This window comes from Pseudomonas sp. G5001 (assembly GCF_013385475.1).
Taxonomy (GTDB): Bacteria; Pseudomonadota; Gammaproteobacteria; order Pseudomonadales; family Pseudomonadaceae; genus Aquipseudomonas.
Window position 1 is genome coordinate 358 of record NZ_JACAPZ010000015.1, and the last position, 56,473, is coordinate 56,830.

At 58.6% G+C, this 56,473-nt stretch carries 56 protein-coding genes and 1 tRNA gene (1 of these 57 cut by a window edge); 21 read left to right on the forward strand and 36 right to left on the reverse strand.

Annotation, left to right across the window (positions count from 1 at the left end):
• Positions 1–57: 57 nt before the first annotated feature.
• Genes HX805_RS13435 through HX805_RS13465 form a run of 7 tightly spaced genes read right to left on the reverse strand, consistent with a single transcriptional unit; the run spans position 58 to position 9,024 of the window.
• Positions 58–1,458 (reverse strand): LLM class flavin-dependent oxidoreductase, encoded by a 1,401-nt coding sequence (locus tag HX805_RS13435; protein ID WP_177116927.1) that lies wholly within the window; start codon positions 1,456–1,458, stop codon positions 58–60.
• 37 nt (positions 1,459–1,495) lie between these two features.
• Positions 1,496–3,154, reverse strand: coding sequence for an ABC transporter ATP-binding protein (locus tag HX805_RS13440; protein ID WP_177116928.1), 1,659 nt, complete (start codon positions 3,152–3,154; stop codon positions 1,496–1,498).
• On the reverse strand, positions 3,151–4,014 hold the full coding sequence (locus tag HX805_RS13445) for an ABC transporter permease (protein WP_003219920.1): 864 nt from the start codon (positions 4,012–4,014) through the stop codon (positions 3,151–3,153). The genes HX805_RS13440 and HX805_RS13445 overlap by 4 nt, the downstream gene beginning before the upstream one ends.
• 15 nt (positions 4,015–4,029) lie before the next feature.
• Positions 4,030–5,082, reverse strand: coding sequence for an NADP(H)-dependent aldo-keto reductase (locus HX805_RS13450; RefSeq protein WP_087694258.1), 1,053 nt, complete (start codon positions 5,080–5,082; stop codon positions 4,030–4,032).
• 32 nt (positions 5,083–5,114) lie between these two features.
• A complete protein-coding gene (locus HX805_RS13455; protein WP_003219924.1) occupies positions 5,115–6,368 on the reverse strand; it encodes an acyl-CoA dehydrogenase family protein in 1,254 nt (417 codons plus the stop codon).
• 23 nt (positions 6,369–6,391) lie between these two features.
• On the reverse strand, positions 6,392–7,324 hold the full coding sequence (locus tag HX805_RS13460) for an ABC transporter permease (protein WP_177081729.1): 933 nt from the start codon (positions 7,322–7,324) through the stop codon (positions 6,392–6,394).
• Entirely contained in the window at positions 7,321–9,024 is a 1,704-nt protein-coding gene (locus HX805_RS13465) for an ABC transporter substrate-binding protein (RefSeq protein ID WP_177028845.1), read from the reverse strand. The genes HX805_RS13460 and HX805_RS13465 overlap by 4 nt, the downstream gene beginning before the upstream one ends.
• 433 nt (positions 9,025–9,457) lie before the next feature.
• Here HX805_RS13465 and HX805_RS13470 point away from each other — a divergent pair, with 433 nt between their 5' ends.
• From HX805_RS13470 to HX805_RS13495, 6 genes are all read left to right on the forward strand, one after another.
• Positions 9,458–11,608 carry a TonB-dependent receptor gene (locus tag HX805_RS13470; protein WP_008431769.1) on the forward strand — a complete coding sequence of 717 codons (2,151 nt, stop codon included), beginning with the start codon at positions 9,458–9,460 and terminating at the stop codon, positions 11,606–11,608.
• Positions 11,609–11,700: 92 nt separating this feature from the next.
• Positions 11,701–12,441, forward strand: coding sequence for an SDR family NAD(P)-dependent oxidoreductase (locus HX805_RS13475; protein WP_008431768.1), 741 nt, complete (start codon positions 11,701–11,703; stop codon positions 12,439–12,441).
• 28 nt (positions 12,442–12,469) lie between these two features.
• Positions 12,470–13,303 (forward strand): CmcJ/NvfI family oxidoreductase, encoded by an 834-nt coding sequence (locus HX805_RS13480; RefSeq protein WP_177081731.1) that lies wholly within the window; start codon positions 12,470–12,472, stop codon positions 13,301–13,303.
• 1,207 nt (positions 13,304–14,510) lie between these two features.
• A complete protein-coding gene (locus tag HX805_RS13485) occupies positions 14,511–16,934 on the forward strand; it encodes a TerB N-terminal domain-containing protein (RefSeq protein WP_177081732.1) in 2,424 nt (807 codons plus the stop codon).
• Complete coding sequence (locus HX805_RS13490) at positions 16,931–18,226, forward strand: ATP-binding protein (protein ID WP_069557042.1); 1,296 nt, start codon at positions 16,931–16,933, stop codon at positions 18,224–18,226. The genes HX805_RS13485 and HX805_RS13490 overlap by 4 nt, the downstream gene beginning before the upstream one ends.
• A complete protein-coding gene (locus tag HX805_RS13495; RefSeq protein ID WP_177081733.1) occupies positions 18,201–20,444 on the forward strand; it encodes a DEAD/DEAH box helicase in 2,244 nt (747 codons plus the stop codon). The genes HX805_RS13490 and HX805_RS13495 overlap by 26 nt, the downstream gene beginning before the upstream one ends.
• 156 nt (positions 20,445–20,600) lie before the next feature.
• Here HX805_RS13495 and HX805_RS13500 read toward each other — a convergent pair whose 3' ends face one another.
• From HX805_RS13500 to thrS, 13 genes are all read right to left on the reverse strand, one after another.
• Positions 20,601–21,650 carry a hypothetical protein gene (locus HX805_RS13500; protein ID WP_177081734.1) on the reverse strand — a complete coding sequence of 350 codons (1,050 nt, stop codon included), beginning with the start codon at positions 21,648–21,650 and terminating at the stop codon, positions 20,601–20,603.
• Entirely contained in the window at positions 21,650–23,194 is a 1,545-nt protein-coding gene (locus HX805_RS13505; RefSeq protein WP_177081735.1) for a hypothetical protein, read from the reverse strand. The genes HX805_RS13500 and HX805_RS13505 overlap by 1 nt, the downstream gene beginning before the upstream one ends.
• Positions 23,195–24,004 carry a hypothetical protein gene (locus HX805_RS13510; RefSeq protein WP_043049579.1) on the reverse strand — a complete coding sequence of 270 codons (810 nt, stop codon included), beginning with the start codon at positions 24,002–24,004 and terminating at the stop codon, positions 23,195–23,197. It abuts the gene before it with no gap.
• Between the two features lie 11 nt (positions 24,005–24,015).
• Positions 24,016–25,452 (reverse strand): hypothetical protein, encoded by a 1,437-nt coding sequence (locus tag HX805_RS13515; RefSeq protein ID WP_177081736.1) that lies wholly within the window; start codon positions 25,450–25,452, stop codon positions 24,016–24,018.
• A gap of 736 nt (positions 25,453–26,188) precedes the next feature.
• A tRNA-Pro gene (locus HX805_RS13520) sits at positions 26,189–26,265 on the reverse strand.
• A 90-nt stretch (positions 26,266–26,355) separates the two neighbouring features.
• Positions 26,356–26,712 carry a MerR family transcriptional regulator gene (locus tag HX805_RS13525; protein ID WP_003219935.1) on the reverse strand — a complete coding sequence of 119 codons (357 nt, stop codon included), beginning with the start codon at positions 26,710–26,712 and terminating at the stop codon, positions 26,356–26,358.
• Positions 26,693–26,995 (reverse strand): integration host factor subunit alpha, encoded by a 303-nt coding sequence (gene ihfA, locus HX805_RS13530; RefSeq protein ID WP_002553164.1) that lies wholly within the window; start codon positions 26,993–26,995, stop codon positions 26,693–26,695. The genes HX805_RS13525 and ihfA overlap by 20 nt, the downstream gene beginning before the upstream one ends.
• Before the next feature lie 3 nt (positions 26,996–26,998).
• Positions 26,999–29,377, reverse strand: a complete 2,379-nt coding sequence (pheT, locus tag HX805_RS13535) for a phenylalanine--tRNA ligase subunit beta (RefSeq protein WP_008438687.1) — start codon at positions 29,375–29,377, stop codon at positions 26,999–27,001.
• Positions 29,378–29,403: 26 nt separating this feature from the next.
• Entirely contained in the window at positions 29,404–30,420 is a 1,017-nt protein-coding gene (gene pheS / locus HX805_RS13540) for a phenylalanine--tRNA ligase subunit alpha (protein WP_003219939.1), read from the reverse strand.
• 109 nt (positions 30,421–30,529) lie between these two features.
• Positions 30,530–30,886 carry a 50S ribosomal protein L20 gene (gene rplT / locus HX805_RS13545; RefSeq protein WP_003219940.1) on the reverse strand — a complete coding sequence of 119 codons (357 nt, stop codon included), beginning with the start codon at positions 30,884–30,886 and terminating at the stop codon, positions 30,530–30,532.
• A gap of 28 nt (positions 30,887–30,914) precedes the next feature.
• A complete protein-coding gene (rpmI, locus tag HX805_RS13550; RefSeq protein ID WP_002553160.1) occupies positions 30,915–31,109 on the reverse strand; it encodes a 50S ribosomal protein L35 in 195 nt (64 codons plus the stop codon).
• A gap of 59 nt (positions 31,110–31,168) precedes the next feature.
• Positions 31,169–31,720, reverse strand: a complete 552-nt coding sequence (gene infC, locus HX805_RS13555; RefSeq protein ID WP_169875357.1) for a translation initiation factor IF-3 — start codon at positions 31,718–31,720, stop codon at positions 31,169–31,171.
• Complete coding sequence (thrS, locus tag HX805_RS13560) at positions 31,720–33,642, reverse strand: threonine--tRNA ligase (protein WP_003219944.1); 1,923 nt, start codon at positions 33,640–33,642, stop codon at positions 31,720–31,722. The genes infC and thrS overlap by 1 nt, the downstream gene beginning before the upstream one ends.
• A gap of 364 nt (positions 33,643–34,006) precedes the next feature.
• On the opposite strand from thrS, the gene HX805_RS13565 reads away from it, so the two are divergent.
• Both HX805_RS13565 and HX805_RS13570 read left to right on the forward strand, forming a co-directional pair.
• Positions 34,007–34,321 carry a hypothetical protein gene (locus HX805_RS13565; protein ID WP_080673250.1) on the forward strand — a complete coding sequence of 105 codons (315 nt, stop codon included), beginning with the start codon at positions 34,007–34,009 and terminating at the stop codon, positions 34,319–34,321.
• Positions 34,322–34,610: 289 nt separating this feature from the next.
• Positions 34,611–34,823 (forward strand): cold-shock protein, encoded by a 213-nt coding sequence (locus HX805_RS13570; RefSeq protein WP_003179963.1) that lies wholly within the window; start codon positions 34,611–34,613, stop codon positions 34,821–34,823.
• Between the two features lie 73 nt (positions 34,824–34,896).
• On the opposite strand, the gene HX805_RS13575 is transcribed toward HX805_RS13570, so the two are convergent.
• Positions 34,897–35,217: an I78 family peptidase inhibitor gene (locus HX805_RS13575; RefSeq protein WP_008438688.1), complete on the reverse strand. Its 321-nt coding sequence runs from the start codon at positions 35,215–35,217 to the stop codon at positions 34,897–34,899.
• 147 nt (positions 35,218–35,364) lie between these two features.
• Positions 35,365–35,670 carry a hypothetical protein gene (locus HX805_RS13580; protein WP_087693964.1) on the reverse strand — a complete coding sequence of 102 codons (306 nt, stop codon included), beginning with the start codon at positions 35,668–35,670 and terminating at the stop codon, positions 35,365–35,367.
• Positions 35,671–35,812: 142 nt separating this feature from the next.
• Here HX805_RS13580 and HX805_RS13585 point away from each other — a divergent pair, with 142 nt between their 5' ends.
• Entirely contained in the window at positions 35,813–36,025 is a 213-nt protein-coding gene (locus HX805_RS13585) for a hypothetical protein (protein ID WP_003219951.1), read from the forward strand.
• Positions 36,026–36,058: 33 nt separating this feature from the next.
• Here the strand turns inward: HX805_RS13585 and HX805_RS13590 are convergent, their stop codons facing one another.
• From HX805_RS13590 to HX805_RS13620, 7 genes are read right to left on the reverse strand one after another with little or no spacing between them, the layout of a single operon-like run.
• The gene (locus HX805_RS13590) at positions 36,059–37,087 is read right to left on the reverse strand and encodes a nucleoside hydrolase (protein ID WP_003219953.1); all 1,029 of its coding nucleotides are present in this window, start codon (positions 37,085–37,087) and stop codon (positions 36,059–36,061) included.
• A 26-nt stretch (positions 37,088–37,113) separates the two neighbouring features.
• Positions 37,114–37,518 carry a D-ribose pyranase gene (gene rbsD / locus HX805_RS13595; RefSeq protein WP_008438690.1) on the reverse strand — a complete coding sequence of 135 codons (405 nt, stop codon included), beginning with the start codon at positions 37,516–37,518 and terminating at the stop codon, positions 37,114–37,116.
• On the reverse strand, positions 37,515–38,432 hold the full coding sequence (gene rbsK, locus HX805_RS13600; RefSeq protein WP_008438691.1) for a ribokinase: 918 nt from the start codon (positions 38,430–38,432) through the stop codon (positions 37,515–37,517). Before rbsK ends, rbsD begins: the two co-directional genes overlap by 4 nt.
• A 23-nt stretch (positions 38,433–38,455) precedes the next feature.
• A complete protein-coding gene (locus tag HX805_RS13605; RefSeq protein ID WP_177116929.1) occupies positions 38,456–39,478 on the reverse strand; it encodes a LacI family DNA-binding transcriptional regulator in 1,023 nt (340 codons plus the stop codon).
• A 3-nt stretch (positions 39,479–39,481) separates the two neighbouring features.
• Entirely contained in the window at positions 39,482–40,459 is a 978-nt protein-coding gene (locus HX805_RS13610) for an ABC transporter permease (RefSeq protein ID WP_003219960.1), read from the reverse strand.
• Positions 40,456–42,009 (reverse strand): sugar ABC transporter ATP-binding protein, encoded by a 1,554-nt coding sequence (locus tag HX805_RS13615; protein ID WP_008438693.1) that lies wholly within the window; start codon positions 42,007–42,009, stop codon positions 40,456–40,458. Before HX805_RS13615 ends, HX805_RS13610 begins: the two co-directional genes overlap by 4 nt.
• Positions 42,010–42,067: 58 nt before the next feature.
• Positions 42,068–43,027, reverse strand: coding sequence for a sugar ABC transporter substrate-binding protein (locus tag HX805_RS13620; RefSeq protein ID WP_177116930.1), 960 nt, complete (start codon positions 43,025–43,027; stop codon positions 42,068–42,070).
• 565 nt (positions 43,028–43,592) lie between these two features.
• On the opposite strand from HX805_RS13620, the gene HX805_RS13625 reads away from it, so the two are divergent.
• From HX805_RS13625 to HX805_RS13635, 3 genes are all read left to right on the forward strand, one after another.
• Positions 43,593–44,681, forward strand: coding sequence for an asparaginase (locus tag HX805_RS13625; protein ID WP_003219965.1), 1,089 nt, complete (start codon positions 43,593–43,595; stop codon positions 44,679–44,681).
• A gap of 228 nt (positions 44,682–44,909) precedes the next feature.
• On the forward strand, positions 44,910–45,161 hold the full coding sequence (locus HX805_RS13630) for a DUF1654 domain-containing protein (protein ID WP_008438695.1): 252 nt from the start codon (positions 44,910–44,912) through the stop codon (positions 45,159–45,161).
• 4 nt (positions 45,162–45,165) lie between these two features.
• Positions 45,166–45,855 (forward strand): endonuclease, encoded by a 690-nt coding sequence (locus HX805_RS13635; RefSeq protein ID WP_177069221.1) that lies wholly within the window; start codon positions 45,166–45,168, stop codon positions 45,853–45,855.
• A 43-nt stretch (positions 45,856–45,898) separates the two neighbouring features.
• Here the strand turns inward: HX805_RS13635 and HX805_RS13640 are convergent, their stop codons facing one another.
• Positions 45,899–46,276, reverse strand: a complete 378-nt coding sequence (locus HX805_RS13640) for a hypothetical protein (protein WP_032899812.1) — start codon at positions 46,274–46,276, stop codon at positions 45,899–45,901.
• A gap of 263 nt (positions 46,277–46,539) precedes the next feature.
• Here HX805_RS13640 and csrA point away from each other — a divergent pair, with 263 nt between their 5' ends.
• The gene (gene csrA / locus HX805_RS13645; RefSeq protein WP_003192511.1) at positions 46,540–46,734 is read left to right on the forward strand and encodes a carbon storage regulator CsrA; all 195 of its coding nucleotides are present in this window, start codon (positions 46,540–46,542) and stop codon (positions 46,732–46,734) included.
• Between the two features lie 120 nt (positions 46,735–46,854).
• Here csrA and HX805_RS13650 read toward each other — a convergent pair whose 3' ends face one another.
• Positions 46,855–47,313 carry a DUF2214 family protein gene (locus tag HX805_RS13650; protein ID WP_177116931.1) on the reverse strand — a complete coding sequence of 153 codons (459 nt, stop codon included), beginning with the start codon at positions 47,311–47,313 and terminating at the stop codon, positions 46,855–46,857.
• Positions 47,314–47,483: 170 nt separating this feature from the next.
• Between HX805_RS13650 and HX805_RS13655 the strand changes: the two genes are divergently transcribed.
• Positions 47,484–47,744: a hypothetical protein gene (locus HX805_RS13655; protein WP_003219977.1), complete on the forward strand. Its 261-nt coding sequence runs from the start codon at positions 47,484–47,486 to the stop codon at positions 47,742–47,744.
• Positions 47,745–47,903: 159 nt separating this feature from the next.
• Entirely contained in the window at positions 47,904–48,218 is a 315-nt protein-coding gene (locus HX805_RS13660) for a hypothetical protein (protein WP_008438700.1), read from the forward strand.
• A gap of 16 nt (positions 48,219–48,234) precedes the next feature.
• Here HX805_RS13660 and HX805_RS13665 read toward each other — a convergent pair whose 3' ends face one another.
• Positions 48,235–48,909, reverse strand: coding sequence for an HAD-IA family hydrolase (locus HX805_RS13665; RefSeq protein ID WP_003219982.1), 675 nt, complete (start codon positions 48,907–48,909; stop codon positions 48,235–48,237).
• Positions 48,910–49,152: 243 nt separating this feature from the next.
• Here HX805_RS13665 and HX805_RS13670 point away from each other — a divergent pair, with 243 nt between their 5' ends.
• The 5 genes from HX805_RS13670 to HX805_RS13690 all read left to right on the forward strand — a co-directional run bounded on the left by HX805_RS13670 (position 49,153) and on the right by HX805_RS13690 (position 52,798).
• Complete coding sequence (locus tag HX805_RS13670; RefSeq protein WP_102368534.1) at positions 49,153–49,365, forward strand: phage infection protein; 213 nt, start codon at positions 49,153–49,155, stop codon at positions 49,363–49,365.
• A 161-nt stretch (positions 49,366–49,526) separates the two neighbouring features.
• Entirely contained in the window at positions 49,527–50,297 is a 771-nt protein-coding gene (locus HX805_RS13675; protein WP_003219984.1) for an alpha/beta fold hydrolase, read from the forward strand.
• 111 nt (positions 50,298–50,408) lie between these two features.
• Complete coding sequence (locus tag HX805_RS13680) at positions 50,409–50,666, forward strand: DUF2790 domain-containing protein (protein ID WP_003219985.1); 258 nt, start codon at positions 50,409–50,411, stop codon at positions 50,664–50,666.
• Positions 50,667–50,717: 51 nt separating this feature from the next.
• Positions 50,718–51,389: a heavy metal response regulator transcription factor gene (locus HX805_RS13685; protein WP_003219986.1), complete on the forward strand. Its 672-nt coding sequence runs from the start codon at positions 50,718–50,720 to the stop codon at positions 51,387–51,389.
• A complete protein-coding gene (locus HX805_RS13690) occupies positions 51,386–52,798 on the forward strand; it encodes a heavy metal sensor histidine kinase (RefSeq protein WP_003219987.1) in 1,413 nt (470 codons plus the stop codon). The genes HX805_RS13685 and HX805_RS13690 overlap by 4 nt, the downstream gene beginning before the upstream one ends.
• On the opposite strand, the gene pcp is transcribed toward HX805_RS13690, so the two are convergent.
• The 4 genes from pcp to HX805_RS13710 all read right to left on the reverse strand — a co-directional run bounded on the left by pcp (position 52,791) and on the right by HX805_RS13710 (position 55,869).
• The gene (pcp, locus tag HX805_RS13695; protein ID WP_177080689.1) at positions 52,791–53,438 is read right to left on the reverse strand and encodes a pyroglutamyl-peptidase I; all 648 of its coding nucleotides are present in this window, start codon (positions 53,436–53,438) and stop codon (positions 52,791–52,793) included. The two genes, HX805_RS13690 and pcp, sit on opposite strands and share 8 nt — an antisense overlap.
• A gap of 7 nt (positions 53,439–53,445) precedes the next feature.
• On the reverse strand, positions 53,446–54,396 hold the full coding sequence (locus HX805_RS13700; protein WP_102605117.1) for a DUF979 domain-containing protein: 951 nt from the start codon (positions 54,394–54,396) through the stop codon (positions 53,446–53,448).
• Positions 54,393–55,106 (reverse strand): DUF969 domain-containing protein, encoded by a 714-nt coding sequence (locus HX805_RS13705; protein WP_177048065.1) that lies wholly within the window; start codon positions 55,104–55,106, stop codon positions 54,393–54,395. The genes HX805_RS13700 and HX805_RS13705 overlap by 4 nt, the downstream gene beginning before the upstream one ends.
• A 337-nt stretch (positions 55,107–55,443) precedes the next feature.
• Positions 55,444–55,869 carry a GNAT family N-acetyltransferase gene (locus HX805_RS13710; protein ID WP_177021776.1) on the reverse strand — a complete coding sequence of 142 codons (426 nt, stop codon included), beginning with the start codon at positions 55,867–55,869 and terminating at the stop codon, positions 55,444–55,446.
• Between the two features lie 165 nt (positions 55,870–56,034).
• Between HX805_RS13710 and HX805_RS13715 the strand changes: the two genes are divergently transcribed.
• Positions 56,035–56,473, forward strand: partial view of an SGNH/GDSL hydrolase family protein gene (locus HX805_RS13715; protein ID WP_177116932.1) — the 5' end (the start) only. Its footprint extends 476 nt past the window's final position; 439 of the gene's 915 nt are visible here — the first part of the coding sequence; the start codon lies at positions 56,035–56,037; its stop codon lies beyond the right edge, outside the window.

Sequence of the window (56,473 nt, forward strand, 5' to 3'; positions counted from 1 at the left end):
CTGTAAGAGCGAAACCATAGGCCGCCGTTACCTAAATAACGGATATGTACTCTCAACTCACGCCGGAAACCGCAACGGCAAAGCAGCCTGAAGCAACGCCGCCGGATCCCGATAACGCGCCCCAAAGTGGTCCCCCGGCAACCGCGCCCGCCCAGCCCCAAACAACCGCTCCCGCAACGTCTCCCCCTCGTTGTACCGCTCACGAAACCGCCCCCGACGACGCAACTCCGGCACCACCAATTCAATAAAGTCCCGCGCCGTCTCAAACGACAAATACTGCCTCAGGTTAATCCCGTCGATCCCATCCTCATCCAGCCATTTCTCAATCGCGTCCGCCACCACCGTCGGCGTACCCGCGACAAAAAACCGCTCGCGATTAAACCCACCCAACTGCGCCAATACCGCCCCAACAGTGGAGTCCGCCTTGTACCGGCTCAAACTCTCCCACCCCTTGACCTGCCGACTCACCAGATCACTGATCAACGTATCCCGCGGATACGCCGTCAAATCAATCGCCGACTGCCCGTGAGCCAGCGACGCCTCGACACTCACCAACTTGCGATAACTGTCGAGCTTGGCACTCACCTCCTCATCCGTCCGCCCAACGATCACCCCCGCCATCACAATAAACTTCAACCCCGCCGGATCGCGATCATGCTCAACCGCCTTCTGCCGCATCGCCTGGATATTCGCCCGCACCGCCGGCGCATCATTACCACCGGTAAACACCACTTCGGCGTGCCGCCCGGCAAACTCGATCCCGGCCGGTGACCCCGTAGCCTGAAACAACACCGGCGTACGCTGCCGCGAAGGCTGGCACAAGTGTGGGCCGGCAACCTTGAAGTGCTCCCCCACGTGGTTGATATAGCGCACCTTGTCCGGATCGGTGTAGATCCGACGCTCACGGTCGACAATCACCGCGTCATCGTCCCAGGAACCTTCCCAAAGCTTGTACAGCACGTCGAGGTATTCATCGGCGATCTCGTAGCGGTGATCGTGAACCACCTCAGTGTCATGCCCGAAGTTGCGCGCCGCATTCGGCAGGTACGAGGTGACAATGTTCCAGCCCACCCGCCCCTTGGTCAGGTGATCGAGGGTACTCATGCGCCGCGCAAACGCGAACGGCGGTTCGTAGGTGGTGGAAAAGGTCGCGCCGAACCCCAGGCTCCTGGTTACCCCGGCCATCGCCGGAATCACCAGCAGCGGGTCGTTGCTGGGAATCTGCATGCCCTCACGCAGCGAGGTCTCGGGGCCGTCGCGAAAGCGGTCATAGGTGCCAATCACATCGGCCAGGAACACGCCGTCAAAGGTGCCGTATTCCAGCAACTGCGCCAGCTCGGTCCAATAGTCCAGGTCGTTGAAACGGTGCCGGTTGTTGTCCGGGTGCACCCACAAACCATGGACGATGTGGCTGACGCAGTTCATCTCAAACAAATTCACGTGCAGTTGCTTGGGCACCAGGAGCACTCCTTTCGTAGATACGTTTTCCAATACGTCAGATCGCTACATTCAGGTAGAACGGGATCGGCGTGTAGTCGGTTTCAAGGGTCGGAATCGCATCGATCAGCGCGCGGGTATAGGCATGGGCCGGACGGTCGAACACCGCGCGTACCGAGCCGGACTCCACCACTTCACCGGCCTTCATCACCAGCACGCGCTCGCTGACGTGGTTGATCACGCCGAGGTCATGGGAAATGAACAGGCAGGCCAGGCCGAGGCGGCGCTTGAGGTCGTCGAGCAGTTCGAGAATCTGTGCCTGTACCGACACGTCGAGCGCCGACACCGGTTCATCGCAGATCAGGATCTGCGGCTCGGAAGCCAACGCTCGGGCAATCGCGATGCGCTGGCGCTGGCCACCGGAAAGTTCGATCGGCCGGCGCGACAAGGCGCTGGCATCAAGGCGTACCAGTTCCAGCAGTTCCAGGGCACGGTCGCGCCGGGCATGACGCGGTACGCCAGCCACCACCAGCGCTTCGAACAGCACACGCTGCACGGTGTAGCGTGGGTCGAAGGAGCTGAGCGGGTCCTGGAACACCACTTGCACCGCACGCCGGGCTTCGCGTTTTTGCCTGGTGTCGAGGTCGGACCAGCGCTGGCCATTGATCCACACCTCGCCGGCATCGGCGGTTTCCAGGCCGAGTATCAGCCGGGTCAAGGTGGTCTTGCCGCAACCCGATTCGCCCACCACCCCCAGCGTCTCGCCGCGACGCAGCTGTAGCGACACCTGGTTCAGCACCGTGCGGGTTTTGCCGTCGGGGCCGACAAAGGTTTTGGACAGCTCGCGTGCTTCAAGCAGTATTTCGCCCTGGGGCGCCGGCTCGAGCTCCACCGCCGTGAGCAACCGGCGCGTAGGCTGGAAGTGCACGGCCTTGGCGGCCCGCAGCAGCAGTTGGGTATACGGATGACGCGGGTCTTGCAGGACCTGTTCGGTGCTGCCCTCCTCCACGATCACCCCGTGGCGCATCACGGCCACGCGATCGGCCAGGCGCGAGACCACCGACAGGTCGTGGCTGACCATCAGCAGTGCATTGTCTTCACCGCGCAGGCTCTCCAGCAGGGCGATGACTTGGGCCTGCACCGTGGCATCCAGTGCCGTGGTGGGTTCATCGGCAATGATCAGCCGCGGATTGCAGGCAATCGCCGAGGCGATCAGCGCCCGCTGGCGCAAGCCGCCGGAAAGTTGCCAGGGGTATTGGCTGGCGCGCAGTTCCGGTTCCGGCACACCGACATCCCGCAGCAGTTCCAGCACCCGCAGGCGGCGCGCTTCCAGGCCCAATGCGGTGTGCAGGTGCAACGGTTCTTCGATCTCGGCACCGACGCGGCGCAGCGGGTCCAGCGCGCCCAACGCGTCCTGCATCACAAAGCCGATGCTCGCGCCGCGCAGTTGCTGCCAGGCCCGCTCGTTGAGCTGGCGCAGGTCGACGCCCTGGAAGGCAAGCTTGGCAGCCTGGACATGGGCGTCCTTGCCGGTGAGGCCAGCCAGGGTGCGGGCGGTGACGCTTTTGCCGGACCCCGACTCCCCCACCAGCGCGAGGCATTCGCCCCGGTTCAACTGCAGACTGACACCGTGCAACACTGGCTCGGCCTGGCCGAAACGTACTGTGAGGTCGCGGATATCGACCAACGGGCCGAGGGTATGGATGTTCATCGTCATAGAGGCTTTCCTTCGCTGCGGCGCAAGAGTTCGCGGCCGATGGCACTGATGGAAACAACGGTCAGGGTGATGATCAGGGCGGGCCAGGCCACCAGCCACGGCGCATTGGCCAGGAAGCTGCGCCCGATGGACATCATCCCGCCCCACTCCGGCGCAGGCGGCGGTGCGCCGAAGCCGAGAAAACTCAAGGCGGCACCGGCAGTGATCGCGCCGCCGATGCCGATGGTGGCGAGGATCAACACGGGCTTGAACGCATTCGGCAGGATGTGCCGCAGCACCACCGCCAGCTGCGATTGGCCGAGGGTGACGGCGGATTCGACGTAGCCGGCATTGCGTACGCTGAGGGTTTGCGCCCGCACCAGGCGCGCATAACGCGGCACACCGGCAATGCCTATCGCGAGAATCAGATTGGCCGTGCCCTGGCCGAAAAACGTGATGATCACCAGCGCCAGCAACAGGTCGGGAAAGGACAGCAGCACGTCGATACCGCGCATCAAGGCGCCGTCCAGCCAACGCGGACCGAGCCCGGCGATCAACCCGAGCAAGGTGCCCCAGGCCAGGCCCAGCGCCGTAGCTGCGAGGCCCATGAACAGCGACGAACGCACGCCATAAATCAAGCGGCTGAGCACATCGCGCCCGTTCTCATCAGTGCCCAGCCAATGCACATTGCTCGGCGCCTGGAACGCCATGCGCGCCGACGCCTCCAGCGGGTCATACGGGGCCAGCCATTGCGGAACAACGGCGGCCAGCAGCAACAGCCCGACAAATACCCCGGCGAGCAACAGACCCGGCCGCAGTTGGGTAAACCCGACAAGACGCAACGGGCGATTGCCGATCAACGTTTCAATGGTTTGCGTCATGCCAGGCTCCTGGTGCTAGGGCGCGGGGTTGGGAATGCGCTGGTGGATGGCCTGGATCTGCGCCTTGATCTCATCGCCAAGAGTCACGTCCAGCGCGCCGAGGTTGTCGCGCAATTGCGCCAGGCTGGTTTGCCCGGTCAGTGCGCTGGTGACGAAGGGTTTGTCGATGATGAAGGCCAGGGCCAGTTGGGCCGGGGTGAGGCCATGTTGCCGGGCAATCTCCACGTAGCCGGTGATGGCCTCCTGGGCCGAGGCACTGTCGTAGCGATTGAAAGTGCGGTACACCGCCGACAGCCGCGAGCCCTCGGGCCGTGCGCCGCCGAGGTACTTGCCGGTGAGTGCACCGAAGGCCAGAGGCGAGTACGCCAGCAGCCCGACGCCTTCGCGATGGGTGAACTCCGAGAGGCCGCCTTCGTACAGGCGGTTAAGCAGGCTGTAGGGGTTTTGCACACTGGCAATGCGCGGCAGGCCGAGGCGTTCGCTTTGCTTGAGAAACTCGGCGACGCCCCACGGGGTTTCATTGGAAACCCCGATGTGGCGCACCTTGCCGGCCTTGACCTGATCGGCCAGCACCGCCAGGGTTTCCTCGATGGCGACGCTCTGGGTGTCTGCCTGATACGGGTATTCGCGCTGGCCGAAGATGTTGGTGGTGCGGTCGGGCCAGTGCAGTTGGTAAAGGTCGAGGTAGTCGGTGTTCAGGCGTTTGAGGCTGCCGTCGAGGGCTTCGACGATGTTGCGCCGGTCGTGGCGGCTGAGGCCGTCGCGGATGTGCTGCTGGCTGCTGGGGTCACGGGCCGGGCCGGCGATTTTGCTCGCCAGGATCACCTCGTCACGTCGACCACTGGCCGCCAGCCAGCTGCCGATGTAGCGCTCGGTGGTGCGCCAGGTTTCGGCCTTGGTCGGCGTGGGGTACATCTCGGCGGTGTCGATGAAATTGATACCTTCGGCCAGTGCCAGGTCGATCTGTTGATGGGCATCGTTTTCGGTGTTCTGGTGGCCCCAGGTCATGGTGCCGAGGCCCAGCACGCTGACTTGGATGTCGCTGTTGCCCAGTTGGCGGTAACGCATGGGTGATCCTTTTTTCTTCAAGGGTTGATGGCTCATACCGCACTCGCTTCGTCGCGGGCGGCCTGCTGCTCGGCGTCGGCGGCTTGCAGGCTGCGCCAGGCGGCGTTCGGGGTGACGTCATTGAGGTAGTAGTTGCCCAGTGCCCGTTCGCGAAAGATCGCCGGGTTGTGGGAGGCCAGGGTTCGTGCGTTGCGCCAATGCCGGTCGAAGCGACGCGACTCGCTGGTGGCGGAGGCGCCGCCGACTTCGAACAGCAGCGTGGTGGCTTCCAGCACCTGTTCCAGCACGATCTGTTGCGCCTGAAAAGCGCGAATCTCGGCCTCGGTGTAATGCTGTTCGGTTGCGTGCCCGCCCTGCTCCGCTTCGTGCACGTCCTGCAGCACCTCCGCGACGGCCAGCACCTGGGTGCGTGCGGCATAGGCCAGGCTCGACAAGCGGCCGATCACGCGCTGCACCAGCGGGTCATCCTTGGGGCTCGATTGCCCCGGCACACCAAACGCGCGGGTGCGGCCCTTGACGAATTCGGTGGCGTCACGCAGCACGGCGTTGGCGATGCCGGCCAGGGTCGCCAGGTGGAACAGCTGGTAGAAAGCGCTCAGGTAGGACTCGGCGCGCAGTTCGTCTTTCTTGAAGCGCCGCACAATGTGCTGCTCCGGTACGTTCACCGCCTTGAAGCGGGTAGTGCCGCTGCCGGTGAGTCGCTGGCCAAAGCCGTCCCAGTCATCTTCGACGGTGACACCCGGCGCGTCGGTGCGTACCGCCAGGCTGACAAAATCTTCGCCATCCAGGGCCACGGCCGCGATCCAGTTGGCGTACAGCGTGCCGGTGCAGTAGTACTTCTCGCCGTCCAGCTGCCAGCCGGAGTCGACTGCGCTGAGGGTCACCGAGTTGCGGGTGGTGTCGGTGCGCTCGGCCATCGCGGCGCCCCACAACTCGCCGTCGACGACTTTGGCGAACCAGTAATCCTGGGAAGCGCTGTCGCGACTGGAAAGCCGGCCTTCGACGAAACCGAAATGCGCGCGCACGATCTGCGGCAGGTTTGAATCGGCCTCTCCCAGTTCAATCAACAGGCGAAACAGCTGCGGCAGGCTTGCACCCAGGCCGCCCAAGGCCTGCGGCACACGCAGTGCGCCAAAGCCGGCCTCGCGCAGCCAAGCCACCGCGTCATGGGCCAGCTCGCGTTGCTGCTCGCGGGCGACGGCGGTGTCGGCTATCCGGGCAAATACGTCAGCGAAACGCTGGTGCAAGTCGGCATAACTCACTTCAGCGGGGATCGAAGCACTCATGGTTTTTCCTTCTTCAAAGGCACTCACGCTTGGTTGGCCCGAGGGTCAATCCAGCGGTTGATCAAATCGACGGCCAGGTTCACCAGCACATAGACGGTGGCGGCCAGCAAGGTCACGCCCAGCACCACCGGCACGTCTTTGTTGCTGGTGGCATCGAGCATCAAGCGCCCGATGCCCTGGCGTGCAAACAGCAATTCCACCACCACCGCGCCGCCCAGCAGGCTGGCGAACACGAACCCGGCCAGGGTCACCAACGGCACCAGCGCATGGCGCAAGGCATGACGCAGGCGCACAGCGGTTTCGGACAAGCCACGGGCACGGGCCATGGCAATAAAGGGTTGTTCGAGGGTGTCTTCCAGGGACTGGCGCAGCAGCTGGGTCAGCACTGCCGACACCGGCAACGCCAGCGCGATCGAGGGCAGGATCAATGAGCGCCAGCCAACGGAACCGGAGGGCGGCAACCAGTGCCAATGAAACGAAAACACCAGCAACAACAGCATCCCGATCACAAACGAAGGTGCTGAAGACAGCACCAGCTCGCTGCCTGAAACGGCTGAACGCACCCAACGCGAACGGTTGGCGGTGAGGATCGCGCACACCAGGGCCAATACCACCGCCAGCAACGCCGCGCTCAGGGACAGTTGAATGGTTGCACCAATCTGCTCGGCAATCGCCTGCTGCACCGGGATGCGCAAGCGATAGGACTCGCCCAGGTCGCCATGGGCCAGGCGCACCAGGTAATTGCCGTATTGCACTATCAGGGGTTGGTCCAGGCCGTACTCGGCACGCACCCGGGCCAGCAGCTCCGGGGTGGGCATCGAATCCGGCCCGCCGAGGATTGCCAGCGCCGTGTCACCGCCGCTGAAATTGACCGCGAGGAACGTCAGCGTCGCCGCGCCCCACAGCACGCCAATGCCCGCCAGCAGGCGCCAGGCGATGGATTTGAACAGGCTCATGGTTGCCCCCGGTCCAGCCAGATGCTGGTGAAGAACGGTACGTTGTGGGAAGTATCGAAAATCACCCCCTGGACCTGCCGGCCATACGCGGTGAGCACCTGGCTTTCCACCGAAGGCACCGCCGGGACGGTTTCGGTCAGGCGCTTTTGCGCCTCGCCATAGAGCGCCTGCAATTGCACCGGGTCGCGGGATTGGCGGGCGGCGCTGAGCACGCGATCCAGTTCGGCATCACGGAAGCGCCCGACGTTCTGGCCGATGATCTTGTCGGTGCTGATGGCCTGGCTGTGATAGAGCACGAACAGGCCATCGGGTGTGTTGGTGTGCCAGTAACCGCCCGCCAGCGCCTGGAACTTCCCGGCGTAGCGTTTCTCGGTCACGCGGGTCAGCGGCAGCATTTCGATGGGCATCTCGAAGCCGACTTTTTTCAGGTCGGCCTGGATGGCCACCGAAACGCTGGCGGGAAACGCCGGGTTGTCATAGGACAGCATCGTTGCATTCAGGCGCTGCCCGTCCTTGGTTCGATAGCCCTGGGCATCGCGCCCGGTCCAGCCGGCCTCGTCCAGCAGCGCATTGGCGGCTTTCACGTCGTAGGCCAGGGCGTCGTTGTTGGGTTGATAAAACCGGGTGTTGGCCGCCAGGAAATCCGCCTTGGCGATGTATTCGCCGAAGCCGGAAATCCACGCCAACCCTTCGCGGTCAATGGCCTTGGCCACTGCGCGACGCACCCGTACATCGTCGAACGGTGGCTGCTCGACGTTGAAGGTCATGCTGCGGCTCGGGTTGCCCTTGCGAATCCGGCTGCGCATCACCAGGTCGGGGTTGGCGCGGATGGCGGCGGCATTCTGGGCCGGTGCATCAAGCGCGAAATCCGACTGGCCGGACTCTAGCGCCGTGAAGCGGATCATGGCTTCGGGGACGTAGCTCAGTTCGATACGGTCCAGGTAGGCCTCGCCCGCGTGGCGCGTCACCGGTGGCGCCCAGTTATAGCCGGGGCGCTTGATGAACACCGCGCCCTGGTCACGGGTGTAGCTCTGCAACGTAAACGGCCCGCTGCCGATGGGGTGCTCGGCGATGGTCTTCGGCGCCTCGCGAATCTGCCTGGGGGAGATCATGCTCAGCCAGGACTGCGCCAGCACATCCAGGAACGGCGTATAGGGTTCGCGCAAATGGGCTTCGAAGGTGTAGTCGTCGATGACCTTGCCATCCAGGTACGGCGCGATATAGGCCGCGGCCAGTGGGGACTTGGTCGCCGGGTCGCGCATGTGGTCCAGATTGGTTTGCAGCGCCTGGGCATTGAATTTCTCGCCGTCGCTGAAGGTCACGTCGTCGCGCAGGTGAAAGGTGTAGGTCTTGCCGTCGTCGGAGATGTCCCAGGAGCGAGCCAGCCACGGGCTGATATTGCCCTGCTCGTCCTGGTACACCAGGCAATCGAAGAGAATCCGGCCCATCCACTGGATGTTGCCGTTAGACAGTGCGTGAACATCGAAACTGCCGGCGTCGGAGGCGGCTGAGACGCGCAAAGTTCCGCCACTGCGCCCCGGTGACGACTCATGAAAGTCCGTCGCCGAATAAGTCACTACACCGTTGGTGACCGTGCCATCAGCCGCAGACGTTTCATGTTTCGGTGCCGCAGCCGGTGAGCAGGCATTGACTGCCAGGCACAGTGAAATAACCGCCGAAAGTTTCAGGATGGTTGTCAATGACACTTCCTTAGAGGAACTCGATGAACACTGAAAGTTTGCAATTACGGGATGTAATGCAGTGAGCATGCCAGTCTTCAAGAAACGCCATATTGACCATGAAACCGGCGAAAAACCCTTGTAAAACGGGGCGAACACTGCCAAACACTTATATGGTTATACCCGTTATACACCCCGGGATTGTTGGTAGCCTTACACACTGCTTATCAACTGTTGCGTTCGCGACAGCTGCGGTAATCCCAGGCATTAAAGTTGACTGTTGAGAATCAAACACCGATTCAAAACAAAGTATCCCGCAGAACACTTAACCTTAACTAAGCGCCCGTATTCCTTGGCCAATAGTCTTGGCATAGAAACTGCTCAGAGCGAAACAGGCATGACTATTCGAATAGAAAGCTGGGGCTCTTTTATCTATTCACAAGGAACACGCTTAATGGATCCAATCTTTCGGGGAGAGTTGCAAAAGTTGACACTTGCCGTGCGGCAAGCAACTTGGCTGGCGATGGTGGGACTGGGCTCAGCCCTGGTTTTTTCCGCCAGTGTGCAGGCAGATGATGAGGTCACACCGACGACCGGAACACGGCTAAAGACGGTGACAGTAGAGGCACAAAAAATCACGCCCGTTGAGGCAGCCAAAAGTCAGCTGTCCGAAGTGCCAGGCGGCACCAGCGTGGTCGACAGCGAACAAGTGGCCAAGGGACGCACCGCCACCTTGCAGGACACCCTCGCCTATCAGCCGGGCGTGTTCGTGCAGTCCACCGGCGGCAACGACGCGGCCAAGATCTCCATTCGTGGCTCGGGCGCCAACACCTCGCCGGGGTATTTCCGTGAGGGCATCAAGTTCCTGTTCGACGGCCTGCCGATCACCGGCCCGGGCGGCACACCCTACGAATTCCTCAACGGCTCGGGGGTGAACTACACCGAGATCCTGCGGGGTGCCAACGCCTTCCAGTACGGCGCACTGAGTCTTGGCGGCGCCATCAACTTCGTCAACCAGACCGGCTACACCGCACCCGGGCTGCGGGTGCGAGCGGAAACCGGGAGCTACGGCTACAACAAGCAAAGCCTGAGCGTCGGCGGCGTCGAGGGTGCGTTCGATTACTACCTGAATGCCGACAACTACCGCAGCGACGGCTACCGCGACTACAGCCTGTCGAAGAGCCAGGGCGTGGTGGCCAACTTTGGCTACCGCTTCAGCCCGCAACTCGAAACCCGGGTGATGCTGCGTTACCGCGACGAGTTCCACAACGACCCGAGCGCCACCACCCTGGATGCGGTCAAGCACCATTCCGACCGTGCCAGTGCCACCGCCGAAAGCAGCGGCGCCGGCAGCCGTCGCCCCGGCAGCGTATGGCTGGGCAGCAAGACCACCTACACCTTTGAGGACGACGCCACCCTGTCGGTGGGTTTCGTCTACTACCAGTACGCCCACAACAACAGCCCGAACAGCCCGAGCAACCCCAGCTACTGGGACTGGCATGACCTGAGCGCGGTGATCAACTACGACCGCCGCGACACCCTGTTCGGCCACGAAAGCCGCTCCAGCCTGGCCTTCACCTCCACCGAGCACCTCAAGGGCCAGGTCGACTCCACCTTCGCCAACAAACAGACGCGCAAGTTCGTCGACTACAGCTCCTCGTTCGATCACGTGTTCTCCGTGGGCAACGACCTGGAACTGGTGGACGGCCTGTGGCTGACCAGTGGCGTCTCGGCGATCAACGTGCGCCGCCATGCCGACGTCAAGGAAGCCCTGGTGGCCAACACCACCACCTACCCGAGCGATGTGACCTACGACAACTGGAGCCTGGCACCGCGAGTGGGCGTGCGTTACGAGTTCAACCCACAACTGCAAGTGTTTGCCAACGTCAGCCGCTCCGTCGACCCACCGGCGTCCTGGGAATACTCCGGCTCCGGGCCGACCACGCCGTACGTACGGCCGCTGGTGGAACAGAAAGCCAATACCGTGGAAGTCGGGATCAAGGGTTCATCGGGCATCTTCGACGGCAGCCTGGCGCTCTACCGCTCGTGGGTGAAAAATGAATTGCTCAACGTGCAGATCATCCCGGCCACCTCCACGGCTGCTGCGGTCACCGGTGCATTCAACGCCACGCCGACGATCCACCAAGGCATCGAGGCCGGCTTGAATACACGCCTGTGGGAAAACACCTCGGGTGAAAAAATCACCCTGCGCCAGGTGTATACCTATAACGACTTCTACTACCGGCACGACCCGACCTTCGGCGACAACCAACTGCCGGGGATTCCGAAGCATATCTATCAGGGCGAAGTGCAGTATCAGCACCCGGCGGGCTTCTATACCGGGGTGAATGTGCAATCGGCTTCGCGTACGGCGGTGGATTATGCGAACAGCTTCTATGCGCCCTCCTACACAATCTTCGGGGCGAACGTGGGGTATGAAACGCCGAGCAAGGACTGGAAGGTGTCGCTGGATTTGAAGAACCTGACCAATCAGAAATACGTGACGGCGGTGCAGCCGTTGTATGACGCGAAGGGGCAGGATACGGCGTCGTTGTATCCAGGGGATGGGATTGGGGCTTATGTGGCGGTGGAAATGCGCTATTGAGTCAGCGCATAACCTTAGCTGTCGATGTTCTTATTCCTCACGCCCGGCGATGGGTAAATTGTTAGCCACGTATCTCATTGAGGAAGTGGCTAATGTCTGAGTCTCGATCCGAGCCTGTGGTGTGGATTGCCGGTGTGGGTGCCGTGGCCGGCCTGGGAGCGGCGCTGGCGCGACGCTTCGCGCGGGAGGGTTTGCAGGTGGCCGTCAGCGGCAGGAGCCCGGACAAGTTGCAGGCTGTGGTCGAGGGCATCCGTGCGCTCGGCGGGGAAGCGGTGGCTATCGTGGCGGACTCGGGAATCGAGTCCGAGGTGATCGCCGCCAGCCAGCAGATCAGCCAGTTGGGCCCCCTCAAAGCCGCGATCTTCAACGTCGGCAACTCCGTCGCAGCGCCGACCCTGGAGTTGAGCGCGCAGTTGTTCGAGCAGACCTGGCGGGCATCGACCCTGGGTGGCTTCCTGTTTGCCCGCGAGGCCACCCGCTTGCTGCTCGCCAGTGGTGGCGGCAGCCTGTTGTTCACCGGGGCTACCGCTTCATTGCGAGGCAAGCCACCGTTCGCCGCCTTTGCTGCCGCGAAGGCGGGACTGCGCTCACTGAGCCAGTCATTTGCCCGCGAGTTCGGCCCACAAAACGTGCACGTCGCCCATGTGGTCATCGATGGCGCCATCGACGGTGAGCGCGTGCAAAGCCGGGCCCCGGATTACCTGGCGCGACTGGGGGAAGACGGTGCGCTGAAACTCGAAGACATCGCCGACGCCTATTGGTACCTGCACACCCAACCGCGCAGCGCCTGGACCCAGGAACTGGACCTGCGGCCCTTCAAGGAACCCTTCTGAAAACCGCCTCACGCCTGGAGGATTGTTCATGGGAACTCATCAGACTCATCTCGCCCCGCCATCGGTCATCGGCGAACTCAACTACCTGCTGGACACCGGCGAGCGACCGGTGAACTACACCTTCCCGCAGCCAGACGGCACACCCAAGCGCAACGGCGTGCTGGACCCGACTCAGGTGAGTATTCACAACGCCCGGTCGCTCGACGAACCGGCTTGTCTGGATCGCAACGGTTTCGAAAGGATCGACCACACCAGCTCGGTGCCTGACCTGGAAAACGATGATCAGGTCCGTGAACACTACTATCCGGAAACCGAAGCCTTGCTCAAGCAACAGACCGGTGCGGTGAAAGTGGTGATCTTCGACCACACCATCCGGGTAGACGAGCACGGACGCGAGGACCGCGGGCTGCGTGAGCCGGTGCGGTACGTGCATAACGACCAGACCGAGCGCTCGGCGATTCGCAGGGTACGTGATCATTTGCCTGCGGATGAAGCTGAACAGCGGCTGCTGGAACGGTTTGCGATTATTAACGTCTGGCGGCCGATTGGTGCGCCGGTCCTGAGTACCCCACTCGCCCTGTGCGATGCGCAAAGCATGGCCGAGAGCGACTTGCTGCCCAGCGACCTGGTGTATCGGGACAAGGTTGGCGAGACTTTTTCGGTCAAGGCCAATCCCGCACATCGCTGGTATTACTACCCGCAGTTGCGGCCGGATGAGGTGCTGCTGTTGAAGATCCATGACTCGCGTAGCGATGTTGCAAGGCGCAGCGCACATACGGCGTTTGATGACCCGACTACGCCGGTGGATGCACCGCCAAGGAGGAGTATCGAGGTGCGGGCGTTGGTGTTTTTTGGGGAGTGAGTCTTGGGTTTCTTTTAAGGCATGAAAAAGCCCAGCCTTTTCAGGTTGGGCTTGCTCAGGATGCTATAGAGCGGGTAATGATCGTCAGATAAATCGAAATTACCGACTATGCCTTCACTCCCTAAAAGCCTAAATGACAAAAGCTACCATTAAAGTAGCTTCTGCCAGTGACAACCTATTTTTTTGAGGACTTGCTAGGTTTCAAGTCAGGATTATTTCCCTGCGTGTCTTTATTGTCACGACGACGCTTATCAACTTCACCAGTTGATTTAGCTATTGGCTTTGGGCCTGGTTTAAGTGCCATAAAATCTATCCTTGATGTTAATATTGATTTGGTTGTAGCAGAATCATCTTATTGGTACCGACTGACACTTTCAATAGACATGAGATGCTTGATTTTAGCTATGTGAAAAATTGAATTCACTTTGGCAGTTTCTACTGAATATCTACCAGCAGGCCAGGTTGTTGATTTACATCCATTTGTGCGACGTAGCAGGTAGCACAGCACGTCCAGAGTCATTCGTGCACTGCCTAGGGCGCGGTGGGAGCCGACCTCCAGCCCCCGCATTCGATAGCGGCCTCGATAGCTTGATCCAGCACCATTGCCAGCCCTTTTACCCATTCACCACTCCATATACCGCAGCATTGCGCAGGCGGTGGTGAGCTCAGGGGCGAGGGCTGGCAGGCGCCGATCAAAGGAGGCGCTATAAGCAATGACACCCGGGACGATAGCCGCGTATTGCTCAGCACGTGCGATGGCCACCATGTCGTCGGTGATACCTTGAGTTCATGTGAAATCGTTCACGTTCTTGAGAAAACCAGACCGAGGCCTCCGGCAAAGGCATCAGCAGATCCCTACCTGATGCTCACGGAAAGTTAGAGTACTTGAGAGGTTAATAGTGGTGTTAGGGAAAATGGAGTCAGGTATGTACTCGTCCACTGCGAAATTTCGCTGTCAAGCCGCTAGCAACCCGAGATTGAATGACTGCTTCTGGCTGATAGCTGCCCACAATTAATCGCAGCTATCAGCAACGGAGGGGGATGATCTGCGCGCGTCATGCTGAAAAAGCTACTTCTGATGATTGTAGCTATTCGTGCGCGAGCAAAATTTTCCGATCAATAGCGTTCCTCAGCCCATGGTTCTCGTGGGGCAATTATCGGATACTGCCATTGCGCCAGCACCCATCTTTCAAGGTTGAAACGACTCATGGCAAGGAAGAAGGCAAAAAAATCTACAAGTAACGGCATCCTGATCATTTTCGCTCTGGCCTTCGGCGCAGTCGCATCGATCCCGAAAAATGCTTGGATCGCCATTGGTGTTATTGCTTGCATTGCCGCGGTTTTTTGGCTGCTGGTTCGTCGCTCAAGGCGACAGGCCGAGCAATTGTCAGTGACCGTTTCGGAGACGGAACATCTGCGAGAGCATCAACGGCCAGGCATCACTTTCTCTATCCGTGAGGTTTCAGGGAGCAATATGGGCACAGAGGAAACCTCTGATTTTTACACTGTCCAACTCGGCTCAGCATCTTCAAAGTCCTTCAACATTCCAAATGCGAGCACGCAAAAACCTGATGTTCGCTGGGTGCCAGTAGGTGAATCTGTCACCGTTTCCGGTTTTTCAATTCCCGGTGGCATGTTCTATATGGGCAGCGTGCTAGGTGGCCGGCACGATGCCGAAGAACCCTCACTGATAAACCCCAAGCTCCGTATCGCAAAGACACACGTCGATCTAGAAGAACGGCTGATGTCCTATTGGCCCAGTTTTCACTCCATCACGTCAGAGGCTCGCCGTGGATACCTTCAATGGCTGGAGGGCGGCCGTCGTTACCCACTGGCAGACACCGGCTACGTCTTTTTGTATTTTTATGGTCTGGAGCGTCGAGCACTCGTTGACGCAGTGAGTGACCCGCGCGTCAAGGCTGAGCTTCCTTTGATCGTAGAAGAAGTCCAGCGCCTATTGAGTATCTACGGGGAAAATAGGTCGTTCAGGGGATATGCGGAAGGTTTTCTGGATTACCTGAGCAACACCAAGATCGATCCAGACCTTTACCTTGGACCACCTCCCAACGTTGTCGCGTATAGCTACGAGATGCCACTGCCACTGCGCGTAGGTCTGGGGCAACTCGCTTCCAACAAGCGCCCCCTTGATGCCGATTGGGCATTAGCCTGGGCGCTAGCTGACCCCAACATCAGCAAACGCACGCCCGTGACTCGCTGCAAGGATGTCTTTTCGAGACTGTTCAAGCTTCAGTACACAAGCGCCCACCCTAAGGGTCTTGTCCTGGCGCAGAACAAGACCAAACTTAAAACCAGCTATCGGCCGGCCTCCGCGGTCTTAATGGCCCCCACGCTTAGCTTGGGTGACCTTCCTGATGTCCTGGCCACGTCAGGTACACGAAAAAGCCTGCAGTTGCTGGTTGAGCTATGCACTACAGAGCTTGAACCCTACAGCCGATATTTGGGCCGCAACCCTGATAGCGCAGAAGCTCTCGAAGGTCTTTTGCAACTTCCCGTCGCTCTCTGGCCGACGGCAGCCCGTACAGAATTGGACGAGCTTCAATTCAGAATTGGCGACGACCTGATTGTCATGAGCTTTGGCGAACTCGCAGGCCGGTTCAAGAGCGCCGGCGCCCTGTCCCGCGACAAAGTACTTGCACTTGCCCGCGCGCTGGAATCGCTTCATATCGGTATTGAACCCGACGTACTGGCTGGCAGTAAGACACCGAAAGCAGAAGATCAAATCGCGCTGTTCGTGACTCAACCAGAAGACGGGGCACTGCGAGCTTCTGCAGCCTACAATGCTGCTTCGGTGACGCTCGACCTTGCTAGTGCTGTGGCTTCTGCCGATGGTGATACCTCCACTGAGGAAGTTACGCTTCTTGCTCAACACATCGACTCCTGGAATCACCTGAGTGTGGCCCATCGCAAACGCCTTAAAGCACACCTGCGAATCCAGATCCAGCAACCACCAACGCTGGCCAGCCTAAAGAAAAAACTCGACCCACTAACGGTCGAAGCCAAACGCACGATTGCCAGCTTCCTGGCCCATCTGGCGCAAGCAGATGGCATCGTCAGCCCATTGGAAGTGAAACTTCTCGAGCGCGTTTACAAGGCCCTGCAGCTGGACAGTCAGTTGCTGTACAGCGATCTCCACGGTGCTGCATCTGGAGCAAGTATTGCCTTCGTAAAACCAAAAGCCGGCATTCCTCGTTCCGAGCCTGGTACCCCGATCAACTTCACTGTAAATCAAGGGTTCGTGCTTGATCACGAGCGCATTGCAGAACTGCAACGAGAAACCGCAGAGGTCTCCGCCCTCCTTGCCAAAGTCTTCACTGATGACCAGGTTGACGAACCGGAACAGTTGATCGATGTGGCAGAATCAGTACAAGAATCGAGTGCAGACATTGATGGTCTCGATTTGGAACACTCTGCATTCCTTCGGTTGCTGATCTCACGCCCTGAGTGGAGCCGCTCCGAACTTGAAGCTGCCGCCAGCGACATGGAGCTGATGCTCGATGGTGCCCTGGAACAAATTAACGACATGGCTTTTGAACGTTTCGATATGCCCGTCACTGAGGGTGATGACCCTGTCGAGATCAATACAAACATTCTGGAAGAGTTAGCCCTATGAGCACTATCAGAGCCAAGGATCGCGATGCGGTCATCCAGTCGCTACGTGCAGGCGTCGTTCCTCGCGTGGGCCAACACCTCATTCAGGTTGGCCGGGTAGGCGAACTAGATGCACTGATTAAGGACGTCAATCGCCTGGTTGAAAGTGGATCGGCATTTCGAGTCGTCATTGGCGAGTACGGTGCGGGTAAAACGTTCTTTCTGAACCTGGTACGAGCCATTGCCATGGAGCGCAAGCTTGTCACCATGCATGCCGACTTGAACCCAGATCGCAGATTACATGCCACGGGTGGACAAGCACGTTCGCTTTACTCCGAGTTGGCTAAAAACATGTCGACTCGTACGAAGCCCGACGGAGGGGCTATGCAAGGCATTGTTGAGAAATTCATCTCTCAGGCCAAAACCGAAGCCAAGGCGGCGGGTACGGACAGCGAGACTGTTATTCGTGCTCACTTGGCCGAGCTGACCGAGATGGTCAACGGGTATGATTTTGCGGAGGTGATTGCCGCCTATTGCCGAGGTTTCGAAGAAGGCAACGAGCAGCTCAAGGCCGACGCCATCCGTTGGTTGCGTGGAGAGTTCACCACTAAGACTGATGCCCGAGCAGCCTTGGGTGTACGAACCATCATTGATGATGCCTCCGTCTACGATCAGCTCAAGCTCCTGTCGAGATTCGTCAGACTTGCAGGTTTTGGCGGTCTGATGATCTGCCTCGACGAACTGGTCAACCTCTACAAACTGGCCAATACCCAAGCTCGTAATGCCAATTACGAACAGATCCTCCGTATTCTCAACGACTCTCTGCAGGGATCGTCCGAAGGGCTTGGTTTCGTTTTAGGTGGCACTCCTGAGTTTTTGATGGACACTCGTCGGGGGCTATTCAGCTACCCTGCCCTGCAATCTCGATTGGCCGAGAACTCGTTTGCAAAATCAGGATTGGTGGATCTGTCGGGGCCGGTCATTCGCCTGACCAGCCTGACCCCGGAAGACTTCTACGTGCTGCTTCAGAAGCTTCGTCACGTATACGCTGGCGGGGATGTCGAAAAATACTTACTACCTGACGAAGCGCTTCCCTTGTTCATGGCGCATTGTAATCAGCGTCTGGGAGAAGCTTACTTCCGCACGCCACGTACCACGATCACAGCGTTCATCAACCTGCTCGCCATCTTGGAGCAAAACCCGGGCGCCGATTGGCGAATGCTGCTTGGAGCCGTCGAGGTCGCCAGGGACTCGGGCGGCGAAGACGATACCAAAGTCGATGCGGACGATGAACTTGCCACCTTCACACTCTGAGTCATCGGGTTTCGATCAACTTGAGTCCCGAATCCAGCGATGGGTTTGGGCGGAAGGCTGGACTTCCTTGCGCGACGCCCAGGAATGGGCGGTACCTGTTCTGGTAGATGCCGATCAGGATGTCATCATCGCCGCAGCAACAGCGGCAGGCAAAACCGAGGCTGCTTTTCTTCCCATACTCACCAATTTGCTGAATCGTGATGATCCACCCGGTTCGGTGCTGTATATCAGCCCGCTCAAGGCCCTGATCAACGACCAGTGGGACAGGTTAAGCCGTCTTTGTGAGCAGCTTGAGATTCCCGTAGTGGCTTGGCACGGGGACATCTCCTCAAGCAAAAAACATCGCTTTTTGAAGTCCCCTGAGGGGGTGCTTCTGATCACTCCTGAATCCCTTGAAGCCCTGTTCGTCAACCGCGGTTCAAGTCTTGGCGGGGTGTTCCAACACCTGCGTTATATCGTCGTGGATGAGCTGCATGCGTTCATCGGTAGCGAACGAGGCAAGCAACTTCAGTCGCTAATGCATCGGGTAGAACTTGTTGCCGGCCACCGTCTCCCTAGAGTCGGGCTCTCAGCCACCCTCGGCGATATGAAGATGGCGTCGGAGTTTTTGCGTCCGGGAAATGCCGATGGCGTTACCGTCATTGAATCAAAAAGCTCCAACCAGACTCTCCAGGTGCAAGTTCGTGGTTACATTCAGCCACCCATGAGCGAGCTCAAGAAGAAGCCCGTAAAGCTCCCTGACCAGGCGGAAAATGAAGACGAGACAGAGAGCGAGGCAAGCCCAGACTTCGCGATCGCTGATCATCTTTACAAGGTGTTACGCGGCAGCAACAACCTGATTTTCCCAAACAGCCGGTCTCAGGTTGAATGGTACGCAGATCAACTGCGACGGCGCTGCGAGAAAGAAGGCGTGCCTAACGAATTCTGGCCTCATCACGGTAGCCTTTCGAAGGACTTACGTGAGCAAGCAGAACATGCTCTCAAGGCAGGGACTCATGCAGCATCCGCGATTTGCACCACGACGCTTGAGCTCGGCATAGACATCGGCAGCATCAAAACAGTCGTGCAGATTGGTGCCCCACCATCGGTGGCGAGTCTGCGACAACGTCTAGGGCGATCGGGAAGGCGCCCAGGAGAAAAAGCAACGCTGCGCGTTTACTGCAAGGAATCGCCACTCAAAGATGGATCGAGCCTCTCGGATCAACTGCGCCAAGGCTTGGTTCAAACCATTGCCATGGTTCGACTGCTGGCCAAGGGGTGGTTTGAACCTCCCAGGGCTCAAGGCATTCACGCGTCCACCCTCGTTCAACAATGTCTTTCAGTGATTGCCCAGTGCGGCGGTGCATCTGCTGCAGATCTCTGGAAAAGTTTGATTGCTGAGGGAGCATTTCCAAAAGTTGAGAAACCAGACTTTGTGAAGTTGCTCAAGGCGCTCGGCGAGCACGAGCTCATTGTTCAGGACAGCTCAGGGTTGCTTCTTCCTGGGACGGTTGGAGAGCGATTGATCAACCACTATGAGTTCTACAGCGCATTCACCAGCGACGAAGAATTTCGCCTTGTATGCGATGGTAGGGCACTGGGATCTGTGCCGGTAAGCCGTCCACTGACCAAGGATCAGCGCATTATTTTCGGAGGCCGGAGGTGGCAGGTTCGTGATGTTGATCTCCAGGCCAAAGTCATCATCGTTTCAGCAGCCCGCGGTGGTGCCCCTCCTCAGTTCGATGGTCTGGGTGCGATGGTGCATGACAACGTACGCCAAGAAATGCGAGCCGTCTTGGCAGACACAATCCCCTGCCCCTTTATTGATCAAGGGGCTCAAGAGCTTCTCGACGAGGCTCGAAAGACATTTGTTTCGCTGGGCCTTGGTAAGCGCTACATAGTTGAGTCCGGCGGTAAGTGTTATCTGATGAGCTGGCTAGGTGATCATGCCAACGATGCACTGCGCTTGTTACTCAATCATGTCGGTCTTTCTTGTGATAACGCAGGCCTTACCATTGAGGTTGACGCCGACATCGGTCGAACCCAAATGGCACTGAAGGAAGTGGGAAGCCTGGATGCAGCTGATCTAGACTCGATACTTTCGGAGGTGGAAAACATGCTGCGCGAAAAGTGGGATTGGGCACTGCCGCAATCCTTGCTGATGAAGTCGTTTGCTTCCATATCGCTCGATATCTCGACCGCAATTCTTTTTGCACAGAGTCATTCCGTGGAAAAATAAGCGGAAGAAACTGCGCAGCATTGATGCGATGCAACGACACACAAAACTGCGATGGCTCCCCGCTGGGCTGGCGATGAGTGAACACCACCGGCCCCACTGTACTTAATCCTGGGCCTGTTTATACGTGCCGGAAAATCACGGTGCCGACGACGCAACCTAACGTCTAACTTCTACCTTGTAGAACAAATTCTCTATCATCAAGCGGCGCCGATCGGACATTACTGCCCCTTGAATTTGACTCGCCAGTCGTACATAGAATTTACACTCTCGCTGATTGGCTAAATCAGAGATGGGGCGTGCCGCCTGAAGAAAGTCCTCATAAGTGCGAGTGGTGTTTGCCATCAAAGCGGAGAAATTTGGCAGTGCCTCAGCATCGGTCTGCCGTGTCGGTGGCCAGGCCGGCTCAAAGCTCAGTGAGTCCTCCTTCAAGTACACCGTGAGGAACATCTCTGCTTTGCCAGCTTCGTTCGCCCAGCAAGGCGGCAGATCCCCTCCCTTGCCCTTGTTCAGCTTGTTTTGTAGAAACTGAACCTGCCCCCTCAAGTCACTGTTGGTTTTCTGCAACGTCGTCGGATTTGTACCCTGCTTCTCGGCTTGGGCATAAGCTTCAGCGTTCTTCACAATGTCTGAAATCTGCTCCGAAGTCGGAACGACTTCTTGCCCTAACGCGGTCTTCAACAATTGCTCAGTTGCCTGGAGGGCACCTATTCGTTTGATGACGTCCGTCGGCTGAGCGTCCTTTTCCTGATCAGGATCGATCACGAGTTTTTTGAGCTGGTCATAGGACATCATTGTTTCGAGTACAAGGCGCTTGGCATCTTCACCCTTGTTTTTGCTACCAGCCTCCTGCAAAGCCTTATCGATAGCGGCTAGCGCAGTAAGCTGTTCATCTTTCTGAGTGAGTAGCACCTTGAGGCGGCCGGCTTCATCTTTTGCCTTGGAGGCATCTACGAGCTTCGAAATGATCTCGTCAGGATTTTTCACTTTAAGAGAAACCAATCGCGCCTTGAGCTGATCACTCGCACGCGTGATTGCCTGTTCACGCTCATCGAAATCCTGGAAAGCGGAGATTTTGTTCGCCATCTCCGTATTCTTATGCGTGAGCTCCCAAACCTTATACCCCATCAGCAAAAGCAGAATGAAACACAAAATGATCCAGATTTCGGTAAGCGACAGCTGAAACACCTGATCATTTTTAGAACTCATCAGGCAGTTCTCACATCAGCCGCAGTCACGTTGTCGAATGCCAAAGTCGCATCGGCAATAGATTCGAGCGATGGGCCTGAAGGCTCTTCGCTAATAGCTAGCGAACGCATGTCAGGATTATTGATGAGATCAATCTTGCCCATCAGCTCATCCAGTAATTGAGAATGCGTTGTCTCGATGTTGCGAGTGCTCGACTCAACACTGGCAGCGAGCGTCTTATGTATGTCATTACTGACCACGACGGCCTCTACCAACGGCATCAGCGTCGAGCGTAAATTTTCTGCGAGGGCCTCGTTACTTTTAATCGCGCAGTCGCTGACGGCATTTAGTGCGCCCGTTATTTCTCGGGTCAAACGCTCCACTGTGGTGTCGTCTCTGGCCACAGTGCGCAATTCTTCAAGCCTCTCGACAATTTTCGCGAACACCTGTTGATTCGCTTTGATGTCGTCCATGAACTCCTCCCGTTGATCCTCCAACGAGTCCAGATAGTCCTTTTGAATACGTTCCACTCGATCCATGACGTCGCTGCCCTGTGACTTCATCGATTCCGCCAATCGTTCTTGGCCTTCTACGATCGAACCTACCGCAGCGACGGCCTGCCCTATCGTTTCAGTTTTGGTGTTCAAACTGCGAATCGCAGTACCTACCATCCGAGCAGCAGCCTTGACGTCCAGAGCCAACGTCGAGACCCCTTCGTTTAGGGTGTCGGTAGTTCCGGATAGCGTATCAATAGCGGGGTTAAGTTTTTGAGCGAACAGGTTATCCGGGAACAGAGTCTGATCGAGCCGCTCTTGGGCTTTTTTACCGAACTCGAGCGCATGAGATTCCATGCGGTCGAGCGTCTGCGAGCTCTTCTCAGTAAGGCCGTTGATGGTGGTCAGTAGATCCGTACTGGCATCGTTGGCTTGCTTAAGGATGAGCTCAAAAGCTTCGTTGCTTTGACGAGTAGCACTGGCGAAAAACGCATCCATAGCATTGGTGCTGTGCTGAGAGATCGTGGTGATTTGCTCATGAACGCTCTGCACTGCTTCCTTGGAAGCAGCCATAACTTGATCCCGGAACACTTCAAGCTGCTGGCTGGCGGCGTCAAAAGCCATGGTCAGGTTTTCAGCCGACTGAACAGCACGCTCCTCAACGCTCCTGACCGCGTCGTTTGTATCAACTTTGAAGCCTGTATGTAGCACCCTGGCTAGCATGCCTATGGCTGTGCTCACCATCGCGGCGCCAAACCGAACGGCCATTCCATTGAGATTCTCACCAATGGAGTTAATGTCGAGCAGACAGATGATGATGCTGCCGACAGTGAATAAGAACCCGAGGTAGTAAACCGAGTCCGCAAATTTTGCGAGGGTGAGCTGGACGTTCCACTTCTCCCGTACGCGGTAACCTACAAACCAATAACAACACATCACGAGCAATGGAAGCACAAAGCCGAGCCAGAAAGGCTCGTTAAGTAGGAGGCTGGTTACGGCCAAAGTAGCCTTGAGTATTACCGCCGCAATGAAGTAGGTTTGCACCCGGCGCACGTGCTTGTTGAAGTCCAATTACAGCCCCTCCATTGCAGTAATTCCCTCAACCGAAGCCCCGTTGGCCTCGAAATATTGAGCCCAGAAATTGCCAAGCTCGTTGGTTTGTGGCGTTTTCTGCTCGTTTGCCAGCAAATTGATGGTCACGGTGGCTCCGTTTAAGCCTGGCGCTTGGGCGTTGCGACCATAAGGAGACTTGGCAAACTCTGCATAATTGTGTCGTTTATTTTTGTACATTGAGAAATCAGGCATGTTGGCCAACATGTCCGAGTAAATGACAAGCTTGCGGTCACCTTTTACGTTGGCATGATCGAACCCGTTGATGCCTACCAGTTGGAGCATCTGAAAAATGGGTGACAGCTTGCTGTGTTCGTCGAGTGGGATATGGCGCACAACGGCATCGAGCGGCTTGGCGAACTTTTCATTGAAATCCCTATCAACAAACTTCTTGGTCGCCGTGAGTTGACTGCGATCGCCCCACTGACCAGGGTTGCAGCGTTCGAAGATAGGCTTTTCGTTTTGCTCAAATTTTTCCCCGAGCAAAAACACAGAAAGCAGGTGCCCTTCAGGCACCTCGTTCACCACCATCGTCTTGAGCCGCTGGGACAAAGCAGCCTTCTGGGTGAAAGGGAACGGCGAGGTGTTATCAATTAACACGACATATTGGCCTTTAGGGCCGTTACTGGGGCAAAGGGTCTCCTTGTCCAGGGTTTCGTGGTTCATTTTGTAATAGCCAATCCCGCCGAGCACCAAGGCGACTGCAACGCCAATCACACCGCCCCAAACCCATTTCCCGGTGTTACTTTCACGCTTGGCATAAACCGACATCACAAATCCCCTTATACCAAGTCCTGGAGCGGCTGAAGCTGGTTGTATTGCTGATTGAACGAGGATTGGACTCTTGCCCGGATCGGCTCAACTTCAGCGACCAATTCACGCAGAAGCTGCTCCTGTGCATCCAGTCGCAACTCATCCTTTTGAACACTGAAATCCGGCATGTCCAGGGGGCCAAATGTCACTGGATGGTCGAAATAATCAGGTGGTTGAGCATCCGTAGGGCGCGCCATCATATTTTCGTTCTGGTAGTAGCGGGTTAGGCTCTGCAGCGTTTCATCCGCCATGACCAGCGTTTCGGATACCTGTTTTTTCACTATCGACTTCTGGTTCATATTGAACTTGAAAGCTTTGATCGCCTTTTCAGCTGCCTGCACGCCGCTATCGATTTTCAACAGCACTTCGGCCTTCTCGACTTCCAGCCTATCTCGCAAGCCTTCGATCAGTTCGATATAGCGGCGGTGAGCCTCAGCATATTGACTCCATACCCCTGCGTACCCCGGATAGCGATCCGTGAAGTTGTAGCCCTTCCAAACGCCGACACAGCCAAACACTATCGTCCCGAAGAACAGAATCAATGATTCGAAATCCTGAATGGGGAATATGCCCGCACGAAGGCTTTGCCAGACCAGGGGGAAGGCGTTATGACTTGCGTCTTCATCCACGGTCAGCACATAACGGAAATAGGAGATCAACACTCCCAATCCGATCATGATGACTACTGCCGAAGCGAAAGAGATCCAGCCCCAGAGCCGGCGTGCCCCTCTGACGTGGTTCTTGTTTCTGAAACCAAGCCCTGCGAAAAAGCAGATGACCACGTTGAAAGACGACAACATAAAAGCCATCGTGAATCCGCTGAGTAGTCCCCCTTCTAGGCCTGAACCGAAGAAGGTCGCGTTGAGCCCACCCTCCACGACGCAACAGGCAAACACGATCATGATCTGCAGAAACTTGCTGGCACTGCTTAAGCTTTTAGCAGGGACGCTCGGCAGTCGATTATCCCTGCGAAAATCGCTCAAGAGCTGAAACTTGGTTTTCGCGCCGCTGGCAAAATCCTTCATGCGACCATCTTCCCGCGTGAGGTAATGGTCGGACGTACGAACAAACTCATTTCCTAACTCGATGGCGCGGTTCATATCCAGCGTAATGTCGATCGAGTCCAGGCGATTCTGAATCTGCTTGATACGCTGCTCGCCGTATTTCACCGTTTGCTCTCGCATCCGGCCAAGCTCCGCTCGAACAGCGTGCTCGGCAGCAGTCAATTGTGTGTCGCCGCTCCTCGGGATGCCCTTCGCGCCGTGTTCTCTAGCGATTTTTTGAAGATCGAGCTTTTTCTTGAGCTTCTCAGGATCGATTTTCGGGATGAGCGGTTCGCTATGCTCTGTTTCCTGGCTCGAAAAAAGCGAAGCAATAAAAGCAAAAAATCTTTTGAAAAAATGCATTGAAGACATCCATGCGCTTTGTTGATCAACGACTTATGACATTCATATGCGCAAGCGTGCTACGCAGCATAAATTGCCGTTTTTATCGTTCTGGAGGGTGAGTTCAGGAGGAATCGTCGTCCGTAACGTGCAGTTGTATCAAATAGCCATCAAGGTGGCGAAATGATGACTGCACCACTGCTCCATAGCAAGCAGGAACGAGTAGTTTGCGGACTAACGGACGGGCTAATAGGCGGCTGCTAGTCAAAGCAAGGATTTTTACTCGGCTCGAGGCCCAACTAGGTTGGATCATCCGCGCAGTACTAGAAGGGTCCGAACTATTCGCCAAGCAGCCTCAACTTGTAGGCCGCTGCCATGCCTTTGAAGCTAGATTGTTCATGACGGACTATGACCTACGCAGTCTAGTCCCCCGACGGCTATACGATCCCAGAGCCGCCCAAGCCTAACTGCCGGGTATACAGGATGACCCGAGCGACCTGAGATAAACAAGCTGATGGTTGACCTGTATATAGTTCTCAATCAGAAAAAAAATAACCTTAAACACTCAAAAACGTTAGGACCTGAAGAGAAAGACCAAACAGCATTGGTAAAGAGACCACGCGTGAGCGCCAAAGCCTGCGCCCGCCCACGCGGAAGCCGTGAGGATTCCACCCAGAGCCGGAGGTTTTGTGGGGGAAAAAACGGCAAAAAATAAAAAAGGGTCGCGAGATAAAATCTCGCAACCCTTTGAATTATATGGTCGGGACGGAGTGATTCGAACACTCGACCCCTAGCACCCCATGCTAGTGCGCTACCGGACTGCGCTACGCCCCGACTAGGCGTGTTACTGGGTTCGCTTCGCAACGAAGCGATCAGGAATATACCGCAAGCTTTTGAAATGTGGAAGTATTTTAAAAGCCGGAATTACTTCTTCAAAACCACCAGCACATCTTCGAGTTCGGAGATCATCTGGCGGATCATTTGCTTGTATTGGGTGGTGTCGTCTTTGGCTTCATCACCGGACATACGCTGGCGCGCGCCGCTGATGGTGAACCCCTGGTCGTACAGCAACGCACGGATCTGTCGGATCATTAGCACATCCTGGCGCTGATAATACCGACGGTTCCCGGTGCGTTTGACGGGGTTGAGTTGAGGAAACTCCTGCTCCCAATAGCGCAGCACGTGCGGCTTTACCGCACAGAGCTCGCTGACTTCACCAATGGTGAAGTAGCGTTTGCCTGGGATGACGGGCAGTTCGTCGTTATGACTTGGTTCCAGCATAAGCCTCAACTCGGGCCTTCAACTTCTGCCCTGGACGAAAGGTGACCACACGGCGAGCCGTGATCGGGATTTCTTCTCCCGTTTTTGGATTGCGGCCAGGCCGCTGGCGTTTGTCCCGCAGGTCAAAATTGCCGAAACCGGACAATTTGACCTGCTCGTTGTCTTCAAGTGCGTGCCTGATTTCTTCAAAGAACAGCTCGACCAATTCCTTGGCCTCGCGCTTGTTCAGGCCCAGCTCTTCATACAGACGTTCCGCCATCTCAGCTTTCGTCAAAGCCCCCATACGTCACTTCCTTAACGTGGCGTTCAACCTTTGTTCGAGCGAGGTGAGGATATTTTGCGTCGTCGTATTCACCTCATCGTCATTAAGAGTGCGCGATGGATGCTGCCAGGTCAAGCCAACTGCAAGGCTTTTTCTATGCGGATCAATGCCTTTACCCTGATAGACGTCAAATAGCCTGAGGTCTGTCAGCCATTCCCCTGCATTTTCACGGATTACGTCCAGAACAGCACTGGCCGCAACACCTTGATCGGCAATCAGCGCCAGATCACGTCGTACTTCAGGGAAACGCGACAACTCGCTGAATTTAGGCATTTTGCCCGAGGCCACTTCAGCCAAGACTAGCTCAAAAACGAAGACTGGACGGTCCAGCCCCAAGGTTTTCGACAGTTCCGGGTGAATCGCGCCAACGAAGCCCACCAGGCGACCTTCACGTTCGATACGGGCGGTCTGGCCCGGGTGCAACGCCGGGTGTTTGCCAGGGGTGAAAGTGAAGGCATCCAGCGCACCGGCAAAGCCCAGCACCGCTTCCACATCGGCCTTGACGTCGAAGAAGTCGACGGTGTCGCGACCTTGTGCCCAGCCTTCCGGCAGACGGCTGCCGCAAACCACGCCAGCCAGCATCGGCTCTTGTTTCAGGCCATCCAACTGACCGACAAAACGCAAGCCGCTTTCGAACATGCGCACGCGGTCTTGCTGACGGTTCAGGTTGTGGGAAAGCGCCTTAACCAGACCCGGCCACAGCGACGAGCGCATGGCGGCCATGTCGTTGGAGATCGGGTTAGCCAGCAACAGCGGCTCGACACCCGGGTTGAACAGTTCGAATTGCTTTGGATCGATGAAGCTGTAGGTCACCGCTTCCTGATAACCACGGGCAACCAGCAGGCGACGCAGTTCCGGCAGGTGTGCACGGGCTTCGGCTTTCGGCTGCGGCGCCAGGCGCGCTTGCGGGTAACGAACCGGCAGGCGGTTGTAGCCGTACAGGCGGGCCAGTTCTTCGATCAGGTCGACTTCCAGGCTGATATCGAAGCGATGGCTTGGCACTTCTACGTGCCACTGCCCTGCTTCACCGGCCGAGATGCCGAGGCCGAGTGCCGACAGCAGGCGCTCGATTTCAACCGGCTCGATCACCAGGCCGAGCATTTGCTCAACGGCCTTGGCGCGCAGGATGATCGGTGCAACCGACGGCAGGTGCTGTTCGCTGACGGTTTCGATGATCGGGCCGGCTTCGCCGCCAGTGATTTCCAGCAGCAGGCCAGTGGCGCGCTCCATGGCTTCACGGGCTAGCTGCCAGTCCACGCCACGCTCGTAGCGGTGCGAGGCGTCGGTGTGCAGGCCGTAGGAACGGGCCTTGCCAGCGATGGCGATCTGATCGAAGAAAGCGCTTTCGAGAAAGATGTCGCGAGTGGTTGCGGACACGCCACTGTGCTCCCCCCCCATCACGCCGGCAATCGCCAGGGCGCGGGAATGGTCAGCGATCACCAGGGTGTCGGCACGCAGGCTGACTTCCTGGCCGTCGAGCAGTACCAGCTTCTCGCCTTCCTCGGCCATGCGCACGCGGATGCCGCCGTTGATTTCGGCGAGATCGAAGGCGTGCAGCGGTTGGCCCAGTTCCAGCATCACGTAGTTGGTGATGTCGACGGCAGCGTCGATGCTGCGCACTTCGGAACGGCGCAGGCGCTCAACCATCCACAGCGGGGTTGGCTTGGACAGGTCGACGTTACGGATCACGCGACCCAGGTAACGTGGGCAGGCATTGGGGGCGAGCACTTCGATCGAACGCACTTCGTCGTGCACGGCAGGTACCGCTGCAACCACCGGGCGGGTCACGTTCGCGGCGTACAGTGCGCCGACTTCACGCGCCAGGCCCGCCAGCGACAGGCAGTCGCCGCGGTTCGGAGTCAGGTCGACCTCGATGCTGGCATCTTCCAGTTCCAGATAGACACGGATGTCCTGGCCCACTGGCGCGTCGGCCGGCAGTTCCATCAGGCCATCGTTGCCTTCACCGACCTGCAGCTCCGCCTGGGAGCACAGCATGCCGTTGGACTCAACGCCACGCAGCTTGGCCTTCTTGATCTTGAAGTCGCCTGGCAGCTCGGCACCGATCATGGCGAACGGGATTTTCAGGCCCGGGCGCACGTTTGGCGCTCCGCACACGACCTGGAAGGTTTCCGCGCCGTTGCTGACCTGGCACACACGCAACTTGTCAGCGTCCGGGTGTTGCTCGGTGCTCAGCACCTCGCCCACTACCACGCCACTGAAAACACCGGCGGCCGGCGTAACGCTATCGACCTCAAGGCCGGCCATCGACAGACGAGCAACCAGCTCGTCGCGACTTACCTGCGGGCTTACCCAGCCACGCAGCCATTGTTCACTGAATTTCATCCTGCTCTCCTAAAGATCCGTTACGACTAGCGAAATTGCGCGAGGAACCGCAAGTCGTTGTCGAAGAACAGACGCAAGTCGTTCACGCCGTAACGCAGCATGGCCAGACGTTCAACGCCCATGCCGAAGGCAAAGCCCGAGAATTCTTCCGGGTCGATCCCGGACATGCGCAGCACGTTGGGGTGAACCATGCCGCAACCCATCACTTCCAGCCAGCCGGTCTGTTTGCAGACGCGGCAGCCTTTACCGCTGCACATCACGCATTCCATATCGACTTCAGCGGATGGCTCGGTGAACGGGAAGAATGAAGGACGGAAACGTACCGCCAGCTCCTTCTCGAAGAACACCCGCAGGAACTCTTCGATGGTGCCTTTGAGGTCGGCGAAGTTGATGTCGCGATCAACCAGCAGGCCTTCGACCTGGTGGAACATCGGCGAGTGGGTGATATCGGAGTCGCTGCGATACACACGGCCGGGGCAGACGATGCGGATCGGCGGCTTCTGCGATTCCATGGTGCGGACCTGTACCGGCGAGGTATGGGTGCGCAGCAGCATGTTCGCGTTGAAATAGAAGGTGTCATGCATCGACCGGGCCGGGTGGTGGCCTGGGATGTTGAGCGCCTCGAAGTTGTGATAGTCGTCTTCGACCTCAGGGCCTTCGGCAATGCCGTAGCCGATGTGGGTGAAGAACTGCTCGATACGTTCCAGAGTCCGGGTAATCGGATGCAGGCCGCCCGAGGTCTGGCCACGGCCAGGCAGGGTCACGTCAATGGATTCGGCGGCGAGCTTGGCCGCAAGATCAGCCTCCTCGAGCGACGCCTTGCGCGCATTGAGAACCTCTGTAACACGCTCCTTGGCCACGTTGATCAGCGCACCGACTTGCGGACGCTCTTCAGCCGGCAAATTCCCCAGGGTCTTCATCACCTGAGTCAATTCACCCTTTTTGCCAAGGTAGTGAACCCGGATTTGCTCCAGGGCATTGATATCTTCTGCGCTTTGCACAGCCTCTAGTGCTTGAGAGACCAGCGCATCCAGGTTTTCCATGTACAGACTCCAGATACAAAATAGGGGAAGAGCTTGAAGGCTCTTCCCCTATTTAAGACGTTTAACACCGTGGGCCGCGGAAGCGACCCAGGGTGACTGTCGGGGGTACTTAAGCCAAGGTGGCTTTAGCTTTCTCGACAATCGCAGCAAACGCCGCTTTTTCGTTCACTGCCAGATCAGCCAGAACCTTACGGTCGATCTCGATGGACGCTTTTTTCAGGCCAGCGATGAAACGGCTGTAGGACAGACCGTTAACACGTGCACCAGCGTTGATACGAGCGATCCACAGAGCGCGGAACTGACGTTTTTTCTGACGACGGTCACGGTAGGCGTATTGGCCAGCCTTGATAACCGCTTGCTTGGCAACACGGAATACGCGTGAACGCGCGCCGTAGTAGCCTTTAGCAAGTTTCAGAATTTTCTTGTGGCGCTTACGCGCCATGACGCCACGCTTTACACGAGCCATGAGTTACTTCCTCTATTCTTGACTAAAATTAACGAAGGCGCAGCATGCGCTCGACTTTTGCCACGTCAGACGGATGCAGCAAGCTGCTACCGCGCAGTTGACGCTTACGCTTGGTCGACATTTTAGTCAGGATGTGGCTCTTGAAAGCGTGCTTGTGCTTGATACCGTTAGCAGTTTTCAGAAACCGCTTAGCAGCACCACTTTTAGTTTTCATCTTTGGCATGTTCGGTACTCCGCATTCAGTTGATAAACATAATCAGAAGGCCTGCCGTGCCCTATTGATTACTTCTTCTTTTTCGGGGCGATGACCATAATAAGCTGGCGTCCTTCCATCTTAGGATGCTGTTCGACCGAACCGTACTCGAGCAGGTCAGCTTCAACCCGCTTGAGGAGTTCCATCCCCAGCTCCTGGTGGGCCATCTCACGGCCGCGGAATCGCAAGGATACCTTGGCCCTGTCCCCATCACTCAGGAAACGTACCAGGTTGCGCAGTTTTACCTGGTAATCCCCTTCCTCCGTCCCTGGACGAAACTTGATTTCTTTTACTTGAATCTGCTTCTGGTTCTTCTTCGCCGCGGCAATCTGCTTCTTCTTCTCGAAGATCGACTTGCCGTAGTCCATCACCCGGCAAACGGGTGGGATTGCGTCGGCGGAGATTTCCACCAGGTCCAATTTGGACTCTTCAGCAATACGAAGCGCTTCATCAATCGAGACGATGCCAATCTGCTCGCCGTCAGCGCCAATTAACCGAACCTCGCGTGCCGAGATATTCTCGTTGATCGGGGCTTTCGGTGCAGCTCGTTTATCTTGTCTCATTTCACGCTTAATAATAATTACTCCGAATCTGGGCGACCACGCCGGGAAACCGCTTGCGCGAGGAACTCAGCGAACTGGGCGACGGGCATCGAGCCCAGGTCAGCACCTTCACGAGTACGCACAGCGACAGTCTGCATCTCGACTTCCCGATCTCCGATAACCAAAAGATAGGGAACCTTGAGCAAAGTATGCTCGCGGATTTTAAAGCCGATCTTTTCATTTCTCAAGTCGGACTTGGCACGAAATCCGCTTTCATTGAGAGTTTTTTCAACTTCAGCGGCAAAATCTGCCTGTTTATCAGTGATATTCATGATCACTGCCTGGGTCGGAGCCAGCCACGCAGGGAATGCACCCTCGTAGTGCTCGATCAGGATCCCGACGAACCGTTCGAACGAGCCGAGGATCGCCCGGTGCAGCATAACCGGGTGTTTACGGCTGTTGTCTTCGGAGACGTATTCGGCTCCCAGACGGATCGGCAGGTTAAAATCGAGCTGCAGGGTACCACACTGCCAGACGCGACCAAGGCAATCTTTCAGCGAGAACTCGATCTTCGGACCGTAGAACGCGCCCTCGCCCGGCTGCAAGTCGTATGCAAGCCCCGCACTGTCCAGCGCTGCGGCCAGTGCAGCTTCGGCGCGATCCCACAGTTCGTCGGAACCGACGCGTTTTTCCGGACGAGTGGACAGCTTCATTTCGACTTCGGTGAAACCGAAATCGCGGTACACGTCCATGGTCAGCTTGATGAACGCAGCGGATTCGGCCTGCATCTGCTCTTCGGTGCAGAAGATGTGGGCGTCATCCTGAGTGAAGCCGCGCACGCGCATGATGCCGTGCAGCGCACCCGATGGCTCGTTACGGTGGCAGGCACCGAACTCGGCCAGGCGCATCGGCAACTCGCGGTAGCTCTTCAGGCCCTGGTTGAACACCTGCACGTGGCACGGGCAGTTCATCGGCTTGATGGCGTAGTCGCGGTTTTCCGACTGGGTGGTAAACATGTTGTCGGCGTAGTTGGCCCAGTGCCCGGATTTCTCCCACAGGCTGCGGTCAACGACTTGCGGCGTCTTGATCTCCAGGTAGCCGTTGTCGCGCTGAACCTTGCGCATGTACTGCTCGAGCACCTGGTACAGGGTCCAGCCGTTCGGGTGCCAGAACACCATGCCCGGCGCTTCTTCCTGGAGGTGGAACAGGTTCAGGCGCTTGCCGATCTTGCGATGGTCGCGTTTTTCGGCTTCTTCGATGCGCTGGATGTAGGCCGCCAGCTGCTTCTTGTCAGCCCAGGCAGTGCCGTAGATCCGCTGCAGCTGTTCGTTCTTCGCGTCACCGCGCCAGTAGGCACCGGACAACTTGGTCAGCTTGAACGACTTGAGGAAGCGTGTGTTCGGCACGTGCGGGCCACGGCACATGTCGACATATTCTTCGTGGTAATACAGGCCCATGGCCTGCTCGTCCGGCATGTCTTCCACCAGGCGCAGCTTGTAGTCTTCGCCGCGGGCGGTGAACACGTCGATCACTTCGGCACGCGGAGTGACTTTCTTGATGACGTCGTAATCTTTTTCGATCAGCGCGTGCATGCGCTGTTCGATAGCCGCCAGGTCGTCCGGGGTGAAAGGACGCTCGTAGGCGATGTCGTAATAGAAGCCTTCGTCGATGACCGGGCCGATGACCATCTTCGCGGTTGGGTACAGCTGCTTGACCGCATGGCCAATCAGGTGCGCGCAAGAGTGGCGAATGATCTCCAGCCCCTCTTGATCCTTGGGCGTGATGATTTGCAGGCTGGCATCGCCGGTGATCAGGTCGCTGGCGTCAACCAGCTTGCCGTCGACCTTGCCGGCCACGGTGGCCTTGGCCAGGCCGGCACCAATGGATGCGGCGACCTCGGCTACGGAAACCGAATGATCGAATGAACGTTGACTGCCGTCGGGAAGAGTAATAGTTGGCATGGCGCCTCCTCTCCTAGTGGTGACCCCTACCAAAGGTCACGTGGGTTGGGATGAGCCAGTACAAGATCCAATACCAGGCCGTTCAGTGATGAACGCCTGCCTTACAGCGGCAGGAGCCTTTCGGCCAACCGATAATCGAACCAGAGTGACTGGAGTTAAACAAAAAAGACCTTGGCAAGGCGGCATAGGGCGCGCCGGAAAATAGCCAAGCGAAAGATGCTAGCACAGATGAACGGTCATGGCGCCGAAGCCGCTTCACGAAACGAAAATTCCCGGCTTTTAAGGGCAAAAGTGAACTTGAACTGTACGGCAACCCTCAAACACACCGAGAATCGCCGTTCGTCCACGACTCCAGGAGCATTTGATTATGCGTTTTACCTCGACTTTCGCCCTTGCTGCATCCCTGACCCTCATGTCCCTGGGTGCGCACGCCGCAGCCCCGTCGAACTGGCCTGCCGGTGCGCGGGACAGCTTCATCAAGGATTGCAGCGCAGCCGCCCAGCAAAGTGTTGATGCCAAAACCGCCAAAGACCACTGTGAATGTGGCGCGGACAAAATCAATGCCGAATTGAGCAGTGCCGAAATCAAGGAACTCATGACCAACCAGAACGCAGATCCTGCGCTCAAGACCAAAGCTGTGACGGCTATTTCGTCCTGCAAAGTCGTGAAGAAAAAGTAATTGTTACACCCTGCCAGACCGGCTGAAGGACCAGAAATCGCCATGAAAACTGCCATTTCTCACAAATTACGCAGCTTTTACGGCTTTTTTTAACAGCTGATATTTCGCCTGAAAGCCCCGTAGATCGGGGCTTTCAGCCAACCAAGGCATGAAACACAACGCGATTGATTAGCAAACAATGCCTTGGGGGGGCTCCCAAGCCGAACATTTCGACTATGATAGCTCGGTGTGCCCAGTTGGCCTGAGCAGCACAGCACTACTGAAAATATATGTTTCTTGGAGATACACCATGTCTAATCGCCAAACCGGCACCGTTAAATGGTTCAACGATGAAAAAGGCTTCGGCTTCATCACTCCTCAAGGTGGCGGTGACGACCTGTTCGTACACTTCAAAGCTATCGAAAGCGACGGTTTCAAAAGCCTGAAAGAAGGCCAAACCGTTTCCTTCGTGGCTGAGAAAGGCCAAAAGGGTATGCAAGCTGCACAGGTTCGCCCAGAGTAATTCTGCGCCGAACTAAAAAAACCCCGTCCATGTGACGGGGTTTTTTATGGCCTGGAGAAAAGCGCTGGAGCAATCAGCCGCAATTGACCCGATTGATCACAAGGTTGTCATCGGTATTGAGGTTCAGGCGATCGGAGCGGTATTCCAGCGTGACCATGTCATCTGGCTTGAGAATGCGTGCGTTCTGCGCTCCGGCGCGGCTACGGGCCTGTTCCAGCAATTGTGGCGAAGCTTTCTGGCCGATTGCGAACTCGGCAGCCTTCGCCTCACAGCGGCTATGACCAGCATCGGTCACGGCAGTGTCTTTGGCTGGCTCAGAGGTACCCGGGGTGCTGCAACCCGACAAGGCGAGCGCAGCCAACAAAGTACCGAATGATGCGAGCTTCCAAGGCATGAAGCCTCCTTTGAGAAAAAATGGACAGAGATCGTGCGACCGTGGTTTGGCCGATTGGTTTCAGAATTGTCACAATTGGCTGTGGGCCAGTCTGCCTGAGTCGACACCGGGCGCTGGCGAATCAATCGTCACCAGATATGAACGCACTCAGTAGATGTCGATGTAATCAAACGGCGGCGTTGGCCAGTTCTGCTTGAGCGCGTTGAAAATCTGCATCACCCACACCTCGTCGCTGGCTGCGACGTTGCCGACATAACCCGAACCCGCCGCCCAGGTCTCCAGGCGGAACAGAAGGCCGTCGATATCGACGCCACCCACCACGCCCGAAGAAATGTAGGCAATGCCGGCCTTGGTAACGCGCAATTGGGTGTGAACGTTGTCACTGGCGGACGCAAGCAGCTGCCGCACAGCGTCCAGCGTCAGGTTCTCGGTGTTGTTCAAGTCGATCTGCACGCGGTTTGTCCTGGCAATTAAACAGGCGGACAGTGTCGCACAGCCCTCCCCTCATGCCTAAGTAGCAGTGCCAAACACGGCGCAAAATGGTTAACTCCCTACGCAGAACGCACTAACCGCCTTTCAGCCTCGCGAGACACCCATGACCATCGTCACGATCCACGCCGACATCAAAGCCAAGTGGCCCCACGGGCAAAGCTCCTACAGCCCGGGCAGCCCGGAGGAGTTGGCAATCATCGGTATCGACCTGCTGGTCAAGGAACTGGGCACACAGGCCGCGCAGGCATTCATCGGCCAGGTATTCGAGAAATACCCGGCCGATCACATGGGGGCGCCAGACCCCGAGCGCGAATAAGACCCGGCCGACGAACGTCGACCGGCAGACTGTTTACTTCAGGCGACCAAGGCGCTCGGTCAGCAGATCGAAGAAGCCCTGGGCATCGCCATTTTCAACCCAGAACGCGTTCTTCGGTTGTTTCAGGCCATCGTACCAGTCGACGATGGTCTGGCCGAAGGTCGGGCCTTCACGGCTGTCCACCACCACGTTGACCTCACGGCCGCTGAACAGCGCAGGCTTGAGCAGGTAGGCAATGACGGTAGCGTCATGCACCGGGCCGCCCGGGATGCCGTAGTGCTCCATGTCGCCCTTGACGTATTCATTGAGAATATCGCCCACCACCTTGCTCGCGTTGTTGTTCAGCGCAGCGATTTGCTTCAGGCGTGCGTCGCTGGTCAGGACCTTGTGGGTCACGTCCAACGGCAGGTAGGTCAGCTTGACGCCGCTCTTGAGCACGATCTCGGCCGCGATCGGGTCGGCGAACAGGTTGAACTCGGCCACCGGCGTGATATTGCCGCCGTTGAAGTGCGCGCCGCCCATCACCACCACTTCCTTGATGCCTTGAGTGATCTCCGGCGCCTGGGTCAATGCCAGCGCCAGGTTGGTCTGCGGACCGAGCATGGCGATGGTGATGCTGTGGGGCTTGGCGGTGCTGAGGGTCTTGATCAGGTAATCAACGGCATTGCCTTCGGCCAGGCCTTTTTTCGGCTCATGCACGGTGACGCCGGAGATACCTTCCTTGCCATGGATGTTTTCAGCGTAGATCGGCGTGCGCAGCATCGGTTTCGGTGCACCGGCATATACCGGGATGTCCTCGCGCCCTGCCCATTCGCGGGCCAGGCGTGCGTTGCGGGAGGTCTTGTCGAGGCGCACGTTACCGGCAACGGTGGTCAGCGCGCGGATCTGCAGTTCATCGGGCGAAGCCATGGCGAACAGCAAGGCAACCACGTCGTCGGCACCGGGGTCGGTGTCGATGATCAGGTCGATTTTTTCCGCCGCGTGGGCGCTTGCAGCAGTTAGCACGGACAAAAGCAGCACACTCCGGAACAGGTGTCGCAGGGTTTGGGTACCACGTTGCATGACGCACTCCTTGTCGTTGGGGAATTCTAGAACGTTACGCCGGAAACCAGCGCGATATTGCAGTAGGGCTGGCACTCGCCGGTGCGCACCACCGCCCTCGCCTTGCGGCTGAGCTGCTTGAACTCTTCATGGCTGACCAGGCGGCGCTCGCCGAGGGCGGCCTGTTCGGTCAGGGTATTGAGATCCGCCAGGGCCGGCGGTTGCTTGAGCAGGATTTCTTCCGCGAGCACGTGGCTTTCCACCTGCATCTCGCTGAGGACGATGCGCAAGGTACTGACGAAATCCGGAATGCCTTTGGTCAGCGCCAGGTCGATCAGCTCGACACCCGGCGGCACCGGCAAGCCGGCATCACCGATCACCAGAATGTCGCCATGGCCAAGGGATGCGATCACCCGCGACAGCGCGATATTGAGCAAGGGAGTCTTTTTCATGAGGGCACAAAACCTTGGACGTCATGCAATGTGGGAATAGAGGGTTGCGCACCCGCGCGGGTCACGGACAGCGCGGCGGCTACCTGGCCGAAACGAATGGCCTCGGCCTCGCTCCTGCCGTTGGCCAGCGCGGCTGCGAAACCGCCGACGAAGGTGTCACCGGCAGCCGTGGTATCGACCGCCTTGACCTTGGGCGCGACCAGGTGCTCGAAGCCTTGGCCATCGGCAAACAACGCGCCTTCGGAACCGAGGGTAATGATCACTTTGCCAGCACCGGCCTTGATCAGGCGTGTGGCGGCGGCCTTGGCGCTGTCCAGCGAGTCGACCACCACGCCGCTCAAGGCCGAGGCTTCGCTTTCATTGGGAATCAGGTAGTCGATGGCGGCGTACCAATCCTCGGGCAGCGGACCACTGGCCGGCGCCGGGTTCAGGATCACCGTCTTGCCCAGCTCGCGACCGCGCTTGAGGGCATGGCCGACAGTCTCCATCGGCGTTTCCAGCTGGCAGACAATCACGTCGGCAGCCTGCAGCACACTGTCAAATGCCTGTAATTTGGCTGGGGTCAGCTCGCCATTGCTACCGGCGACAATAACGATCGCATTCTGGCTGCTGTCATCCACCACGATCAGCGCCACGCCGCTGGAACCGTCGACGGTGCTGACGGCCTGGCAATCAATGCCCTCCACCAGCAACGCGTCGCGCAATTGCGCGCCATAGGCATCGGTGCCCACGCAGCCGACCATGGCGACCTCAGCCCCGAGGCGCGCCGAAGCGACCGCCTGGTTCGCGCCCTTGCCGCCGGGAACGGTGGAAAACGATTGGCCGATCAGGGTCTCACCGGCGCGGGGCAGCCGGCTGGCCCGGGTGACCAGGTCCATGTTCAGGCTGCCTATTACCACTACTTTTGCTGGCATACATCAGTACTCATCAATTCGGTTCAGCGGTATTGGGCAAACACACCGGCCAACGGCGCCGTGGACTCGCGCAGGACAATACTCGGCGTCACGATGCGTTGATCGATCGGCAATTGGGGTGTCGCAATTCGTCGCAGTAAAAGCTCGGCCGCCATCTCTCCCAGCTGCAGGATCGACTGGCCCACGGTGGTCAGCGCCGGGTACACGTACTGGCTCATCTGGATATCATCAAACCCGATCACCGACAGCTCACCGGGCACCCGGATATTACGTTCGGCAGCGGCGCGCAAGACGCCGAAGCCAATCATGTCGTTGCCGGCAAAAATCGCGCTGGGGGGATTATCCGCCAGCAATTGCGCCGCGGCCGCGTAACCACCGGTACTGGTGAAATCACTTTCCAGCACACGACCAGCCGGCACTTCGAGCCCCGCCTCGGCCAGGGAGCGGTAGTAGCCCGCCATCCGCATTTGCGCCACGCGGGTATGACTCGGGCCACCAATGCAGGCAATGTCGCGATGCCCCAGATCGAGCAAGTGCCGGGTCGCCAGGTAAGCGCCCTGTTCATGGTCGATGCGCACCAGGTCGACATCGATCCCGTCCAATGCACGGTCGACGATGACCATCGGCGTGCGCACCGCCTTGAGGCCTGTCGCCAGGCCGCTGTCGTCGCCGCCCACCGAGGTCACGATCAAGCCGTCGATGCGTTTTTCCAGCAGCACCCTCAGGTAGCTGCGCTGCTTTTCGGCATTATCGTCGGAGTTGCAGAGGATCACGCAATAGCCGTTACGCTCGCAGTAATCCTCGATGCCCCGGGCCAGTTCCGCAAAATACGGGTTGAGGCTGTTGGGCACCAACAGGCCGATGGTGGCTGTGGTCTTGGCCTTCAGCGAGCGCGCGACCGCACTGGGCACATAGTCGAGCTGCTTGATGGCCGCCTCGACCTTGATCCGCACCGGCTCGCTGACCGGGCGCGTCTTGTTCACCACATGAGACACCGTGGTGTAGGAAATCCCCGCCAGCGCGGCCACATCCTTGATCGTTGCCATGGCTCAGGCTCGCCGACTGGCGCGCTGGCTGCGGTAAGTATCGAGCACCACCGCGATCACGATCACGGCACCGGTGATGATACGTTTGGTCGGCTCGGTGGCGCCAATCTGCGCCAGCCCTGCCGCCAGTACCGAGATGATCAGCACGCCGAAGAAGGTACTGATGACCGAGCCACGCCCGCCCATCAGGCTGGTGCCGCCGATCACTACCGCAGCGATCACTTGCAGCTCCAGGCCGGAACCGGCGTTGGGATCGGCCGCTTCCAGGCGCGAAATCTGGAACAGCGCCGCCACACCCGCCAGCAGGCCCATCAGGCTGAACACCAGGATCTTGTAGGGCTTGGGATTGATACCCGCCAGGCGCACGGCCTCTTCGTTGGTGCCGATGCCGATCAGGTAGCGACCGAACACGGTACGGGTCAGCACCAGCTGCGCGGCGATGATCACCAGCAACGCGATGATGAACGAAGGTGAAATGCCGAAGGCCACCGGGTTGGACAGCCAGGCAAACGAATCACCGATGTATGCGGTACGCGAGCCGGTCATCTGGTACGCCACGCCGCGCGCCATTTCCAGCACGCCGAGGGACACGATGAACGACGGGATCCGCCAGGCCACTGTGATCGAACCGGTAATGGTCCCGGCCAACGCGGCGCAGCCCATGCCCAGCACGGCTGCCGGCAACACACTCCAGCCCCAGCCGAGAATCGCCACACTGACGGCCGATGCGGCCAGGGCCAGCACGGAGCCTACCGACAGGTCGATGCCGCCAATGATCAGCACGAAGGTCATGCCGACTGCCAGCACCATCAGGTCGGGAATCTGGTTGGCCAGGGTGCTGAAGGTGTCGTACGAGAGGAAGTGGTCGCTCAGGAACGAGAACAGCGCAATCATCGCCAGCAAGGCGCCGGCCAGGCCCAGGTAGGTGCCCAGGCCATAGAAGTTGCCGCCACGTTTTGCGGGGGAGGAAGTGGTTTTCATGGGGTATTCCTAGGCGCTGCGTCGTTGAGCAGCGCATCACGTTTCTGATAGCCGGCAAAAGCAGCGGCAAGCAATTCGTCCTGGGTCCAGCTGTCGCGCTCGAAGGTCTCGATCAGGCGCCCGGCGGAAAGTACGCCGATGCGGTCGCAGATCAGCATCAACTCACGCAGGTCGCTGGACACCACCACCAGCGCCTTGCCCTGGCGGGTCAGGTCGCCGAGCAACGCATAGATATCGAATTTGGCGCCGACGTCGATGCCTCGGGTCGGTTCATCGAACAGCATCACCGCGCAATCGCGCTCCAGCCAGCGGCCAATCACCACCTTCTGCTGGTTGCCACCCGACAGCTCGGACACCAGCTGCGCCGGACTGGAACTGCGGATACGCATGGCGTCGACCTGCCGCTTGGCCAAGGCCGTTTCGTCACGACTGTTCACCAGGCCACCGCTGGACACCTTCGGCATGTTGCCCAAGGCAATGTTGGCGCCGATGGATTGGGTCAGCAGCAGGCCTTCGCCCTTGCGGTCTTCGGTGATCAGGGCGATGCCATGGCCAACCGCGTCGACGGGCGAGCGAATGCTGACGACTTGCGCAGGTGTGCCCAGGGCCACGGTGCCGCTGTCGGCCAGGTCGGCGCCGAAGATCAGGCGCAGCAACTCCGTACGGCCCGCACCGATCAGGCCGGAGATGCCGTAGATTTCGCCGGCACGCACTTCAAACGACACGTCGCGGACCTTGTCCGAGCGGGTCAGGCCTTTTACCGTCAACAGCGGCGCGCCGATGGTGCGCGGGCCCAGGTCGATTTTCTCGCCCAGTTCGCGGCCCACCATCAGCGTGACCAGTTGCTCACTGTTGTAGTTGGCCATCGGCTCGACACACACCAGCTTGCCGTCACGCAGCACCGCAATGCGCTGGGCAACCCGGGCCAGTTCTTCGAGCCGGTGGGAAATATAGATAATCGCCACGCCCCGGGCCTGCAGGCGGGTGATTTGTTCGAACAGCATCTCGACTTCACGGGCGGTCAGCATCGCTGTGGGTTCGTCGAGGATCAGTACGTGGCAATCGCCAATCAGGTTGCGGGCGATCTCGACCATCTGTTGGTGGCCGATGCCGAGGCTGCCGACCAGGGTGTCCGGGTCGATAGCGTCCAGGCCGACCTGGGCCATGGCTTCAATGGCGGCCTTGCGCAGTTGCTTGCGGCTGATCCAGCCACCGTGGCTGGGCAGGTTATCGAGGAACAGGTTTTCAGCGACCGTCAGGGTTGGCAGCAGGTTAAGCTCCTGCATGACCATGCGGATGCCCTGCTCTTCAGCCTGGGTCCGGCTGCCTGGCGTGTAGGCCTGGCCATTGAACTGCATCTGGCCGTCGGTCGGGGTGACCAGCCCGCCGATGATTTTCGACAGGGTGCTTTTCCCCGCGCCATTCTCACCGGTAAGCGCCAACACCTCCCCACGATTGAGCGTCAGGGTGATGTCGGACAGAACCGGTTGGGCATAGGTCTTGCCGATACCGCTGACCGAGAGGACAGCGTTCGGTGCGGAAGATGACATAGGAACGTCTCCAGGCGTCCGCTCGGGTGAGCGGACGCTGTTTTGTGCTGCCGGGGAATTACTTCTTGAGGATGAGTTCGACCGGGGTTTCGATCATGCCATCCACGGCATCGACTTTTTCACCCTTGACCAGCTTCAGAGCGTTCTGGATACCGAAAACGGCTTGCTGGGCAGCAGCCTGGTCGGCGGTGGCCAGGACACGGCCGTCCTGCAGCATCGGCTTGATGGCCTCGATGTTGTCGTAGCCTACGACCAGCACCTTGCCAGCCTTGCCGGCGCCACGTACGGCGGATACTGCGCCCAGTGCCATGTTGTCGTTACCGGCCAGCAGTGCCTTGATGTTCGGGTTTGCCTGGAGCATGGCAGCGGCAATTGCGTTGCCCTTGTCGATTTCCCACTCACCGGATTGGGTGGAGACGATCTTCATGCCGGCGGCATCCATCGCGTCCTTGAAGCCAGCGGTACGCTGCTGGGCGTTGGTGGTGGTGGACACACCTTCGATGATGCCAACCTGGTCACCCTTGGTGAGGTGCTTGGCCAGTTCTTCACCGACCAGGCGCGCGCCCTTGCGGTTGTCTGGACCTACGAACGGGATATCAAGGTTTTTGCTTTTCAGTACATCCACATCAAGACGGTTGTCGATGTTGACGACCTTGATGCCTTTGTCGGAGGCCTTTTTCAGCACGGTGACCAGGGCTTTCGAGTCGGCGGGAGCAATGACGATCGCGTCAACCTTGGACAGGATCATCTGATTGACGATATCGATCTGCGCACTGGTATCGGTTTCGTTCTTGATCCCGTTGGTGATCATGTCGAAATCGGCGGAGTGGGCCTTCTGGTATTCCTTGGCACCGTCTTGCATGGTGACGAAGAATTCGTTGGCGAGGGATTTCATGACCAGGCCGACCTTGGGTTTGGCGGCGGTCTCGGCAGCAAATGCAGAGGAAAGAGGCAGGGCAGCGGATGCGGCAGCAAGCACAGCGACAGCAAGAAGACGTCCAGCAAATGGCAGCTTCATGGGTTCACTCCGATCTTATGATTATTGTGAGCAACGCTTGCACCGAAGAACGCTTCGGCAGCCAACCCACCCGGGCGACTGATACGAGCTTTCACGACACTCGAGGAGGACCCGTGAAACATCTCGCAAACGTTTGCGTTAGATCAAACTATGAGAAGCTTGTCGAGATTTGTCAACGGGAGAAAACAGCCTTTTGTTGAATCCGCTTTACGCCCTGCCCTCGAAGCCATCCGGTACCCCCTTTAAACATCCGCGTTGCTGGATCGTTCTCTGAAACGACAGGTCGCGGCGTGCCTCCTGCGTTTAAAACCAAACTTTTCCGTCATCCTTTTCGGACAACCGAACACCCGCGCACCGCTTTGTTCGGAAAGCCGGACAGAAGACCAAGCCATTTACTTACAAATCAAACAAATATAGATATAAATCAATAGGTTAAATTCTATTGCCAAACAAAATCCCGCTGGTACAAATCCTGCTCTTACTCAGCACCTCGTGGCGTTCAGAACCGCCCGGGTGTTTCTAGATGAACCTGCATCAGCACTCATCAAAACTAGAGAGAAGAATAATGAAATCTGCGTTGAAAACTTTCGTACCGGGCGCGTTAGCCCTCCTGCTGTTGTTCCCCGTTGCCGCTCAGGCAAAAGAAGCTGAAACCCAGCAAAAACTGTCCAACGTGGTGATCCTTGCCACCGGCGGCACCATCGCCGGCGCCGGCGCCAGCGCGGCCAACAGTGCGACCTACCAGGCCGCCAAGGTCGGCATCGAACAATTGATCGCCGGTGTTCCTGAGCTTAGCCAGATCGCCAATGTCCGCGGCGAACAAGTATTGCAAATTGCCTCCGAAAGCATCACCAACGAAAACCTCCTGCAACTGGGTCGTCGTGTCGCCGAACTGGCCGACAGCAAGGACGTCGACGGCATCGTGATCACCCACGGTACCGACACCCTGGAAGAGACTGCCTACTTCCTCAACCTGGTGGAAAAGACCGACAAGCCAATCGTCGTGGTCGGCTCGATGCGCCCAGGCACCGCCATGTCGGCTGATGGCATGCTCAACCTGTACAACGCCGTTGCCGTCGCCGGCAGCAAGGACGCCCGCGGCAAAGGCGTACTGGTGACCATGAACGACGAGATCCAGTCGGGTCGCGACGTCAGCAAGATGATCAACATCAAGACTGAAGCGTTCAAGAGCCCATGGGGCCCGCTGGGCATGGTGGTAGAAGGCAAATCCTACTGGTTCCGCCTGCCAGCCAAGCGTCACACCATGAACTCGGAATTCGACATCAAGACCATCAAAAGCCTGCCGGACGTCGAAATCGCCTATTCCTATGGCAACGTAAGCGACACCGCCTACAAGGCTCTGGCCCAGGCCGGCGCGAAAGCCATCATCCACGCCGGTACCGGCAATGGTTCGGTGTCGTCCAAGGTGGTGCCTGCCCTGCAGGAACTGCGCAAGCAAGGCGTACAGATCATTCGCTCTTCCCACGTGAATGCCGGTGGTTTCGTTCTGCGTAACGCCGAACAACCAGACGACAAATACGACTGGGTAGTTGCCCATGACCTGAACCCGCAGAAAGCCCGCATCCTGGCCATGGTCGCCCTGACCAAGACCCAGGACAGCAAGGAACTGCAACGGATGTTCTGGGAATATTGATCGCTCCCGGGCCCGGCCGGCAACGGTTGGGCCATCCCGCTCGTGGCGTACCGCGAGCGGGTCTGATTTCCTCCGCTTTACCCCCGCGCAAAAAACCTTTGAAAAACAAAGCTTTCCTACACCAAATCGGCAAAACCACTGTCAGAAGAAATTCTTGAATTTTAAGCAGTTGCGAAATTGCCCACAGTTAAATACTGTATGCACGTACAGCCCAATAAGGAATACTCCGTGGCAAAGCCTTCTTCCGCAGCACCCGCAGCGCCTGACGCCTATCAACGCCTGGCCGTTCGCGTGCAAAAAATCATCAATTCCACCAACGCCCAGAAGAACAAGGCGGCGTTGATCTTCCGTTTGCCGGAGGAACCGGAAGACGAGTGGGCACGACTACTGGAGGAGATCGCAGAAAACGACAACGTCACCCTCGCCTATCGCGATGACGGCGGCGTGCAGATTTTCTGGGTTGTGCCGAAGGAAGATTGAGTCAATGAGTGTCCGTTTTATCAGTCTGTTGTGTGTGTTTTTTGCTGTTACCGCTCAAGCCCAAGCCCCCAAGACATTCAGCGAAGCCAAGAAAATCGCCTGGAAACTGTATGAACCGCAATCCACGGAGTTCTATTGCGGCTGCAAATACAACGGCAACCGGGTAGACCTGAAAGCCTGCGGCTATATCCCGCGCAAAAACGCCAACCGGGCGGCACGTATTGAATGGGAACACATTGTTCCGGCCTGGCAGATCGGCCATCAGCGCCAGTGCTGGCAGGATGGCGGGCGCAAGAACTGCACCCGCAAGGACGCGGTCTACAAGCGGGCCGAAGCCGACCTGCACAACCTGGTGCCGAGCATCGGCGAGGTGAATGGCGACCGAAACAATTTCAGTTTTGGCTGGCTGCCGGTACAAAGCGGCCAATATGGATCATGCCTGACCCAGGTGGACTTCAAGGCCAAGAAGGTCATGCCCCGCCCTTCCATTCGCGGCATGATCGCCCGAACCTATTTCTATATGAGTAAGCAGTATGGCCTGCGCCTGTCGAAACAGGATCGCCAGCTGTATGAAGCCTGGAACAAGACCTACCCGGTACAGCCCTGGGAACGCCAGCGCAATCAAACCGTGGCGTGCGTGATGGGGCGCGGCAATGAATTTGTCGGCCCGGTGAACTTGAAAGCCTGCGGCTGAACGAAAAAAGCGGGAGCGCCATGGCCTCCCGCTTGTCGACTCTTTACTGCGCAACCTTGTGTTCGATGACCTCGGACACCGTGTCATTCTTCTTCGCAGTGGCCAGTTTCTCGGTCAACTGCGCTTGTTTCGCCTCGGCCTCGGCTTTGGTGCTGAATGGGCCCAGCAGCACCTGGTCCTTACCGTCTTCCTTCGCCAGATAGAAACTGAAACCGTGTTCCAGCAACCACGCGGTCAGGTCAGTCATCGCCTGCAGCTTGTGATCCGGCGGCCCCACCCATACATCCCATTCTTGAGAGGCGATCGCGCCGACCGCAGGTTGCGCCTGGGCGGGCGCCTCGGCAACGGCAGGCCTGGCCTTGGGGGCGTCGACACTTTTACCTTCACCGCAACCGGCCAATGCCAACACCGCAATTGCCATCGCTACTTTACGCACTACCCTGCTCCTTAGAGGATCAAAGAGGCGACTTTATCATTCACTGTCTATTCTGGCCGTCATAAACGTTGGCTTAAACAATGCGAATGATGTATCGCAGACCTGTATGATGGCGGCATGGGAATTAATGCCGCCTCTATGCGTCCTAAAAGAGGCAGCCACAGGGAAGCGCTTCGCAGTAAGCTACACACATCCGACATCTGCCCTGTCTGAAACATGTGTCCTTCAAAGCAATCAAGGAGAAGTCCATGCTGATACTCACCCGCAAAGTCGGTGAAAGCATAAACATCGGTGATGACATCACGATCACCATCCTGGGCGTTAGCGGCCAGCAAGTAAGAATCGGCATCAATGCTCCAAAGGACGTTGCCGTGCATCGCGAGGAGATCTACCAACGTATCCAGGCGGGCCTGACGGCTCCGGATAAAAACCAGACACCTTGAAGCGCCTCCAGTAGCCAGCCCTTTCGTTCACTGTAACGGCTGGCGAAAACCTCTTTCAGCCTGCTCGCGGCTTCCCGCGGCCAGCGCGCCCTATTCCCTTGTTCCAGCGTCAGGCCAGCGTCATCCCAGGCCGACACCGCGTGCCATGCCACTCGCTGCAATCATCATCAGCACCAGCAGTAACGCCTGCACATGGCTGATGCGCGCAAAAAGACCTGCCTGGTGCAAATCGAGGCGCGTGCCACGCGCCAACGCGATGCGCCATTTGATAAAGCGAATCATCGGCGCGAGCTCCAGTAACAAAATTAATACAAGCAGCGTCATCTTCACGTGAAACAACGGCTGGTGCAGGTAATAATCACTGCCCTTTTCGTAGCCGCCAAAGGCCCGCAGGCCACCGGTTACCAATAACACCAGGGCACTGATTCCCCAGATGTTGTCCGCGATCAATACGCGGCGCAGGGTGGATGAGTCACTATCAGATACACCGCGCAATGCCTTGCCACGCGCAAGCACGGCCGACAATGCCATGGCGAATGCCAGTAAATGGACTGCTGCAAGAAACCACTGAACCAACATAAGGCGTACTCCCTTTTGTATGACACATGGCAGGAACACTTCTCAGTAATAGTCGCTGGCTGCGTTCAACGCATGAAACAGCCTGCAAACAAAGGGAACTTGTGGAGTTTTCCAGGGCCGAATCTCGTGACAAATCCCCTACAGTCTGCAGCGCGCCAAGGAGCACGTTGATGAGGCGTACCGTTAAACAGCCTTACTTATCCAAGTCTTGGTTGATTGTCACGCTGATCAGCGTGGCGTTTGTGGCGCTGGAGTATGGCCTCAAGTTCGAAATCGAAGGTTCCTCCGACAAAGCCTACTCATGGCTGGACCTGACGCTGTTCCTGAGCGCGTACTTGTTTTTCTTCTGCCTCAAGCCCATTCAGGTCGCCGTCCATCGCAGACTGTGCCGGCGCGCGCCTCACAGTGATCGCCGCAAAGCCTCATCCTGACGGCTTTGGGTTTCATCTTGAAGTTCGTTGCCCCAGCGCGGTGTATCCCGCAAGCGGGTTGAAACCGCCGCCGCAGTTGCTATCAGATCGCCGGTATTTACAGCTGCGCGACACAACCTATGCTTGGGCATGCACGGTCGGTGAAAGGTTGTAGCGCTGATGGACACACTGAGTAAAAGCGAAATCGAATCAGCACTGGCAGCGCGCCTGCCGAGCTACAAAATCGTCTGCACCCTGCATGCCGATGGCACGCTTTCCGCGATTCTCAGCGGCCCGGAAGCTGATCACTTTGCAGTGACCGGCATCGTCCGCGCCCACCATCGAGGGCCGGAGGCGATTGCCAGGCTTGCCAGCGAAATCCTCAAGGAAATGGTCTTGTCCCGCCAGGGGCTCAAGGGCAACCGCCTGCAGACGCTGACTGGAAACGGCTCCAACGTTGAACCGCCCCTTTACGAAGAAGGCCGATCCGGGTAACCGGGTCGGCCTTTTTTTACGCCAGGCGCTGTAGATGCAACAGCCCGGCTTCGTCCCGCTGAACCTGTAGACGCTCATACCCGTCAATCGAAGGATGCGCGGTGACCATGGGCACAAGGTGGGTCGACGTCACCACCATCACATCGGCCCCCGCCGCCTCGCCGGCGCGAATCCCGACGCTGGCATCCTCAAACACCAGGCAGTCCTGTACCGGTACTCCCAGCCGTTGCGCACCGAGCACATAACAGGCCGGATCCGGCTTGCCGCTGGCGACATCCTCCGCGGTGACCAGCACCGCCGGCGGGTTGATCCCGGCCGCCTGCATACGGCGCAGAGCCAGTGCCTTGGGGGCAGACGTAACCAGCGCCCATTGATCGCCGGGCAATGCGTTGAGGAATTCCACCGCGCCCGCAATCGCCACCACCCCTTCCACATCCTCAAGTTCAGCCTCGGTAATCCACTGCGCCTCAGCCTGCGCGTCCACACCGGGCAACGCCTGGCGGGTGATGGTATCGATGGCCCGGGCACCATGGATGGTCTTCAGAAAGGCCTCGACATCCAGCCCATGGCGTTCAGCCCAGGTGGCCCATACGCGCTCGGCGGCGGCAATGGAGTTCAGGAGTGTGCCATCCATATCGAACAGAAAGGCGCGGTAACGGTGGGCGAATACAGCTGAATCGCGGGTGGACACTGCTCGGCTTCCTCTTGCTTTCGTCACCCGGTCTTGGGCGCTGACGAACCACTTGCCTGGTGCAATCTACGGATCGGCCCAAACGCTGTAAACCTTCCCGTGGTTTGTATCGGACTGTATGGGAACCCCGCCTGGATACGCGAACCCGCATTTCGCCACGCCTGGGCACACATGGCAGATACACCCCGGCGATTAACTACGACCACCAGCCAATCCGGCTGGCTCACGCGTAGGAGACTCATCATGTTCAATCTCTCGAAAGCTTCGTCCCTGGTACTCGGCCTGACTGTCATCGCGGGCCTCGGGCTGTCATCCATGGCGTCGGCCGACACCCACGCTGGCGCGGTCAAAGACCAGTCATCCCACCTGCTCGCCGAGGGCGGCGCAGATCGCCTGCACGAACGCGGCCTGGCGGAAGGCGGCGCTGAACGCCTGCAAGCAGCCCGTACTGTCTGATGGGTCACCGTCCAACCAGGGCAGCCTTCCGGCTGCCCATTGCATTACAAACTTGTCATCAAGCTGTCAGTGTTGCCCGCACCCTCACTTCATACAGTGAAGTCGTCAGTCACCCACAGCGGGTGACCCAACTTCCCACTGAAAATGAAGCGAGCCCGCCCATGAAACCTGCAAGCAAACTCTGCCTGATCGCCGCCAGCCTGTTGATGCTGGGGACCGGCGCCGCCGTGGCCGGCCCGATTGCACCGGTGAAAGCCAATAACGTAGTGCTGGTACACGGCTCCTGGGCCGACGGTTCCAGCTGGTCCGAAGTGATTACCCGCCTGCAGGCCGCCGGCTTGCATGTAACCGCCGTGCAAAACCCGCTGACCTCGGTGGCGGATGACGTCGCTGCCACCAATCGCGTACTCGATCAACAGGACGGTCCTACCGTGCTGGTCGGCCATTCCTACGCCGGCACCGTGGTCAGCGACGCCGGGGCCAACCCCAAGGTCAGCTCCCTGGTATACGTCGCCGCCCGCGCTCCGGACGCCAACGAAGACTTCGTCGCCCTGTCCGCCAAGTACCCAAGCACTCCCGTGCGGGCCGGTGTGGTGGAGCACGACGGTTACCTGACCCTGAATCAGGACGCCTTCCTCAAGTACTTTGCCGCCGACGTACCCCACGCCAAGGCCATGGAGCTGTACGCCGTGCAACAACCGATCGCCAAGACCCTGTTCAGCGGTCGCACCGTCAACGCCGCGTGGCACACCAAGCCGTCCTGGTATGCGGTGTCCAGCAATGACCAGACCATCAACCCGGACCTGGAACGCTTTCTCGCCAAGCGCATGAACGCCACCACCATCGAGCTGCCATCGAGCCACTTGTCCCTGGTTTCCCACGCCAAGGAAATCACCGACCTGATCCTCGAAGCGTCCGGCCGCCAGCCTTAAGCCCTTCATTACGATCTTGTCATCATCCTGTTGGCTGGCTGTTTGTGTCGCCTGGTTACTGTGAACTCACTGCCGGATACCGGCAGCCAACCCTTAAAGAGAGATACCGCCATGAAACTGTTTATCCTCGGCTTTGCTGCCCTCCTCGCCACCGGCTCGGCCTTTGCCGATACCACCGCCACCACCTCGGTGATCCATGACACCCCCGGCTTCTTCATGCACATGGACGTGGCCAAAGTACTGTCGAGCACCGATACCTACGGCCAGTGCGGCATTGTCCCTGCGCGCCTCGACTACCTCGACAGCCAGGGCCGCGAACACGTGCTGGACTATCAAGTACAGGGCATCGGCTGCCCCAATGACAATTGATCGGGCTACACTTGCGCCACGCAAGAACTGCACATCACCAGGGCGAATTCCATGAATATCCTCGTAGTCGAAGACGAGCCCAAGGCGGGCAACTACCTGCTTAACGGCCTGCAGGAACTGGGTTACTCCGTGAGCCTTGCCCGCGATGGCGTGGACGGTTTGCACCAGGCCCTGGAAACCCCGTTCGACGTGATCGTGCTGGACGTGATGATGCCGAAGATGGACGGCTGGGAAGTGCTGCGTCGCCTGCGCAAGGAAGCCGACACGCCGGTGCTGTTCCTGACCGCCCGGGACGATATTGCCGACCGCATCAAGGGCCTGGAACTGGGCGCCGACGATTACCTGATCAAGCCGTTTTCCTTCGCCGAACTGGTGGCGCGCCTGCGCACCCTGACCCGGCGCGGGCCAAGCCGTGAAGAAGAACACTTGCAGATCGCCGACCTGCAGATCGACGTGCTCAAGCGCCGCGTCAGCCGTGGCGGCGTGCGCATCACCCTGACCAACAAGGAGTTCGCCTTGTTGCACTTGTTCGCCACCCATCAGGACCAGGTACTCTCGCGCTCGCTGATCGCCTCAAGGGTGTGGGACATGAATTTCGACAGCGACACCAATGTGGTCGACGTGGCCGTGCGCCGCCTGCGCCTGAAAATCGACGACCCGTTCCAGCTCAAGCTGATCCATAGCGTGCGCGGCATCGGCTATCGCTTCGATACGCAACCATGAGCAAGCCCCGGCATTACTCCCTGACGCTGCGCCTGGCGCTGATCTTCGCCCTGCTGGCGTTCGCCCTGCTGGCAACCCTCGGCGTGGCGCTGTACCGCGACCTTGAGCGCGAACTGATCCACCGCGACGACGCTGCGCTGATCTACCGCGTCGACCAACTGCGCAACCTGCTGAACGACAGCAACACCCTGGACCTGATCAAGACCAAGCCCGAACTGTTCCAGAACATGCTGGGCAACCGCGAATCGGTGCTGAGCATCGCCGCACCCGGGCAGAAACCGCTGCTGGAAGTAAACCCCGGCAACATCGACATGCCCGACGTTGCACCGGTGCCCCGGGACCACGCCCTGGAATTCGCCGACGTGCAGCATTTACCCGGCGTCAATGGCGTCCCCTTCTCCACCCTCGCCGCCACCATCGATTCAGGCGACCTGGGCAGCCTGCAAGTCACTACCGGGCGGTTGATGACCGAGCGCACCGCAGTGCTCGCCAGCTACCGGCTGAGTGTCTATATCCTCGCCAGCATCGCGGCATTGGTACTGGCGGTGGTCGGTTACCTGATGGTGCATCGCGGCCTGCTGCCATTGCGGCGCCTGGCCGTGCATGCCCAGGGCATCGGCGTCGGCAACCTCGCCGCGCGCCTCGACAGCCACGGCGCCCCCAAAGAACTGCTGCCGATGATTGATTCGTTCAACACCATGCTCGAACGCCTGGCCAAGGGTTTTGTGCAACTGGGCCAGGTCTCCACCGACATGGCCCACGAACTGCGCACGCCGATCAATAACTTGCTCGGGGAAACCCAGGTGGCGCTGCAGCAACACCGTAGCATCGAGGCCTACCAGCAACTGCTGGCCTCCAACGTCGAAGAACTCGAACGCCTGGCGCGCATGCTCGACAACATGCTGTTCCTGGCCCGCACCGACCCGGCCAGTGCACTGCGCCAGCGTCAGGAACTGGACGCGGCCGACGAAGTGGAACGCATGGCCGACTACTTCGAAGGCCTGGCGGGCGATGTCGACATCAGCATCCTCGCCCAGGGCGCCGGTGTGATCTGGGCCGAGCCGATGCTGCTGCGCCGTGCCCTGGCCAACCTGTGCGCCAACGCCATCAAATATGGTGCGCCCGCCTCTGAACTGCTGATCCAGGCCACACCCTGCGCCGAAGGCATCAACCTGACGGTGACCAACCACGGCGCGACCATCCCGGCGGAGCACTTGCCCAGGTTGTTCGAGCGGTTTTATCGCGTGGATGAATCACGGGAGCGTTCGGCGCATTCCAATGGATTGGGGCTGTCGATTGTCGCGACCATCATGCAGTTGCATAACGGCCGATACAGCGTGAGCAGCGAGAACGGTGTGACCTGCTTCGCGTTGTTTTTCCCGGGACGCGAAGCCGAAAACCTCAGCTGACTTGCCCACCCGCTTCAGTGATATCCACCAGGGTATTCCAGGCCGTCAGCAGCGCAATCCGCAAGCCCTCGACCTGCATCGGCAACGCCATCGAGGCCGGCTCGGGTATTCGGCCCGCCACCTGCTCGGGCAGCCACGGCACATGGATGAAACCGCTGCGTACCCCTGACCCGGCGAGCGCGTGCTGCAACAGATAGAACACCTGGTTGCATACGAAAGTGCCGGCGGTTTGCGACACGCTGGCCCCAATGCCGGCCTCGCGCACGGCCCTCACCATGGCCTTGCTCGGCAAGGTGCCGAAGTAGGCCGCAGGGCCGCCGGGCAGCACTTCCGTGTCGACAGGTTGCTCACCCAGGTTGTCCGGGATCCGCGCGTCGTTGAGGTTGATCGCGACCCGCTCGATGGAAATATCACTGCGCCCGGGGCCCAGCCCGACAGCAATGACCATCTGCGGGCGGTGTTCGGCCAACAGCTGAGCCAGGCGCTCGCCCGCCGTGGCAAAGGCACAGGGTAACTGCCGCGCGACAATCCGCACATCAGCGCCCAGCGGCACACCCTCCAACAGTCGTACCGCCTCCCAGGACGGGTTGACAAGGTCTTGGTCAAACGGTTCGAAACCCGTCAGCAATACAGTGCGCATTACAGCCTCACATCAGCAGGTAGAGCAGGACAATATTGACCACCAGCATCATCAACGCGGTCGGCATCTGTGCCTTGATGACCGCGTTTTTATCCGGCAGCTCCAGCAACGCTGCCGGGACAATATTGAAGTTGGCCGCCATGGGTGTCATCAGCGTACCGCAGTAACCGGAGAACATGCCGATGGCAGCCATCACCGCCGGGTTGCCGCCGTAGATGCCTACCAGCACCGGTACGCCAACGCCGCCGGTCATCACCGGGAAGGCGGCAAAGCCATTGCCCATGATCACGGTAAACAGTGCCATGCCCAACACATACACCATCACCGCTACCAGCTTGTAATCCAGGTTGATATAGGTGGTGGTGATGTGCGCCACGGCCGTCCCCACGCCCGCTTCGTTGAACAACAGCCCGAGCATCGCCAGCATCTGCGGCAGCACCATCGCCCAGCCCAGCGCTTCGGTGAGGCGCCGGGATTCGCGAAGGGCTTGCACCGGGGTGTCCCGCGTCAGCCAGCAGGCCAGCGCCAGTGCAATCAGGCAGCCGATACCCAGGGAAACAAAGGTGGTGTTCTTCGGGTCCAGCAGCGGCACGCCGCCGATCTCGGTGTGTTTGAGCAATACCGAGCCGATCACCGTGGTCAACGGAATGGCCAATGCCGGGATAAACAGTTTATGCCCCAGGCGACCAGCGCTGGCCCGTGCGGCCTTGTCATGCAACTGGGCATGCGCGCCGCGGCCTACACCGCCCAGGCCCGCGATGAGTGCCATCACCACCACGCCCACGCCGACCACCACCGAGGGCAGGCGCTCCCCCACCAGGAACGGAATGGCAAACAGCAGCCAGAACAACGAACTCGACCAGCGCCTGGGGTGGGTGCGATCCATCAGGATCATCCCGGCGGTGATCACCAGCAGAACGCCGGCCAGCCAGTACAGGTATTGAATGGAAATGATCATTGCGCCGCCTCCGCTGTGTTGGCCGGCAACAGCTCTCGGGTCAGCATTCGGTCAAAGCGGTGCAAGCGCATGGCGTGAATGATGAAGGCGCAGATCGCCGTCGGGATGCCCCAGACCGCAATGTGCAGAGGCTCGACATCAATCCCCGAACCCAGCAGGAAGGTGTGCATCAACGCAATCGCACCAAAGGCGACGAAGATATCCTCGCCAAAAAACAGCCCGACGTTGTCGGTCGCGGCACACATGGCCAGGACCTTGTGGCGAAGCTTGTCGGGGAGTTTGCCATAGCGTTTTTCCGCCGCACCTTCCGCCATCGGCGCCAGCAACGGGCGCACCATCTGCGGATGCCCGCCCAGGCTCGTCAGGCCCATGGCCGCTGTGGATTCACGCACAAACAGATAGATGATCAGCAAGCGCCCAACCGTGGCCCGCTCAAAGCGCGCGATCCAGTTTTGTGCATGCAGGCGCAAGCCATGGCGCTCCAGCAAGCCGATGACAGCCAGGGGCAACAACAGGATCAATTGCAAGGCGCGAGTCTGGAGGAAGCCGTCGCCCATGGTGGCGAGGATCTTTTCCAGTGGAAAGTGGGCGGCAAACCCGGTGGCAATCGCTGCCGCCGTGACGACCAGCAGCGGATTGAAGCGCAACACAAAGCCGACCACGATGACGAGTACGCCAATCAGCGGCCATAGGTTCACAACAGTTTGCATGGTGGTGAGGTCCTTAAGTGCGCGCTGCGGCGCCAGTAAAGCAGGTAGTGAACAAAGGGTTCACTGCAAGAAAACGGCGTGCAGCCCGGCTCGATTTTTTATTGTTGACCTGGAAGGTCGAGCGTCAGTGGCCGCATCTTTGCTGCTTGGGGAGGGAGGTGTCCAACAAGAAAAATTGTTGCTGCAATCCAATAAAGTTTGTGGGTGTTTGAAGCGTTAGAGGGCATTTGTCGGCCCGTTTGAAGAGAAGGCCCAGGTGCAGAACGTGCTCAGGTACTTGAAGTCCGATAAAGGGCTGGACGGCTTGGTCACGTGGCGGTCGGTGACCCGCTAGCCCTCAGCCCAGGTGCTTCTGGAAAAAGTGGCGCGTGTGTCCTGGCGGGTACTCGGCAATATGCCCGAACTCGCTGAAACCCAGCTTCCGGTAGAACCCGGGCGCCTGGAAGCTGAAGGTGTCCAGCCAGATCCCCGCACACCCTTTCTCCCGTGCCAGCTCCTCAGCCGCGCGCATCAGCCGCGAGCCCATGCCTTGAGTGCGCATTGACTCAGGCACGCTCAACAGCTCAATGAACATCCAGCCATAGGAAATTTTCCCGTACAGGCCGCCCACCACTTCCTGGCTGGCGGGATCACGCAGTAACAGCCCAAACGTTTCGAACGGGTTCTCGCCGCATTGGCTGATGTTGTATGCCCTCAGCGGCTGAAGGATGGCCTGGCGCTCTTGCTCCGTAACTTCAAAAGACAACTCTATCGCTGATGCCATCTCAATCTTCCTGATGTGAATGCCCAATTCTGCGGACACTACCAGCGATAGCCACCTGTCGCATACAGGACAGTCTTTGCGCCCTCAGCTACACACAGGTCGCAACCGCCCGCGGGCATGCACTTCACCGCCAGTACTCTTGGAGCACCACCCGGGAGATTTCCAATGACTCTACGCGCTTGCTTGGCCGCTCTATTGGTACTGACCGCCTCCACCGCCTTTGGCGCTCCCCGCTACGATCACCTCTATGCGTTCGGCGATAGCTACTCCGATAACGGTGCGGGTGAACGCTTCACCAAGACCCTGGCCACTCTGAAGGTCAAGGATGCCCAGGAACTGCCCGGCTCGTTGTACTGGAAGGGCCGCTGGAGCAATGGCCCGACTGCCGTCGAGAACCTGGCCCACGCCTTGAAAACACCCTTGACCGATTACGCGGTGGGCGGCGCCAAGAGTGGCAATGGCAACTACTACGCCTGGATGGAGCCCGCCCGCGACACCGGCGTTTCAGGCCAGATCGCTGACTACCTGAAGTCCGCCAAGGCACACAAAGCCGACCCGAAGGCGCTGTTTTTCATTTTCATCTCGGCCAACGACTTTTTTGAAT

What these genes read in the sequence shown, in the direction of transcription:
- HX805_RS13440 (WP_177116928.1), bottom strand. Translation starts at nt 3,154, where the DNA reads ATGACGATGAACATCCATACCCTCGGCCCGTTGGTCGATATCCGCGAC.
- HX805_RS13445 (WP_003219920.1), bottom strand. Translation starts at nt 4,014, where the DNA reads ATGACGCAAACCATTGAAACGTTGATCGGCAATCGCCCGTTGCGTCTT.
- HX805_RS13450 (WP_087694258.1), bottom strand. Translation starts at nt 5,082, where the DNA reads ATGCGTTACCGCCAACTGGGCAACAGCGACATCCAAGTCAGCGTGCTG.
- HX805_RS13455 (WP_003219924.1), bottom strand. Translation starts at nt 6,368, where the DNA reads ATGAGTGCTTCGATCCCCGCTGAAGTGAGTTATGCCGACTTGCACCAG.
- HX805_RS13460 (WP_177081729.1), bottom strand. Translation starts at nt 7,324, where the DNA reads ATGAGCCTGTTCAAATCCATCGCCTGGCGCCTGCTGGCGGGCATTGGC.
- HX805_RS13470 (WP_008431769.1), top strand. Translation starts at nt 9,458, where the DNA reads ATGGATCCAATCTTTCGGGGAGAGTTGCAAAAGTTGACACTTGCCGTG.
- HX805_RS13475 (WP_008431768.1), top strand. Translation starts at nt 11,701, where the DNA reads ATGTCTGAGTCTCGATCCGAGCCTGTGGTGTGGATTGCCGGTGTGGGT.
- HX805_RS13480 (WP_177081731.1), top strand. Translation starts at nt 12,470, where the DNA reads ATGGGAACTCATCAGACTCATCTCGCCCCGCCATCGGTCATCGGCGAA.
- HX805_RS13485 (WP_177081732.1), top strand. Translation starts at nt 14,511, where the DNA reads ATGGCAAGGAAGAAGGCAAAAAAATCTACAAGTAACGGCATCCTGATC.
- HX805_RS13490 (WP_069557042.1), top strand. Translation starts at nt 16,931, where the DNA reads ATGAGCACTATCAGAGCCAAGGATCGCGATGCGGTCATCCAGTCGCTA.
- HX805_RS13495 (WP_177081733.1), top strand. Translation starts at nt 18,201, where the DNA reads ATGAACTTGCCACCTTCACACTCTGAGTCATCGGGTTTCGATCAACTT.
- HX805_RS13500 (WP_177081734.1), bottom strand. Translation starts at nt 21,650, where the DNA reads ATGAGTTCTAAAAATGATCAGGTGTTTCAGCTGTCGCTTACCGAAATC.
- HX805_RS13510 (WP_043049579.1), bottom strand. Translation starts at nt 24,004, where the DNA reads ATGTCGGTTTATGCCAAGCGTGAAAGTAACACCGGGAAATGGGTTTGG.
- HX805_RS13515 (WP_177081736.1), bottom strand. Translation starts at nt 25,452, where the DNA reads ATGCATTTTTTCAAAAGATTTTTTGCTTTTATTGCTTCGCTTTTTTCG.
- HX805_RS13525 (WP_003219935.1), bottom strand. Translation starts at nt 26,712, where the DNA reads ATGCTGGAACCAAGTCATAACGACGAACTGCCCGTCATCCCAGGCAAA.
- ihfA (WP_002553164.1), bottom strand. Translation starts at nt 26,995, where the DNA reads ATGGGGGCTTTGACGAAAGCTGAGATGGCGGAACGTCTGTATGAAGAG.
- pheT (WP_008438687.1), bottom strand. Translation starts at nt 29,377, where the DNA reads ATGAAATTCAGTGAACAATGGCTGCGTGGCTGGGTAAGCCCGCAGGTA.
- pheS (WP_003219939.1), bottom strand. Translation starts at nt 30,420, where the DNA reads ATGGAAAACCTGGATGCGCTGGTCTCTCAAGCACTAGAGGCTGTGCAA.
- rplT (WP_003219940.1), bottom strand. Translation starts at nt 30,886, where the DNA reads ATGGCTCGTGTAAAGCGTGGCGTCATGGCGCGTAAGCGCCACAAGAAA.
- rpmI (WP_002553160.1), bottom strand. Translation starts at nt 31,109, where the DNA reads ATGCCAAAGATGAAAACTAAAAGTGGTGCTGCTAAGCGGTTTCTGAAA.
- thrS (WP_003219944.1), bottom strand. Translation starts at nt 33,642, where the DNA reads ATGCCAACTATTACTCTTCCCGACGGCAGTCAACGTTCATTCGATCAT.
- HX805_RS13570 (WP_003179963.1), top strand. Translation starts at nt 34,611, where the DNA reads ATGTCTAATCGCCAAACCGGCACCGTTAAATGGTTCAACGATGAAAAA.
- HX805_RS13575 (WP_008438688.1), bottom strand. Translation starts at nt 35,217, where the DNA reads ATGCCTTGGAAGCTCGCATCATTCGGTACTTTGTTGGCTGCGCTCGCC.
- HX805_RS13585 (WP_003219951.1), top strand. Translation starts at nt 35,813, where the DNA reads ATGACCATCGTCACGATCCACGCCGACATCAAAGCCAAGTGGCCCCAC.
- HX805_RS13590 (WP_003219953.1), bottom strand. Translation starts at nt 37,087, where the DNA reads ATGCAACGTGGTACCCAAACCCTGCGACACCTGTTCCGGAGTGTGCTG.
- rbsD (WP_008438690.1), bottom strand. Translation starts at nt 37,518, where the DNA reads ATGAAAAAGACTCCCTTGCTCAATATCGCGCTGTCGCGGGTGATCGCA.
- rbsK (WP_008438691.1), bottom strand. Translation starts at nt 38,432, where the DNA reads ATGCCAGCAAAAGTAGTGGTAATAGGCAGCCTGAACATGGACCTGGTC.
- HX805_RS13605 (WP_177116929.1), bottom strand. Translation starts at nt 39,478, where the DNA reads ATGGCAACGATCAAGGATGTGGCCGCGCTGGCGGGGATTTCCTACACC.
- HX805_RS13610 (WP_003219960.1), bottom strand. Translation starts at nt 40,459, where the DNA reads ATGAAAACCACTTCCTCCCCCGCAAAACGTGGCGGCAACTTCTATGGC.
- HX805_RS13615 (WP_008438693.1), bottom strand. Translation starts at nt 42,009, where the DNA reads ATGTCATCTTCCGCACCGAACGCTGTCCTCTCGGTCAGCGGTATCGGC.
- HX805_RS13620 (WP_177116930.1), bottom strand. Translation starts at nt 43,027, where the DNA reads ATGAAGCTGCCATTTGCTGGACGTCTTCTTGCTGTCGCTGTGCTTGCT.
- HX805_RS13625 (WP_003219965.1), top strand. Translation starts at nt 43,593, where the DNA reads ATGAAATCTGCGTTGAAAACTTTCGTACCGGGCGCGTTAGCCCTCCTG.
- HX805_RS13635 (WP_177069221.1), top strand. Translation starts at nt 45,166, where the DNA reads ATGAGTGTCCGTTTTATCAGTCTGTTGTGTGTGTTTTTTGCTGTTACC.
- HX805_RS13640 (WP_032899812.1), bottom strand. Translation starts at nt 46,276, where the DNA reads ATGGCAATTGCGGTGTTGGCATTGGCCGGTTGCGGTGAAGGTAAAAGT.
- csrA (WP_003192511.1), top strand. Translation starts at nt 46,540, where the DNA reads ATGCTGATACTCACCCGCAAAGTCGGTGAAAGCATAAACATCGGTGAT.
- HX805_RS13650 (WP_177116931.1), bottom strand. Translation starts at nt 47,313, where the DNA reads ATGTTGGTTCAGTGGTTTCTTGCAGCAGTCCATTTACTGGCATTCGCC.
- HX805_RS13655 (WP_003219977.1), top strand. Translation starts at nt 47,484, where the DNA reads ATGAGGCGTACCGTTAAACAGCCTTACTTATCCAAGTCTTGGTTGATT.
- HX805_RS13660 (WP_008438700.1), top strand. Translation starts at nt 47,904, where the DNA reads ATGGACACACTGAGTAAAAGCGAAATCGAATCAGCACTGGCAGCGCGC.
- HX805_RS13670 (WP_102368534.1), top strand. Translation starts at nt 49,153, where the DNA reads ATGTTCAATCTCTCGAAAGCTTCGTCCCTGGTACTCGGCCTGACTGTC.
- HX805_RS13675 (WP_003219984.1), top strand. Translation starts at nt 49,527, where the DNA reads ATGAAACCTGCAAGCAAACTCTGCCTGATCGCCGCCAGCCTGTTGATG.
- HX805_RS13680 (WP_003219985.1), top strand. Translation starts at nt 50,409, where the DNA reads ATGAAACTGTTTATCCTCGGCTTTGCTGCCCTCCTCGCCACCGGCTCG.
- HX805_RS13685 (WP_003219986.1), top strand. Translation starts at nt 50,718, where the DNA reads ATGAATATCCTCGTAGTCGAAGACGAGCCCAAGGCGGGCAACTACCTG.
- HX805_RS13690 (WP_003219987.1), top strand. Translation starts at nt 51,386, where the DNA reads ATGAGCAAGCCCCGGCATTACTCCCTGACGCTGCGCCTGGCGCTGATC.
- pcp (WP_177080689.1), bottom strand. Translation starts at nt 53,438, where the DNA reads ATGCGCACTGTATTGCTGACGGGTTTCGAACCGTTTGACCAAGACCTT.
- HX805_RS13700 (WP_102605117.1), bottom strand. Translation starts at nt 54,396, where the DNA reads ATGATCATTTCCATTCAATACCTGTACTGGCTGGCCGGCGTTCTGCTG.
- HX805_RS13705 (WP_177048065.1), bottom strand. Translation starts at nt 55,106, where the DNA reads ATGCAAACTGTTGTGAACCTATGGCCGCTGATTGGCGTACTCGTCATC.
- HX805_RS13710 (WP_177021776.1), bottom strand. Translation starts at nt 55,869, where the DNA reads ATGGCATCAGCGATAGAGTTGTCTTTTGAAGTTACGGAGCAAGAGCGC.